At 72.2% G+C, this 54,876-nt stretch carries 57 protein-coding genes (2 of these 57 only partly in view); 38 read left to right on the forward strand and 19 right to left on the reverse strand.

What is annotated here, in order from left to right; all coding sequences use genetic code 11:
- The 3 genes in view from HNO83_RS05520 to HNO83_RS05530 are tightly spaced (at most 22 nt apart) and all read left to right on the forward strand, a layout consistent with a single transcriptional unit that may run on beyond the window.
- Positions 1 to 1,164: the 3' portion of a 6-phospho-beta-glucosidase gene (locus HNO83_RS05520; protein WP_175336512.1), read on the forward strand. It extends 108 nt beyond the left edge of the window; 1,164 of the gene's 1,272 nt are visible here — the last part of the coding sequence; the start codon falls outside the window, past its left edge; its stop codon occupies positions 1,162 to 1,164.
- Complete coding sequence (locus tag HNO83_RS05525) at positions 1,161 to 2,168, forward strand: N-acetylglucosamine kinase (protein ID WP_175336513.1); 1,008 nt, start codon at positions 1,161 to 1,163, stop codon at positions 2,166 to 2,168. The genes HNO83_RS05520 and HNO83_RS05525 overlap by 4 nt, the downstream gene beginning before the upstream one ends.
- 22 nt (positions 2,169 to 2,190) lie before the next feature.
- Complete coding sequence (locus tag HNO83_RS05530; RefSeq protein ID WP_349627096.1) at positions 2,191 to 2,826, forward strand: protein-L-isoaspartate(D-aspartate) O-methyltransferase; 636 nt, start codon at positions 2,191 to 2,193, stop codon at positions 2,824 to 2,826.
- A gap of 100 nt (positions 2,827 to 2,926) precedes the next feature.
- Here HNO83_RS05530 and HNO83_RS05535 read toward each other — a convergent pair whose 3' ends face one another.
- On the reverse strand, positions 2,927 to 3,664 hold the full coding sequence (locus tag HNO83_RS05535; RefSeq protein ID WP_175336515.1) for a gamma-glutamyl-gamma-aminobutyrate hydrolase family protein: 738 nt from the start codon (positions 3,662 to 3,664) through the stop codon (positions 2,927 to 2,929).
- 146 nt (positions 3,665 to 3,810) lie between these two features.
- Here HNO83_RS05535 and HNO83_RS20545 point away from each other — a divergent pair, with 146 nt between their 5' ends.
- From HNO83_RS20545 to HNO83_RS05570, 7 genes are read left to right on the forward strand one after another with little or no spacing between them, the layout of a single operon-like run.
- On the forward strand, positions 3,811 to 5,844 hold the full coding sequence (locus tag HNO83_RS20545) for a TPM domain-containing protein (protein WP_175336516.1): 2,034 nt from the start codon (positions 3,811 to 3,813) through the stop codon (positions 5,842 to 5,844).
- Between the two features lie 53 nt (positions 5,845 to 5,897).
- A complete protein-coding gene (locus HNO83_RS05545) occupies positions 5,898 to 6,647 on the forward strand; it encodes a PspA/IM30 family protein (protein ID WP_175336517.1) in 750 nt (249 codons plus the stop codon).
- On the forward strand, positions 6,644 to 7,522 hold the full coding sequence (locus HNO83_RS05550; protein ID WP_349627083.1) for an arginase family protein: 879 nt from the start codon (positions 6,644 to 6,646) through the stop codon (positions 7,520 to 7,522). Before HNO83_RS05545 ends, HNO83_RS05550 begins: the two co-directional genes overlap by 4 nt.
- Positions 7,523 to 7,532: 10 nt before the next feature.
- Entirely contained in the window at positions 7,533 to 8,318 is a 786-nt protein-coding gene (locus tag HNO83_RS05555; RefSeq protein ID WP_175336518.1) for a crotonase/enoyl-CoA hydratase family protein, read from the forward strand.
- A 54-nt stretch (positions 8,319 to 8,372) separates the two neighbouring features.
- Complete coding sequence (locus HNO83_RS05560; RefSeq protein WP_175336519.1) at positions 8,373 to 9,824, forward strand: dihydrolipoyl dehydrogenase family protein; 1,452 nt, start codon at positions 8,373 to 8,375, stop codon at positions 9,822 to 9,824.
- Positions 9,782 to 10,180 (forward strand): Fe-S oxidoreductase, encoded by a 399-nt coding sequence (locus HNO83_RS05565; protein ID WP_217498773.1) that lies wholly within the window; start codon positions 9,782 to 9,784, stop codon positions 10,178 to 10,180. The genes HNO83_RS05560 and HNO83_RS05565 overlap by 43 nt, the downstream gene beginning before the upstream one ends.
- Positions 10,177 to 11,022 carry an SDR family NAD(P)-dependent oxidoreductase gene (locus HNO83_RS05570; protein ID WP_175336521.1) on the forward strand — a complete coding sequence of 282 codons (846 nt, stop codon included), beginning with the start codon at positions 10,177 to 10,179 and terminating at the stop codon, positions 11,020 to 11,022. The genes HNO83_RS05565 and HNO83_RS05570 overlap by 4 nt, the downstream gene beginning before the upstream one ends.
- Before the next feature lie 61 nt (positions 11,023 to 11,083).
- Here the strand turns inward: HNO83_RS05570 and HNO83_RS05575 are convergent, their stop codons facing one another.
- Positions 11,084 to 11,530: an SIP domain-containing protein gene (locus tag HNO83_RS05575; protein WP_249776516.1), complete on the reverse strand. Its 447-nt coding sequence runs from the start codon at positions 11,528 to 11,530 to the stop codon at positions 11,084 to 11,086.
- A 103-nt stretch (positions 11,531 to 11,633) separates the two neighbouring features.
- Between HNO83_RS05575 and HNO83_RS05580 the strand changes: the two genes are divergently transcribed.
- Positions 11,634 to 12,704: an ATP-dependent DNA ligase gene (locus HNO83_RS05580; RefSeq protein ID WP_175336522.1), complete on the forward strand. Its 1,071-nt coding sequence runs from the start codon at positions 11,634 to 11,636 to the stop codon at positions 12,702 to 12,704.
- Between the two features lie 46 nt (positions 12,705 to 12,750).
- Here HNO83_RS05580 and ligD read toward each other — a convergent pair whose 3' ends face one another.
- Entirely contained in the window at positions 12,751 to 13,770 is a 1,020-nt protein-coding gene (ligD, locus tag HNO83_RS05585; RefSeq protein ID WP_175336523.1) for a non-homologous end-joining DNA ligase, read from the reverse strand.
- Positions 13,771 to 13,923: 153 nt separating this feature from the next.
- Between ligD and HNO83_RS05590 the strand changes: the two genes are divergently transcribed.
- From HNO83_RS05590 to HNO83_RS05605, 4 genes are all read left to right on the forward strand, one after another.
- Positions 13,924 to 14,610 carry an endonuclease/exonuclease/phosphatase family protein gene (locus HNO83_RS05590; protein WP_175336524.1) on the forward strand — a complete coding sequence of 229 codons (687 nt, stop codon included), beginning with the start codon at positions 13,924 to 13,926 and terminating at the stop codon, positions 14,608 to 14,610.
- A 68-nt stretch (positions 14,611 to 14,678) separates the two neighbouring features.
- Positions 14,679 to 15,359 carry a hypothetical protein gene (locus HNO83_RS05595; protein WP_175336525.1) on the forward strand — a complete coding sequence of 227 codons (681 nt, stop codon included), beginning with the start codon at positions 14,679 to 14,681 and terminating at the stop codon, positions 15,357 to 15,359.
- A gap of 22 nt (positions 15,360 to 15,381) precedes the next feature.
- On the forward strand, positions 15,382 to 15,924 hold the full coding sequence (locus HNO83_RS05600) for a cysteine hydrolase family protein (RefSeq protein ID WP_175336526.1): 543 nt from the start codon (positions 15,382 to 15,384) through the stop codon (positions 15,922 to 15,924).
- A 95-nt stretch (positions 15,925 to 16,019) separates the two neighbouring features.
- Positions 16,020 to 17,474, forward strand: coding sequence for a lipase maturation factor family protein (locus HNO83_RS05605; RefSeq protein WP_175336710.1), 1,455 nt, complete (start codon positions 16,020 to 16,022; stop codon positions 17,472 to 17,474).
- On the opposite strand, the gene HNO83_RS05610 is transcribed toward HNO83_RS05605, so the two are convergent.
- A complete protein-coding gene (locus HNO83_RS05610; RefSeq protein WP_175336527.1) occupies positions 17,468 to 18,094 on the reverse strand; it encodes a hypothetical protein in 627 nt (208 codons plus the stop codon). The genes HNO83_RS05605 and HNO83_RS05610 overlap by 7 nt on opposite strands.
- Before the next feature lie 66 nt (positions 18,095 to 18,160).
- On the reverse strand, positions 18,161 to 18,541 hold the full coding sequence (locus HNO83_RS05615; protein WP_175336528.1) for a DUF7144 family membrane protein: 381 nt from the start codon (positions 18,539 to 18,541) through the stop codon (positions 18,161 to 18,163).
- A 62-nt stretch (positions 18,542 to 18,603) separates the two neighbouring features.
- Here HNO83_RS05615 and HNO83_RS05620 point away from each other — a divergent pair, with 62 nt between their 5' ends.
- Together HNO83_RS05620 and HNO83_RS05625 are read left to right on the forward strand one after the other, a co-directional pair.
- Complete coding sequence (locus HNO83_RS05620) at positions 18,604 to 18,903, forward strand: DUF1905 domain-containing protein (RefSeq protein ID WP_175336529.1); 300 nt, start codon at positions 18,604 to 18,606, stop codon at positions 18,901 to 18,903.
- A 139-nt stretch (positions 18,904 to 19,042) separates the two neighbouring features.
- Positions 19,043 to 19,627: an NYN domain-containing protein gene (locus HNO83_RS05625; protein WP_175336530.1), complete on the forward strand. Its 585-nt coding sequence runs from the start codon at positions 19,043 to 19,045 to the stop codon at positions 19,625 to 19,627.
- Between the two features lie 33 nt (positions 19,628 to 19,660).
- Here HNO83_RS05625 and HNO83_RS05630 read toward each other — a convergent pair whose 3' ends face one another.
- The gene (locus tag HNO83_RS05630; RefSeq protein WP_175336531.1) at positions 19,661 to 20,338 is read right to left on the reverse strand and encodes a DUF1345 domain-containing protein; all 678 of its coding nucleotides are present in this window, start codon (positions 20,336 to 20,338) and stop codon (positions 19,661 to 19,663) included.
- A gap of 53 nt (positions 20,339 to 20,391) precedes the next feature.
- Between HNO83_RS05630 and HNO83_RS05635 the strand changes: the two genes are divergently transcribed.
- A complete protein-coding gene (locus HNO83_RS05635) occupies positions 20,392 to 20,799 on the forward strand; it encodes a (deoxy)nucleoside triphosphate pyrophosphohydrolase (RefSeq protein ID WP_349627084.1) in 408 nt (135 codons plus the stop codon).
- The gene (locus HNO83_RS05640; protein ID WP_175336533.1) at positions 20,796 to 21,827 is read left to right on the forward strand and encodes an alcohol dehydrogenase catalytic domain-containing protein; all 1,032 of its coding nucleotides are present in this window, start codon (positions 20,796 to 20,798) and stop codon (positions 21,825 to 21,827) included. The genes HNO83_RS05635 and HNO83_RS05640 overlap by 4 nt, the downstream gene beginning before the upstream one ends.
- Position 21,828: 1 nt before the next feature.
- Here the strand turns inward: HNO83_RS05640 and HNO83_RS05645 are convergent, their stop codons facing one another.
- Positions 21,829 to 22,656, reverse strand: a complete 828-nt coding sequence (locus HNO83_RS05645) for a hypothetical protein (RefSeq protein ID WP_175336534.1) — start codon at positions 22,654 to 22,656, stop codon at positions 21,829 to 21,831.
- Between the two features lie 121 nt (positions 22,657 to 22,777).
- On the opposite strand from HNO83_RS05645, the gene HNO83_RS05650 reads away from it, so the two are divergent.
- Both HNO83_RS05650 and HNO83_RS05655 read left to right on the forward strand, forming a co-directional pair.
- Entirely contained in the window at positions 22,778 to 23,392 is a 615-nt protein-coding gene (locus HNO83_RS05650; protein WP_175336535.1) for an HD domain-containing protein, read from the forward strand.
- A complete protein-coding gene (locus tag HNO83_RS05655; RefSeq protein WP_175336536.1) occupies positions 23,389 to 24,279 on the forward strand; it encodes a 3-methyladenine DNA glycosylase in 891 nt (296 codons plus the stop codon). Before HNO83_RS05650 ends, HNO83_RS05655 begins: the two co-directional genes overlap by 4 nt.
- A 23-nt stretch (positions 24,280 to 24,302) precedes the next feature.
- On the opposite strand, the gene HNO83_RS05660 is transcribed toward HNO83_RS05655, so the two are convergent.
- Positions 24,303 to 26,801: a penicillin-binding protein gene (locus HNO83_RS05660; RefSeq protein ID WP_217498745.1), complete on the reverse strand. Its 2,499-nt coding sequence runs from the start codon at positions 26,799 to 26,801 to the stop codon at positions 24,303 to 24,305.
- A gap of 234 nt (positions 26,802 to 27,035) precedes the next feature.
- Positions 27,036 to 29,582 carry an ATP-dependent Clp protease ATP-binding subunit gene (locus tag HNO83_RS05665; protein WP_175336538.1) on the reverse strand — a complete coding sequence of 849 codons (2,547 nt, stop codon included), beginning with the start codon at positions 29,580 to 29,582 and terminating at the stop codon, positions 27,036 to 27,038.
- Positions 29,583 to 29,702: 120 nt separating this feature from the next.
- On the opposite strand from HNO83_RS05665, the gene HNO83_RS05670 reads away from it, so the two are divergent.
- The gene (locus tag HNO83_RS05670) at positions 29,703 to 30,524 is read left to right on the forward strand and encodes a hypothetical protein (RefSeq protein ID WP_249776518.1); all 822 of its coding nucleotides are present in this window, start codon (positions 29,703 to 29,705) and stop codon (positions 30,522 to 30,524) included.
- Positions 30,525 to 30,537: 13 nt separating this feature from the next.
- Here HNO83_RS05670 and HNO83_RS05675 read toward each other — a convergent pair whose 3' ends face one another.
- Positions 30,538 to 31,359 (reverse strand): aldo/keto reductase, encoded by an 822-nt coding sequence (locus HNO83_RS05675; RefSeq protein WP_175336539.1) that lies wholly within the window; start codon positions 31,357 to 31,359, stop codon positions 30,538 to 30,540.
- Between the two features lie 56 nt (positions 31,360 to 31,415).
- Complete coding sequence (locus tag HNO83_RS20550) at positions 31,416 to 31,871, reverse strand: Lrp/AsnC family transcriptional regulator (RefSeq protein WP_175336540.1); 456 nt, start codon at positions 31,869 to 31,871, stop codon at positions 31,416 to 31,418.
- Between the two features lie 103 nt (positions 31,872 to 31,974).
- Between HNO83_RS20550 and HNO83_RS05685 the strand changes: the two genes are divergently transcribed.
- Positions 31,975 to 32,439: a DUF2000 domain-containing protein gene (locus HNO83_RS05685; RefSeq protein WP_175336541.1), complete on the forward strand. Its 465-nt coding sequence runs from the start codon at positions 31,975 to 31,977 to the stop codon at positions 32,437 to 32,439.
- Between the two features lie 20 nt (positions 32,440 to 32,459).
- Here the strand turns inward: HNO83_RS05685 and HNO83_RS05690 are convergent, their stop codons facing one another.
- Entirely contained in the window at positions 32,460 to 33,002 is a 543-nt protein-coding gene (locus tag HNO83_RS05690; protein WP_175336542.1) for a hypothetical protein, read from the reverse strand.
- A 139-nt stretch (positions 33,003 to 33,141) separates the two neighbouring features.
- On the opposite strand from HNO83_RS05690, the gene HNO83_RS05695 reads away from it, so the two are divergent.
- Positions 33,142 to 34,242 carry a DNA glycosylase AlkZ-like family protein gene (locus HNO83_RS05695; protein WP_175336543.1) on the forward strand — a complete coding sequence of 367 codons (1,101 nt, stop codon included), beginning with the start codon at positions 33,142 to 33,144 and terminating at the stop codon, positions 34,240 to 34,242.
- Between the two features lie 39 nt (positions 34,243 to 34,281).
- Here the strand turns inward: HNO83_RS05695 and HNO83_RS05700 are convergent, their stop codons facing one another.
- The gene (locus HNO83_RS05700) at positions 34,282 to 35,040 is read right to left on the reverse strand and encodes an SDR family oxidoreductase (RefSeq protein ID WP_175336544.1); all 759 of its coding nucleotides are present in this window, start codon (positions 35,038 to 35,040) and stop codon (positions 34,282 to 34,284) included.
- A 101-nt stretch (positions 35,041 to 35,141) separates the two neighbouring features.
- Between HNO83_RS05700 and HNO83_RS05705 the strand changes: the two genes are divergently transcribed.
- The 10 genes from HNO83_RS05705 to HNO83_RS05750 all read left to right on the forward strand — a co-directional run bounded on the left by HNO83_RS05705 (position 35,142) and on the right by HNO83_RS05750 (position 46,361).
- Positions 35,142 to 36,005, forward strand: coding sequence for a helix-turn-helix transcriptional regulator (locus tag HNO83_RS05705; protein ID WP_175336545.1), 864 nt, complete (start codon positions 35,142 to 35,144; stop codon positions 36,003 to 36,005).
- Positions 36,006 to 36,123: 118 nt separating this feature from the next.
- A complete protein-coding gene (locus tag HNO83_RS05710; RefSeq protein WP_349627085.1) occupies positions 36,124 to 37,014 on the forward strand; it encodes a prenyltransferase/squalene oxidase repeat-containing protein in 891 nt (296 codons plus the stop codon).
- A gap of 110 nt (positions 37,015 to 37,124) precedes the next feature.
- Positions 37,125 to 38,441 (forward strand): ATP-binding protein, encoded by a 1,317-nt coding sequence (locus HNO83_RS05715; RefSeq protein WP_175336547.1) that lies wholly within the window; start codon positions 37,125 to 37,127, stop codon positions 38,439 to 38,441.
- Entirely contained in the window at positions 38,438 to 40,498 is a 2,061-nt protein-coding gene (locus tag HNO83_RS05720) for a tetratricopeptide repeat protein (RefSeq protein ID WP_175336548.1), read from the forward strand. The genes HNO83_RS05715 and HNO83_RS05720 overlap by 4 nt, the downstream gene beginning before the upstream one ends.
- A 55-nt stretch (positions 40,499 to 40,553) precedes the next feature.
- Positions 40,554 to 41,264, forward strand: a complete 711-nt coding sequence (locus HNO83_RS05725; RefSeq protein ID WP_175336549.1) for a histidine phosphatase family protein — start codon at positions 40,554 to 40,556, stop codon at positions 41,262 to 41,264.
- On the forward strand, positions 41,257 to 42,126 hold the full coding sequence (locus HNO83_RS05730; protein ID WP_175336550.1) for an NAD(P)H-hydrate dehydratase: 870 nt from the start codon (positions 41,257 to 41,259) through the stop codon (positions 42,124 to 42,126). The genes HNO83_RS05725 and HNO83_RS05730 overlap by 8 nt, the downstream gene beginning before the upstream one ends.
- A 107-nt stretch (positions 42,127 to 42,233) precedes the next feature.
- A complete protein-coding gene (locus tag HNO83_RS05735) occupies positions 42,234 to 42,716 on the forward strand; it encodes an SHOCT domain-containing protein (protein WP_175336551.1) in 483 nt (160 codons plus the stop codon).
- A gap of 25 nt (positions 42,717 to 42,741) precedes the next feature.
- The gene (locus HNO83_RS05740) at positions 42,742 to 44,457 is read left to right on the forward strand and encodes a SulP family inorganic anion transporter (protein WP_349627086.1); all 1,716 of its coding nucleotides are present in this window, start codon (positions 42,742 to 42,744) and stop codon (positions 44,455 to 44,457) included.
- Entirely contained in the window at positions 44,444 to 45,697 is a 1,254-nt protein-coding gene (locus tag HNO83_RS05745; RefSeq protein WP_175336552.1) for an AI-2E family transporter, read from the forward strand. Before HNO83_RS05740 ends, HNO83_RS05745 begins: the two co-directional genes overlap by 14 nt.
- A complete protein-coding gene (locus tag HNO83_RS05750) occupies positions 45,690 to 46,361 on the forward strand; it encodes a GAP family protein (RefSeq protein WP_175336553.1) in 672 nt (223 codons plus the stop codon). Before HNO83_RS05745 ends, HNO83_RS05750 begins: the two co-directional genes overlap by 8 nt.
- On the opposite strand, the gene HNO83_RS05755 is transcribed toward HNO83_RS05750, so the two are convergent.
- Both HNO83_RS05755 and HNO83_RS05760 read right to left on the reverse strand, forming a co-directional pair.
- Positions 46,358 to 47,446 carry an ATP-binding protein gene (locus HNO83_RS05755; RefSeq protein WP_175336554.1) on the reverse strand — a complete coding sequence of 363 codons (1,089 nt, stop codon included), beginning with the start codon at positions 47,444 to 47,446 and terminating at the stop codon, positions 46,358 to 46,360. The two genes, HNO83_RS05750 and HNO83_RS05755, sit on opposite strands and share 4 nt — an antisense overlap.
- Positions 47,447 to 47,529: 83 nt before the next feature.
- Positions 47,530 to 47,868, reverse strand: coding sequence for a hypothetical protein (locus HNO83_RS05760; RefSeq protein WP_175336555.1), 339 nt, complete (start codon positions 47,866 to 47,868; stop codon positions 47,530 to 47,532).
- A 98-nt stretch (positions 47,869 to 47,966) separates the two neighbouring features.
- On the opposite strand from HNO83_RS05760, the gene HNO83_RS05765 reads away from it, so the two are divergent.
- On the forward strand, positions 47,967 to 49,361 hold the full coding sequence (locus tag HNO83_RS05765; protein ID WP_175336556.1) for a DUF2252 domain-containing protein: 1,395 nt from the start codon (positions 47,967 to 47,969) through the stop codon (positions 49,359 to 49,361).
- Positions 49,362 to 49,401: 40 nt separating this feature from the next.
- Here the strand turns inward: HNO83_RS05765 and HNO83_RS05770 are convergent, their stop codons facing one another.
- The 4 genes from HNO83_RS05770 to HNO83_RS05780 form a co-directional block, all read right to left on the reverse strand.
- Positions 49,402 to 50,331, reverse strand: a complete 930-nt coding sequence (locus HNO83_RS05770) for a hypothetical protein (RefSeq protein WP_175336557.1) — start codon at positions 50,329 to 50,331, stop codon at positions 49,402 to 49,404.
- A 176-nt stretch (positions 50,332 to 50,507) separates the two neighbouring features.
- Positions 50,508 to 51,302, reverse strand: a complete 795-nt coding sequence (locus tag HNO83_RS20240) for an alpha/beta fold hydrolase (protein ID WP_349627087.1) — start codon at positions 51,300 to 51,302, stop codon at positions 50,508 to 50,510.
- Positions 51,299 to 52,126, reverse strand: a complete 828-nt coding sequence (locus HNO83_RS20245) for an ABC transporter ATP-binding protein (protein WP_349627088.1) — start codon at positions 52,124 to 52,126, stop codon at positions 51,299 to 51,301. The genes HNO83_RS20240 and HNO83_RS20245 overlap by 4 nt, the downstream gene beginning before the upstream one ends.
- A gap of 9 nt (positions 52,127 to 52,135) precedes the next feature.
- Positions 52,136 to 52,738 carry a TetR/AcrR family transcriptional regulator gene (locus tag HNO83_RS05780; RefSeq protein WP_175336559.1) on the reverse strand — a complete coding sequence of 201 codons (603 nt, stop codon included), beginning with the start codon at positions 52,736 to 52,738 and terminating at the stop codon, positions 52,136 to 52,138.
- 88 nt (positions 52,739 to 52,826) lie between these two features.
- Here HNO83_RS05780 and HNO83_RS05785 point away from each other — a divergent pair, with 88 nt between their 5' ends.
- The 3 genes from HNO83_RS05785 to HNO83_RS05795 form a co-directional block, all read left to right on the forward strand.
- Positions 52,827 to 53,924 (forward strand): ABC transporter permease, encoded by a 1,098-nt coding sequence (locus HNO83_RS05785; RefSeq protein ID WP_175336560.1) that lies wholly within the window; start codon positions 52,827 to 52,829, stop codon positions 53,922 to 53,924.
- A gap of 64 nt (positions 53,925 to 53,988) precedes the next feature.
- A complete protein-coding gene (locus HNO83_RS05790) occupies positions 53,989 to 54,663 on the forward strand; it encodes a hypothetical protein (protein ID WP_175336561.1) in 675 nt (224 codons plus the stop codon).
- Positions 54,650 to 54,876, forward strand: partial view of a hypothetical protein gene (locus tag HNO83_RS05795; RefSeq protein ID WP_175336562.1) — the 5' portion only. 127 nt of this gene lie beyond the right edge of the window; the window shows 227 of its 354 coding nt (coding positions 1–227); it begins with the start codon at positions 54,650 to 54,652; its stop codon lies beyond the right edge, outside the window. Before HNO83_RS05790 ends, HNO83_RS05795 begins: the two co-directional genes overlap by 14 nt.

The raw sequence follows: 54,876 nt of genomic DNA on the forward strand, positions 1-54,876 counted from the left end.
CCCGACCCGGAGCGGCTCCGGCTGGTCGGCGGGATGAGCCAGCGGATGTTCCGCGCCGCAGGGCATCCCGGCCGCATCGTCCCGACCTCCGACCTCGTCGCGGGGGTCGCGGACGCGGACGTCGTGCTGCTGCAGCTGCGCATCGGCGGCCAGGCGGCCCGGCACGGCGACGAGACGTGGCCGCACGAGTGCGGCTGCATCGGCCAGGAGACGACGGGCCCGGGCGGCTTCGCGAAGGCGCTGCGCACGGTCCCGGTCGTGCTCCGGGTCGCCGAGGAGGTGCGCCGGCACGCGAAGCCCGGCGCGTGGATCGTCGACTTCACCAACCCGGTCGGCATCGTCACCCGCGCGCTGCTGCAGGAGGGGCACCGTGCGGTCGGACTGTGCAACGTCGCGATCGGCTTCCAGCGCCGGTTCGCGGGGCTGCTCGGCGTCGAGCCCGGCCAGGTGCGGCTCGGCCACGTCGGCCTCAACCACCTCACCTGGGAGCGCGCGGCCTTCGTCACCGACGCCTCCGGCACGCGCGACGCGCTGCCCGAGCTGCTGCACGACCGGCTGGAGCAGCTGGCCGAGGAGATCGAGCTTCCCGCCTCGCTGATCCGGCTGCTGGGGGACGTGCCCAGCTACTACCTGCGCTACTACTACGCGCACGACGAGGTGCTGCGCGAGCAGCTCGACTCCCCTACGCGTGCGGAAGCGGTGCAGCGCGTGGAGCGCGAGCTGCTGGAGCTGTACGGCGACCCGGCGGTGGACACGAAGCCGGAGCAGCTGTCGCAGCGCGGCGGCGCCTTCTACTCGGAGGCCGCCGTCGACCTGATCGCGTCGCTCACCGGAGACCGCGGCGACGTGCAGGTGGTCAACCTGCGCAACGACGGCGCGCTGCCGTTCCTACCGGACGACCACGTCATCGAGGTGCCGGCCACGGTCGACGCGCGCGGGGTGACCGCTCTGCCGGTCGACCCGCTGCCCGCGGACCACGCCGGGCTGATCGCCCACGTCGCCGGCTACGAGCGCCTGGCGCTCGAGGCCGCGGTGCACGGCGGCCGCGACCGGGTGCTGCGTGCGATGCTCGCGCATCCCCTGGTCGGGCAGTACGACAAGGCCGAGAAGCTCACCGACCTGCTGATCGCGCACAACCGGGAGCACCTGGAGTGGGCGAAGTGACGACCGCGGAGGCGCCGCTCGGCGCTCCCCTCGCGATCGCGGTCGACGGCGGCGGCTCGAAGACCGACGCCGTCGCCCTCGAGCTCGACGGGACCGTCGTGGCCGAGGCGCGCGGGACCACCTCCAGCCCGCACCTCATCGGGATGCGCGAGTCGGCCGACCTGGTGTCCGCCCTGATCGGCCGGCTGCTGGAGCAGACCGGGCCGCGCACCATCGCCGCGGTGAACCTCTACCTCTCGGGCCTCGACCTGCCGAGCGAGATCGACGCCTTCCGCGCGGCGATCGCCGGGACGCCGTGGGCCGCTGCGACGGTCGACAACGACCTCTTCGCCCTGCTCCGGGCGGGGACGGACGAGCCGGATGCGGTCGCCGTCGTCTGCGGCACCGGCATCAACGGCGTCGGCGTGCGCGCGGACGGCCGCACCATCCGCTACCCGTCGCTCGGCACCATCTCGGGCGACTGGGGCGGCGGCTGGCACCTCGGCGAGCGCGCCCTGTGGTTCGCCGCCCGCGCGGCCGACGGGCGCGGCGCCCGGACCGCGCTGGAGCAGGCGGTCCCGGCGACCTTCGGCCTGGGGAGCGTGCAGGAGGTGATCGAGGCGCTGCACTTCGGTCGCCTCCCGAATCGCGACCTCGCCCGCCTCTCGCCGACCGTGTTCGCGTGCGCGCGGGAGGGCGACGTCATCGCCGCCTCCCTCGTCGACGAGCAGGCGGAGGAGATCGCGACGCTCGCCGTGACCACGCTGCGGAGGCTCGACCTGCTCGACCGGCCCGTCCCGGTCGTGCTCGGCGGCGGCGTCATCGGCGGCCGCGACGAGCGGCTGCTCGGGACGGTGGAGCGGCTGCTCGCCGAGCGGTCTCCCCTGGCGCGGATGGAGCTCGTGACGGCCCGTCCCATCCTGGGCGCCGCGATGCTCGCGCTGGAGTCCGCCGGGGCCGGCCCGACGGCGGTCGAGAACGCCAGGAGCACTCTGGAGCAGCGACCCGCCGCGGTGGTTCAATAGGCGCACGGACCACGACCACAGCATCGAACGCGCGCGGATGGTCGAGGAGCAGCTCGCCCGCCGCGGGATCGAGGACCAGCGGGTCCTCGACGCGATGCGACGTGTGCCTCGACACTTGTTCGTGGAGGAGTCGGCCGCGCCGTACGCGTACGAGGACCACCCGATGCCGATCGGCGACGGGCAGACGATCTCGCAGCCGTACATCGTGGCGCTCATGCTGCAGGCCGCGCGGATCGGCCCGGAGGACCGCGTGCTCGACGTCGGGACCGGATCGGGCTACGCGGCGGCCGTCGCCGCGCAGCTCGGCCACCGCGTCGTGAGCGTGGAGCGGCATCCGGATCTCGCGGTCGGCGCGGCGGCGACGCTGGAGGCGCTCGGCTACCGGGTCGAGGTGGTGACCGGCGACGGGACACTGGGCTGGCCGGCCGCGGCCCCCTACGACGCGATCGTGGCGGCGGCGACCGGTCCGTCGGTGCCGCGGGCGTGGGTCGAGCAGCTGGCGGCGGGCGGGCGCATCGTCATGCCGGTCGGCCGTCCGGGCCGCGCGCAGCACCTCGCGCTGTTCGAGCGGCTGGCGGACGGCTCGCTGCGGGAGACGAGCCTCGGCTCCGTCGCGTTCGTCCCGCTCCTCGGCGCCCAGGGCTGGCCCGTCCCCTAGACCGTCTCTCCCTCTCCGGCCCGCCGCTGAGGTGCTCGCAGATGCGCGTTTTCCGCGCGAGGTGCTGCATGCGCGAGCACCTCACGGGGAGGGGGAAGCGTCAGGCGGGGACGCGGGCGGCGAGTGCGGCGAGCGCGCCGAGGAGGGCGGAGAGCTGGCCTGCGGGGGCCGCGACGTCCTCCGGGTGCCACTGCACGGCGAGCACGGGGGCCTCCGCGTGCTCGATCGCCTCGACGTGGCCGTCGTGCGACCGGGCGCTGACGACGAGGCCGGCGCCGAGGGCGTCGACGGCCTGGTGGTGGGCGCTGCGCACCGGCACCGGGCCGGACCCGAGCAGCTCGGCGACGCGGCTCCCCGCCTCCGGCAGCACCGTGTGCGTGGTGAGCACCTGCGGGATGGGCACCCCGCGGTTGACATGGACGCACTGCTCGCCGAGGTCCTGCACGAGGGTTCCGCCGAGGGCGACGTTGACGATCTGCAGGCCTCGGCAGATGCCGAGCAGCGGGACACGACGCTCCAGCGCGCTGTGGACGAGCGCGATCTGCGCGGCGTCGGCCTCGGGCAGGTGCCGCGACTCGTTCGCGTACCCGGTCTGCGCGCCGTAGAACGAGGGGTGGATGTCCTCCCCGCCCACGATGACGACCGCGTCGACGTCGGCGGTCGCGTCGAGCAGCGGGTCCGTCCCGGCGTCGGCGGCGAGCCGGCGGACGCTCCAGCCGTCCTCGTTCGCGGCGGCGATGACGTTGCCGACCAGCAGCTGCACGTAGTCGTGGTACGCGGGGTCGTGGCCGCGGAAGCGCGTGGCCTCGACGACGGCCAGGGTGGGCTGCAGGGACATGCGCTCCTCCTCTCGACCCGACTCCCCCATCCCACCAGTCGTCGCCAACGGCCGCATCCCACCCTGTAACAGGCCGAAACAGTGACACTGCCGGAGCACCCCAATAGACTCGGCTGGGTATCAGCCGGACCCGAGAGAGTGGGTGCATGCGCTTGCGACGTCTGCTGACCGGTGGCCTGGTGGCGCTGGGCCTCGTGGCGGGTGCCCTGTTCGCCGCGACCGCGCCCGCCGCCGCCCAGGACCCGGTCGATCTCGGCCCGAACCACGTCGTCGACGAGGCCGGGGTGCTCACCGCCGCACAGGAGGCGGAGGTCACGGCGGCCGCCAAGACGCTGTACGACCAGCACCGCATCGACCTGTACGTGGTCTACGTCGACCGGTTCACCGACCCGGCCGACGCGGCCGACTGGGCCAACGAGACGGCCGCGCGCAACGGCCTCGGCCAGCGCGACTACCTGCTCGCCGTGTCGACCGACGGCCGCACCTACTACCTCTCGGGCGACGACGAGGGGCCGGTGAGCCCGAACCAGCTCGACAGCATCGAGCAGAACGACGTCGAGCCGAAGCTCCACGCCGGCGACTGGGCGGGCGCGGGAGTCGCGGCGGCCACGGGACTCGGGGACGCGGTCGGAGGCGGCGGGGGCGCGTGGTTCTTCTGGGTGCTCATCGGCGGCGTGATCGTCGTCGGGCTGGTGGTGTTCTTCGCCGTCCGCTCGCGCAGCAGCCGCAAGAAGCAGGCCGCGGCCGGCCCGGCGACGCCGCAGAGCGAGCTGCAGAGCATCCCGCTGAAGGAGCTGGAGCGCCGCGCCGGGTCGGCCCTGGTGCAGACGGACGACGCCATCCGGACGAGCGAGGAGGAGCTCGGCTTCGCCACCGCGCAGTACGGCGCCGAGGCGGTCGTCCCCTTCCAGACCGCGCTCGACCAGGCGAAGGCGCAGCTGCGCGAGGCCTTCACCCTCAAGCAGCGGCTCGACGACGCGGAGCCCGACACCGACGAGCAGCGGCGGGAGTGGAACATCCACATCGTGCAGCTCTGCACGGCGGCGAACCAGGCGCTCGACGCCCAGGCCGACGCGTTCGATGAGCTGCGTGCGCTGGAGAAGCGCATCCCGGAGGCGAGCAGCGAGATCCAGACGCAGGCGGCCGGGCTACGGCAGCGGCTGGCGACCACGCGCTCGACGCTCGACGGGCTGGCGCAGCGCTACACGGACGCCTCGCTCGCGACCGTGCACGACAACGTCGAGCAGGCGACCGACCGGCTCGACTTCACCGACACGGCCCTCGCCGGCGCCGCGCAGAAGGCCGCGGCCGGCGACGCCGGGGCGGCGGCGATCGGGGTGCGCGCGGCCGAGGAGTCGGCCGACCAGGCCGGCCTCCTCCTCGACGCAGTCGACCGGCTCGCCTCCGACCTCGCGGCCGCGCAGCAGTCCCTCGACGCGACCCTGGCCGAGCTCCGCAGCGACCTGGCGGAGGCGAAGGCCCTCGCCGGCGCCGGCGACCCCGGCGGCAGCATCGCCGCGGCCGTCGCCGGCACGGAGCAGACGGTGCAGGATGTGGAGTCCAAGCTCGCCGCCGGTCGCGTGAACCCGTTGGAGATCGCGCAGCGACTGGATGCCGCCAACCGATCCATCGACGGCGTGCTGCAGGGCGTGCGCGACGCCCGGGCGCAGACGCAGCGCGCCCAGTCGATGCTGCAGCAGACCCTGCTCGCTGCGAAGGCGCGGGTCTCCGCCTGTGAGGACTTCATCACCGCCCGCCGCGGCGCGGTCGGCCCCGAGGCGCGGACGCGGCTCGCGGAGGCCGGGCGGCTCGTCGTCCAGGCCGAGCAGACCGCCGCGGCCGATCCCGTCTCGGCCCTCGCGCAGGCGCAGCGCGCCGCGCAGCTCGCCGACGAGGCGACGCAGCTCGCCCAGCAGGACGTCGGCGGCTTCCAGCCGCAGCAGGGCGGCCTCGGCGACATCTTCGGCGGCGGCACCTCCGGTCGCGGCGGCGGGAGCGGCGCGATGGGAGCCATCCTCGGCGGCATCCTGATCGACTCCGTGCTGCGCGGCGGCATGGGCGGAGGCGGCGGCTGGGGCGGCGGCGGGAACTGGGGCGGCAGCGGCGGTGGCGGCGGCTTCAGCGCGGGCAGCTTCGGCGGAGGCGGGACCCGCAGCCGCCGCGGCGGCGGACGGTTCTGACCCCTCACACGACCACAAGCGCCCATCGGGGGCGGGAGCGAAAGGAAGAGCACATGGCGAAGCAGTCCATCTTCGGACGGATCTCGCAGCTGTTGCGGGCGAACATCAACGCCCTGATCGACCAGGCGGAGGATCCGGAGAAGATGCTGGACCAGATGGTCCGCGACTTCACGAACAGCATCGCTGACGCCGAGAGCGCCATCGCGGAGACGATCGGCAACCTGCGCCTGCTGGAGGACGACCACCGCGAAGACGTGGAGGCCGCTGCCGAGTGGGGCGACAAGGCGCTGGCTGCGAGCCGCCAGGCCGACCAGTACCGCGCGGCCGGCAACACCGCCGACGCGGACAAGTTCGACAACCTCGCGAAGGTCGCGCTGCAGCGGCAGATCTCGTCGGAGAACGAGGCGAAGGCCGCCGAGCCGCAGATCGCCGCGCAGACCGAGGTGGTCGAGAAGCTCAAGGCGGGCCTGAACGGCATGAAGGAGCGGCTGGAGCAGCTCAAGACCAAGCGCGCCGAGCTGATCGCGCGCGCCAAGGCCGCCCAGGCGCAGTCGCAGGTGATCGACGCGGTGAAGAGCGTCGACATCATGGACCCGACCAGCGAGGTGTCCCGGTTCGAGGAGAAGATCCGCCGCGAGGAGGCCCGGGTGCGCGGCCAGCAGGAGCTCGCGGCCTCGAGCCTCGACGCCCAGTTCGAGCAGCTCGACGACCTCGGCGAGATGACCGAGGTGGAGGCGCGGCTCGCGGCCCTGAAGTCGGGCGGCGGAAGCCAGGCGGCGGTCACGTCGGGCGCCGAGGGGTGAGCGGGGCCTCCTTCCTCGTCGTCCCGCAGTGGCAGGGCTCGGGGTCGTCGCGCGCGATGCGGCTCATCGACGGAGCCGAGGCCATCCACGGCGACCTCCCCGCCGCCCGCACGCACCGCGTGCCGGTGCCGGCGGCCGCAGGCGAGTCGCTCGGGACCGGCGTGAACCGGTTCTCCTCCCTCACCGCCGTCCGCGATGCCACGGAGGCCGAGCTTGCCCTGCTCGAGGCCCCGGTCGTCACGATCGGCGGCGACTGCGGGGTGGAGCTGGCCGCCGTGCAGCACGCGCTCGCGGCGCATCCCGACCACTCGGTCGCCCTGGTCTGGTTCGACGCGCACGCAGACCTGAACACCCCCGAGTCGTCGCCCTCCGGCGCGTTCACCGGGATGGTGGTCCGGGCATTGCTCGGAGAGGCGCCGGACGGACTCGCCGCCACCGGTGCGACACGGCTGGACCCCGGTCGGATCGTGCTCGCCGGGACGCGGGAGCTCGACGACGGCGAGGCGGCGTTCATCGAGGCGTCCGGCATCCGCGTCGTCGGCGTCGCCGAGCTCGACGACCCGCAGCGGGTCGTGGAGGCCGTGGCGGCGACCGGCGCGACGGCCGTCTACGTGCACATCGACCTGGACGTGCTCGACCCGTCGGCGATCGACGGCGTCGGCTCGCCGGTCCCGTTCGGAGTGCTGCCCGAGCGCCTGACCGACGCGATCCGCGCCCTGCGCGCCCGCTTCGCGTTCGCCGGCGCCGGGGTCACCGAGTTCGCCCCCGAGTCGCCGGACGCGGCCGGGCGCGACCTCGCCGTGATCCTGCGCGTGCTCGGCGCGCTGACCGGGCCGGTCCCCGGCGCCCCCGCGACCTCCTCGGGAGGGCAGTAGCGTGGGGAGCATGAGCGAGCCCAAGATCCTCACCGAGCGGCGCGGGCACGTGCTGCTCATCGGCCTGAACCGTCCGGAGAAGCGCAACGCCGCCGACTTCGAGCTGCTCAGCGCCCTGGCCGACGCCTACGGCGAGCTGGAGCGCGACCCGGAGCTGCGCGTCGGACTCGTGCACGCGGTCGGCGAGCACTTCACCGCCGGCCTCGACCTCGCCGACCTCGGACCGCGCATCGGCCGCGACGGCCTCTCCTTCGTCGGAGAGGACGCGATCGATCCGTGGCAGGTCTCCGGCCGGCAGCTGACCAAGCCGGTGGTGATCGCCGTCCAGGGCACCTGCCTCACCCTCGGCATCGAGCTGATCCTCGCCTCCGACGTCGCCGTCGCCGCACGGGGCACGCGGTTCGGCCAGATCGAGGTGACGCGCGGCATACTCCCCTTCGGCGGTGCGACGCTGCGCTTCCCGCGGGCGGTGGGATGGGGGAACGCGATGCGCTACATCCTCACCGGCGACATGTTCGACGCCGCCGAGGCGCATCGCATGGGCCTGGTGCAGGAGGTCGTCGAGGACGGCGCGCAGTTCGACCGTGCGCTGGAGCTCGCCGAGCGGATCGCCGCGCAGGCGCCGCTCGCCGTGCAGGCGGCGCTCGCCAACGCCAAGCGGGCGGTGCGCGACGGCGACGCCGCCGCGGAGGCGGAGCTGCAGCCGGCGCTGGTCCGGCTGGTCGGCACCGAAGACGCGAGGATCGGGATGGAGGCGTTCCTCACCCGCACCGAGGCGCGCTTCGTGGGCCGCTGAGCCATCCGATCCACCGGCCGGGCACGAACTGAGACAGAGGACGAGGGAGAAGGCATGAGCGAGACCAGGGACTACGACGTCATCGTCATCGGCGCGGGCGCTGTGGGCGAGAACGTCGCCGACCGGGCCGTCCAGGGCGGCATGAAGACGGTGATCGTCGAGGCCGAGCTGGTCGGCGGCGAGTGCTCCTATTGGGCGTGCATGCCCTCCAAGACGCTGCTCAGGAGCGGCGCCCTGCTCCGGGCCGCTCAGCGGGTCGGCGGCACGCGCGAGGCCGTGACCGGCCCGCTCGATGTGGCCGCCGTGCTCAAGCGCCGCGACGACATGACGAGCAACTGGAACGACGACGGCCAGGTCGAGTGGCTGACCGGCGCCGGCATCGACCTGGTGCGCGGCTGGGGCGTCGTCACCGCGCCGCGGGAGGTGACGGTGACCGCGGAGGACGGCACGGTCACCGTGCTGCGCGCGAAGCACGCGGTCGCGGTGGCGACCGGGTCCGCGGCACTGATGCCCGACATCCCGGGCCTGCGGGAGAGCGAGCCGTGGTCGAGCCGCGAGGCGACGAGCGTGCAGAGCGTGCCGGTGTCGCTGGCGATCCTCGGCGGCGGTGTCGTCGCGACCGAGATGGCGACCGCGTACGCGGGGTTCGGCACCGACGTGCACCTGATCGCGCGCAGCGGGCTGCTCGGCGGCCAGGAGCCGTTCGCCGGCGAGAAGGTGACGGAGTCGCTGAAGAAGCTGGGCGCGACCCTCCACCTCGACGTGCAGCCCGAGCGGGTGGAGCGGACGGAGGCCGGCGGCTTCCGCATCCACCTCGACGACGGCACCGTGGTGGAGGCCGACGAGTTCCTCGTCGCGACCGGCCGCCTCCCGCGCACCTCCGGCCTCGGACTCGACGCCTTCGGGCTGGAGGACGGCGCCTGGCTGAACGTGGACGACAGCATGCGCGTGCTGGGCGCCGACGGCGATCCGGTCGACGGCGGCTGGCTGTACGGGGTCGGCGACGTCAACCACCGCGCCCTGCTCACCCACCAGGGCAAGTACCAGGCGCGGGCCGCCGGGGACGCCATCGCGGCGCGCGCGCACGGCCGCGACGTCTCGCTCGCACCGTGGGGCGCCTTCGTCGCGACCGCGGACCACGAGGCGGTGCCGCAGGTGACCTTCACCGACCCGGAGGTGGCGTCGGTCGGGCTGACCGCCGAGCGCGCGGAGAAGGCCGGATACCGCATCCGTGTCGTCGACTACGAGATCGGCAGCGTCTCGGGCGCCCACGTCGTCGCCGACGGCTACGAGGGCACGGCCCGCATGGTCGTCGACGAGGACAGGAAGGTGGTGCTCGGCGTCACCTTCGTCGGGCAGGACGTCGGCGAGCTGCTGCACTCCGCCACCGTCGCCGTGGTCGGCGAGGTGCCGCTGGAGCGCCTGTGGCACGCGGTCCCGTCGTACCCGACGGTCAGCGAGGTCTGGCTGCGGCTGCTGGAGACGTACGGGCGGCCCGAGGAGTGATCCGCCGTCTCCTGTTCGATTCGCCGATCAGCCGCCTCGGCTACCTCTACGCGACCGCGGTCGGGCTGACCTGGGGCTTCCTCTGGAGCACCGGACGCGTCGAGCGCCGGGCCGGGCTGGTCGTGTTCCGCGGCATGCCGAAGGCCACGTTCGGCCGCGGCGGCTCCTGCGTCGGCGGCGTCTACCTGACCGACCACAACGTGACGGACGACGTGCTCGAGCACGAGGCCGTGCACAAGCGGCAGTGGCAGCGCTACGGGATGCTGTTCCCGCTGCTCTACTTCGTGGCGGGGCGTGACCCGCTGCGCAACCGGTTCGAGATCGAGGCGGGCCTCGAGAAGGGCGGATACCGATGACCAGGACCGTCATCGTCACGGGTGCGAGCTCCGGCATCGGCGCGGTCGCCGCGGAGCAGCTGGCTGCGGGAGGCGACGAGGTGGCGGTCGTCGGCCGCAACCCCGAGCGCACGAGGTCGGTCGCCGAGCGGATCGGCGCGACCCCGTTCCTGGCCGACTTCGAGCGGCTGGACGACGTGCGGGCGCTCGCGGAGGCCCTGCTCGACCGCTACGAGACCATCGACGTGCTCGCCAACAACGCGGGCGGGCTCTACCACGAGCACGCGCTGACGGTCGACGGGTACGAGCGCACCATCCAGTCCAACCACCTCGCGCCGTTCCTGCTGACCGCGCTGCTGCGTCCACGGCTGATCGAGTCGGCCGCCTCCGGACGCGACGTGCGCGTGGTCTCCACCGCGAGCCTCGCGAACCGGTTCGGCGACCTGCGGGTGGACGACCTCGACTGGGAGAGGCGGCCGTGGCGGGCCGGCTGGCGCGCCTACGGCACCGCCAAGCTCGCCACCATCCTGTTCGCGGTGGAGCTGGCCGAGCAGCTCACCGGGACGGGCGTGACCGCGTTCTCGTTCCATCCCGGGACAATCGCCACGAACTTCGGCAACCAGTCGCCGCTCGTGCGGTTCGGGCATCTGGTGACGCGGAGCACGTTCGGCATCCCGGTCGCCGAGGGTGCCGCTCCCCTGGTCCGGCTGGCCGGCCCGGCCGCGGTGGGCGCGCCCAGCGGCACCTATTTCGATCGGCTTCGCGCCAACGGCCGCACCCATCCCCAGGCACGCAACGCGCAGCTCGGCCGCGACCTGTGGTCGGCCAGCGTGGGGCTGGTCGGGCTGGACGTCCCCGCCTAGGTGACACGACACGCCGTGGCGCACCTCTGCGAGACGGCGTGTCGCGTCAACCAGGTGCGCGTCAGCGCAGGACGGTGAGGGCGTCGTCGGGCATGCCGACGACCTCGGCGAGGTGCTCCCGCACGTCGGCGGCGAGGGTGAAGCCGCCTGCGACGACGGCGCGCGTCGCGCCGGGGCCGTCGCACAGCATCTCGTCGCACCAGGCCCGCACGGCCCGGACCGCCGCCTCGCCGGGCGCGCACTGCTCGCCCGTGCCGGGACGGCCGCTGCGGCGGGACCGCGGCAGCCACGTGACCGTCATGCGCAGCGGAGACGCCAGCGGCACGATCTGGGACGCGTCCGCGACCTCGACGAAGACCCGCCCGCGGGCGCACAGCGGCAGCAGCGCGAGTTCGGCCTCAAGTGCGCCGAGCGACGTCTCGTCGCCCACGACGAGGTACTGGACGCGGTCGTCCAGGTGCGCGGTCGAGGCGGTGTGGGTGGCGTGGTCGGGGCGGTGCATCGCCATCGAGTATAGGCATGCCTAACCTCACCTCGGCCGGATGCGCGGGTTATCCACAGGCCTCTCCGGCGCCCTTCCCGGCGTCGGCGGTTCGCGGCATGATCGGTGCATGGCGCTCACCACCTCCTCCCCCGTCGCACCGATGCTCGCGAAGGCGGTCCCGGCCGTCCCGGAGCCCGACAGCGTCGAGGGCGGGCTGAGCTACGAGCCGAAGTGGGACGGCTTCCGTGCGATCGTCTACGCCGAGCCCGACGGCGACGGCGGCATCGGCGCCGTGGAGATCGGCAGCCGGGGCTCCAAGATGCTCACCCGGTACTTCCCGGAGCTGGTGGAGGCGTTCCGGCGCCTGCTGCCCGGCCCGTGCGTGCTCGACGGCGAGATCGTGGTCCCGACGGGCGAGCCGGGGAAGCAGCGGCTCGACTGGGAGGCGCTGTCGCAGCGCATCCACCCCGCCGCCAGCCGCGTGAAGCTGCTGTCGGAGCAGACGCCGGCGACCTTCGTGGCGTTCGACCTGCTCGCCCTCGGCGACGAGTCGTATCTCGACCGTCCGTTCGCCGAGCGTCGTGCGGCGCTGGAGGAGTTCGCAGGCGACCTGCCCGACCCGATCCAGCTGACCCGCACCACGACCGATGTCGATCTCGCCCGCCGCTGGCTGGTCGAGTTCGAGGGGGCCGGCCTCGACGGTGTCGTGGCCAAGCCGCTCGCCGGAGGCTACGCGCCGAACAAGCGCACCATGCTGAAGATCAAGCACCACCGCACGGCCGATGTCGTCGCACTCGGCTACCGCATCCACAAGAGCGGCCGCGGGGTGGGGTCGCTGCTGGTCGGTCTCTACGACGACAGCGGCCGGCTGCTCAACGTCGGCGGGGTGTCGGCGTTCAGCGACGCCAAGCGGCTCTCCCTCATCGACGAGCTGGAGCCGCTGGTCGAACGCGACGAGACCGGAGAGGCCGTGACCGGTGAGACCGACCGCAGCCGGTTCTCCGGCAGCAAGGACGTCTCCTTCGTCCGGCTGCGCCCCGAGCGCGTGCTCGAGGTGCGCTACGACCAGATGGAGGGCATGCGGTTCCGACACACCGCCCAGTTCGAGCGCTGGCGACCCGACCGCGAGGCACGCTCCTGCACCTTCGACCAGCTCGACCGGCCCATCGCCTACGACCTGGGCGGCGTCCTGAGCTGACGCCGCTGGGTGCCGCGCGCGCCGCTGCGCTGTCGAGGAGCCGTTCCTACGCCTTCTTCGCCCGGCTCGGCTGGACGCGCGGCGGCTCGCCCGGCATCTTCGGGTAGTCCGGCGGGAACGGCAGCTCGCCGAGCCCGTCGTTCACATCCCGCTCCCACCAGCCGAGCAGCTCGTCGATCGAGCCGGGGTCGGCGCCGAAGTCCTCCCACGGGTCGCCGACCGTCCGCAACCGCTCCGGCATGGTCAGCACGGTGAAGTCGCGCGGGTCGACGTGCTCCAGCTCGTCCCAGCTGATCGGTGCGGACACCGGCGCGTGCGGAAGTGCCCGCGGGCTGTAGGCCCCCGCCATCGTGCGGTCGCGGTTCGCCTGGTTGTAGTCGACGAAGATGCGCTCGCCGCGCTCCTCCTTCCACCACGCCGTCGTGACGCTCTCCGGCATCCGGCGCTCCAGCTCCCGGGCCGCCGCGATCACAGCGTGCCGCACGTCGAGGAACTCGCGCTGCGGCACGATCGGCGCGAACACGTGGAGGCCGCGGTTGCCGGAGGTCTTGATGAACGCCGTCAGCCCCGCCTCGCGCAGCACCGCCCGCAGCTCGACGGCGGCGGGGACGGCGTCGGAGAAGCCGGTGCCCGGCTGCGGGTCGAGGTCGATCCGCAGCTGGTCGGGGTTGTCCGGGTCCTCGGCGCGCGACGGCCAGGGGTGGAACACGACGGTGTTCATCTGCGCGGCCCACACGGCGGCCGCCGGCTCGTCGACCACCAGCTGCGGGTGCGAGCGCCCGCTGGGGTAGGTGACCGGAACAGAACGGACGTAGTCCGGCGTGCCGCGCGGCGGGTTCTTGGAGAAGAACTGCTCGCCGTCGATCCCCTCCGGGAACCGCTGCAGCGACACCGGACGGTCGCCGTTGGCGCGCACGAACGCGTCGCCCACCTCCACCAGATAGGTGGCGAGGTCGAGCTTGGTGATGCCCGCCTCCGGGAAGATGACGCGCCCGGGGCTTGAGATCCGCACCTCCCGATCGCCGTTCGGACCCGGGACGGTGAGTACGACCGCATCGCCTGCCATGCGACCACCGTACCCGTGGAACCGCCGGTGACGGCGATGTGAATTCCTTGTGGGATGACGCCTGTCCGCTTGAGCAGCGGCCGGAGTGGGCCAGAATGGCAGGGCGGGCGCGCATCCGTGCCGCCCGCGACGAGGTCCTTCGAGATGAGGTGCATGACCCTGAGGATCGTGAGCTACAACCTTCGGAAGCACGCCGCCAGCGGTGAGCTGCTCGGCATCGCCGAGGCGTACGACATCGACGTCCTGTGCCTTCAGGAGGTGGACAGCGACGCTCTTCCGGCGCGCCTGCACGACCTGGTGCTCGCCGACACGACGCGTGCCAACCGGCTGGGTCTCGCCGTCTACGTGCGCGACGAGCGCTACGAGATCCTGCACTCGCAGGTCTTCGCCGTGCAGAAGTCGCTGCACGACCGGGTGCTCGCCCCGGCGAACGAGCGGCTCCTCGCGGTGCATCTGCGCGACCGCGACAGCGGGGAGGACATCCTCGTCGGCTCCTTCCACGCAGCGCCGCTGACCGCGCTCAACTCGCTTCGCCGCAAGCAGATCGCCGCGGCGCACGACGGGATGCGGTCGCTCTCCCCCGACACCCCCGCCGTCATGGTCGGCGACTTCAACTACCCGTGGTTCATCCGCGGCCTCGAACGGCACTTGACCACCTCCGGGTACACGCTCAAGCGCACCACCGAGCCGACCTACCTTCGCTACAAGTTCTTCTCCGGCTACTTCGACTTCGTGACCTCCACCGGTTTCGAGATCGAGCGCGTGGATGTGCTCCCTGCCGGCGCCTCCGACCACCGGCCGATCCGACTCGACGCGGAGCCGCTCGCCGACGCGGCCTGAGGCGTCCCCGCCGCCTGCATGCGGACACACCGGCATCGCGGGCGCAGCACAGCTGCGACAATCGCGGCATGAATGCCGCGACACCTCCGTATTCCGTGCTGGTCGACCGCTGGGGCCAGCAGGTGCTCCTCTACGTGCGGGAGTTGCCCGGGTTCCAGGTCACCGCCTTCGGGTACGGCCCGGCGGTGGCTCAGCTGGAGACCGCTCTTCGAGCGCACGAGGCATGGCTCCGCGAAGGCGGACTCCCGACGCCCGGGGCCGGCCCCGACTTCCGCATCGTCGAGGATAAGGAGGCCCACGGCGGCGTCGGAGCCCTCCTCGATTCCGACCTGTCGTTGGTCACCGCCGCGGATGTCGCGACCGCGACGGCCGTGTGCCGGGAGCGGATGACGCAACTGGAACGACTCGCCCGGTCCGCCGACCCGACGCGCGACGTTCCGCTCTATGACGTTCCGGACCGCGGAGAAGGGTACGACGCCGACCGGGTCCTGCTCCACCTGGCCGACATGGACTCCTACTACCTGCAGTGCGTCGGCGCACCTGCGATCGGCGCTGCTCCCGCGCATCCGCTCGCCGCTCTACAACAGACGGATCGGGCCTTCTGGGGGTGGGTCCGACGTGCCGCCGACGCGCCCGACTTCGCCGTGGTGACCGACGGGTCCGGCGAGTCGTGGACGACCACGAAGCTCCTGCGCCGGCGGCTGGGACACCTCCACGAGCATGTCGCCGACCTCGAGGCGCTGGGGTAGCACGGCCTGGCAGGATGGACGGGTGACCGACACCGTGCCCTCCGCCCTGCTCGTGATCGACCTGCAGAAGGGCGTGCTGCCCGGCTGCGCCGACGCCGACGGCGTGCTCTCGCGCACCATCGCGCTCGTGGACCGCGCCCGCGCCGCCGGCACGCCGGTGGTCTGGGTGCAGCACGAGGAGGACGGGATGGAGGAGGGCACGGAGCCCTGGCAGCTGGCCGACGGCCTTGTGCCGGCCGAGGGCGAGCCGCGCATCCTGAAGCACTACCGCGACGCCTTCGCCGACACCGACCTCGACGAGGTGCTCGAGCGGCTGGACGTCGGCCGGCTCGTGGTCGCGGGCGCCCAGAGCGACTACTGCATCCGGACGACGACGCAGAGCGCGGCCGTGCGCGGCTTCGACGTGACCCTCGTGTCGGATGCGCACACCACGACCGACACCGAATGGGACGGCGTCGAGATCACTGGGGAGCAGATCATCGCGCACACGAACCGCTACTTCGCCGGGCTGCGCTACCCGGGCCAGCTGTTCGGGGCCGAGCCCGCGGCATCCGTCGCCCTCTGAGCCCCCGAGGGACTTTGGACGCTGGCTGATCCCGCGCGCGGGGCGTACGGTGAACGCGTCCCGACGGCGAGGTGGTGCCGAGGGGAGGTGCCGTGATGGAGTTCCCTGCCTGGCTGACCGGGTGGCTGGCCGGCGACGACTACACGATCGCCCGCGAGATCCTGGAGCGGGGTGTCGCGGCGCTGTTCCTGATCGCGTTCGTGCAGGCCGCGAACCAGTTCCCGGCGCTGCTCGGCGAGCACGGCCTGCTGCCCGCGCCGCGGTTCCTGCGGCATCCGTACGCCCGGAAGCAGCCGACGCTGTTCCGGCTGCGCTACTCCGACCGTCTCCTGCGGGCGGTGGCGTGGACGGGCGTTGTGCTCTCCGCGCTGATCGTCGTCGGCGTCGTGCAGCTCGCTCCGAGCTACGTCTTCGTGCCGGTGTTCCTGATCGTGTGGTTCCTGTACCTGTCGATCGTGAACGTCGGGCAGACGTTCTACGGGTTCGGCTGGGAGAGCCTGCTGTGCGAGGCGGGGTTCGTGGTGGCGTTCCTCGGAGCGTGGGACACCGCTCCCCCGATCACGATCGTGTTCTTCGTCCGCTGGCTGGTGTTCCGCCTGGAGTTCGGGGCCGGGATGATCAAGATGCGCGGCGACCGCTCCTGGCGCGACCTGACGGCGCTGTACTACCACCACGAGACGCAGCCGATGCCGAACCCGCTCAGCCGCACGGCCCACCTGCTGCCGAAGTGGTGGCACCGAGTGGAGGTGCTCGGCAACCACTTCGCGCAGCTGGTCGTGCCCTGGTTCCTGTTCTTCCCGCAGCCGGTCGCGAGCGTCGCGGCGGCGATCGTGATCCTCACGCAGCTCTGGCTGGTGCTCACCGGCAACTTCGCCTGGCTGAACTGGATCACGATCGTCCTGGCGTTCGCCGGCGTCTCCGACGGCGTCTGGTCGTGGCTGCTCGGGGGTGCCGTGGTCGGCGGGATGGGCGCATCCGGCATCCCGCTCTGGTACGCGGTGGTCGCGCTGGCGGCGACCGTGTTCCTCGTCGTGCTGAGCTGGCCGCCGTTGAAGAACCTGTTCGCCCGGCGCCAGCTGATGAACGCCAGCTTCAACCGCTGGCACCTGGTGAACGCGTACGGCGCCTTCGGCAGCGTCACCAAGGAGCGCTACGAGGTCGTCGTCGAGGGCACCACGGACGACCCGCACGACCCGGACGCGCAGTGGCGGGAGTACGCCTTCAAGGGCAAACCGGGCGACCCGCACCGCGTCCCCCGGCAGTACGCGCCATACCACCTGCGGCTGGACTGGCTGATGTGGTTCCTCGCTCTCGGCTCGCGCGACTCCCCCTGGTTCGAGGTGTTCCTGATGCGGCTGCTGGAGGCCGACGCCCCGACTCTGCGGTTGCTCCGCCGTGACCCGTTCGGCGGCGAACGGCCGCGGGCGGTGCGGGCGCGGATGTTCCTGTACCGCTTCAGCACGCACGCCGAGAAGCGGCGGAGCGGCGACGTCTGGGTGCGGTCGGAGGTCGGCGATCTGGTGCCGCCGGTGAGCCTCCGGGGTCAGTAGCCGGTGCGCTGCTCCTCGAGGCGGGCCAGGTCGCGCCAGATGAGCAGCTTCAGGCGCGCCGGCTTCTCCCGCTCGTAGTCGGCCTTGAGCGCCTCAGCGCCCGAGAACGCGTCGAGTCCGGCCTCGATCGCGCGGCGCACCTCATCCCACGCGTCGTTCCTGCCGCGTTCGACGAGCGCCTCGAGCTCTTCCGGCGAGTCGGCCTTCGCCCGCAGCGCGGCCGCGAGGGCGACCGCCGCATCCCGCCGCAGCCGCAGGTTGTCGACGTCGACCTTGCGGTAGTCGTGCGGGTGCATCGCGTCGCCGCCGAGCTTCTCCGCGGCCTCCAAGTCCTCCTCGATGCGGCCGGCCGCCACGCCCTGCTCGCTGGCCAGCTCGCGCAGCATCGCCGCGGCCTCCATCGAGTGCATGGCGGGGTCGTAGGAGTTGCCGTACTGGATGGTGTCGACCACGATGTGGTTCTTCACCGCCATGCGGGTGGCGTATTCCGCGAGGAGCATGCCCTCCTCCACGGACTGCTCCAGCGTCGGCGCGACGGGTTCCGGCAGGGCGGTCTCGTCGAAGGGACGCGTGCGCGTCGTCTTCTCAGCACGCGTGCGGAACCACTTCGGCCAGCGCATGGAACTCCTCGAACGAAGGCGCCGGAACCGGCGCCCCCTCTATTCTGTCCGATCGGAGCCCGCGGTTCAGCGACCTGTGAAGAACGCGTTCGCTCGGCGCGTGAACAGCAGGGCGACGATGAGGATCGACCACAGGATCTGGATGACGCCGGTGACGACCTGCGACGTGAACAGCAGCAGCACGCCGTTCAGGATGTCGATGACCATGACGACCGCGACGAGCGCACGCGACACCGAGCTCCCGCGCAGCAACCCCCGCGCGACGACGACCGTGACGATCCCGAGCAGGATGGACACGATCGCGGAGGTGGTGATCGCCGCCGAGTTTCCGCCGCCGGCGACCTGGTCGCGGGCGATCAGCAGGATGACCCCGCCGATGACGTCGAGGGCGCCGTTGATGTACGTGAGGACGGCCACGAAGGTGACCGATCCGGGGCGTGTGGCCATTCGTGACTCCTCGCGGATCTGCGGCCGCGCCGGTGTCGGCCGCTTCCGGTAGTTTGGCCGACATGGCCGGATACCGCTACGAATTCGAGGCGGAACTCTTCCGCTGGGCGTCCCGACGGGAGCTGTGGGTGTTCGCACGGCTGCCGCTGGAGGTGTCGGAGGAGATCCGGCTCCAGCCGCATCCGCCGGCCGGGTTCGACTCGGTGAAGGTGCAGGTGACGCTGGGCGGCTCGCGCTGGTCGACGTCCATCTTCCCGGAGTCCGACGGCACCTACGTCGTCCCGATCAAGAGCGCCGTGCGGCGCGCCGAGGGCGTCGAGCTGGGCGACCGCGTCCGGATCGGCGTGGAGACGCTGCTCTGACCCAAGGGATGGAATTCACCGTTGTCCACAGAGGCGAGCGGTGAACTTGACGCCCACGAGAACGGACGCCAAGATTGTCGTATTGCTCCCCACCCTCCTACGGGACTGGTGGGGCTTTTCTTTTTCTGGGGGGGCCTGGGTGGCAAACGCGCACCTGTTCATCGACTACCAGAACGTGCACCTAAGCGCCTGGGAGCTCTTCTCCCCGTATGGAGCACCGAAGCACGATTTCCTCATCGATCCCTCGCGCTTCGCGACCCAGGTGTCGGCTGCCTGGGCCTCTGGATCCGGTGAGGCGCTCGAGGTCTCCGAGATCGTTGTCTTCCGTGGACTGCCCGATCCGCGGAAAGAGCGTGAGATGAACTCGCGAGTGAGTCGCCAGCATTCTGCGTGGCGTCGCGACCCCCGTGTCCAGGTGAAGACTCGTGCGCTGCGCTACCCGAGGGATTGGCCGGACGAGCGGGCTCAGGAAAAGGGCGTCGATGTGATGCTGGCCTTGGCCGTGGTCCGGTGCGCATTGGCTGACGACTGCGACAAGGTGATCGTCGCAACCCGAGACACAGACATCCTTCCCGCGATCGAGATGGCGTCCGAGGAGAAGCCGGGCTGCGTCATGGTTGCGAGTTGGGACGGCGGGAGTGTGCTCCGGGCAGGCGCCGGAGTTCCCATCATCCGTATGAATAAGAACGCCTTCGCGAGAAGCCGCGATACCCGGAAGTATTAGCTCCGGATCGGCGTGGAGACGCTGCTCTGACCGCTACTTCGCGCCCGACATGATCGTGTTCAGGGCGAGCACGATGATGAGGCCGTTGAAGAAGTAGCTCAGCACCGAGTGCCAGACGATGGTCCAGCGCATCCGGGTGCTGAGCACCTCGACGTCGGACGCCGCGAACGTCGTGCCAAGCGTGTAGGCGAAGTACACGAAGTCGATGAACCGGGGATGCTCGGTGCCGGGGAACCGCAGCATCGGCTCGTCCGCCGACCAGTAGCGCTGGTAGTAGATCTGCGCGAACCCCCAGTGGAAGAATCCCCACGCCAGCAGCATCGCCCACACCCCGACGAAATCGATCGCGGAGCCGACGTCCGCGTCGTTGTGCGGGCCGAGCACCTCGAACGCGGCGGTGAAGCCGACGAGGCTGGCCAGGATCGTCGCCGTCATCGACACCAGCCGGGCCACGCGACCGGTCTCCCACCGCGCCGGGCGCCTGCCCTCGGTCACCCTCTGCCGTGCGATGCGGCCCAGGATGATGAGCACGGCGAGCTCGTACAGCGTCCCGATCGCACACCAGAGAGTGAGGAGCAGGAGGGTCGAGGTGTCGTCCTCCACGAAGACGACGACCCAGACGCCGACGACCACCATCGCCAGCTGCACGATCAGGCTCGCGACGAATCCCGTGACCACCCACGGGCGGCGCTCCGGCAGCGTCTGCGACATACCTGGATGCTAGCGGTGCGGGAGCGACCCCGCCGGGAGGGCAGGATGGAGTGGTGCAGCCGCTTCTCGTCGTCGCCGCCGTCCTCCGCGACCGCGGCAGGCTCTTGGCCTGCCGCCGCGCGCCGGGGAGGGACGCCGCCGGGCAGTGGGAGTTCCCGGGAGGGAAGGTCGAGCCGGGCGAGGAGCCGGGCGCCGCGCTCGCGCGCGAGGTGCGGGAGGAGCTCGGAGTCGGCATCCATGTCGGCGCGCTGCTCGATCGCAGCGTGACGGTGCGGGCGGACGGCCGCGCGATCGACCTCGCCTGCTACGACTGCGCACTGGACGGCCCGGCGCCCGTGTCCAGCACCGACCACGACGCCCTGCGCTGGCTGCCGCCCGCGGAGCTGGGCGGGCTGGACTGGGCGGAGGCCGACCGGCCGGCGGTGCGCCTGCTGACCGGGACGATCGAGGAGGACGCATGAAGGCCCTGTTCTACGAGCGGTTCGGCGGTCCGGTGACCGTCGCCGACCTGCCCGACCCGGAGGCACCGGAGGGCGGCGCCGTGGTGCGAGTGGAGGCGTCCGGCCTCTGCCGCAGCGACTGGCACGCCTGGGTCGGCCACGACGACACCGTGCGGCTGCCGCACGTGCCCGGCCACGAGTTCGCGGGCGTGGTGGCCGCGGTCGGCGACGGGGTTACACGCTGGCGGGTCGGAGACCGGGTCACGGCGCCCTTCGTGAACGGCTGCGGCCGGTGCGAGTGGTGCCTCGCGGGCGCCGCGCAGGTGTGTCCGCAGCAGACCCAGCCCGGGTTCACCCATTGGGGCTCGCACGCGGAGCTGGTGACCGTGCGCGCCGCCGACACGAATCTGGTCCGCATCCCCGGGGCGCTGGATGCGGCCGCGGCTGCCAGCCTCGGCTGCCGGTTCGCGACGGCGTACCGAGCGGTGACCGCGCGGGCGCGCATCCAGCCCGGCGAGTGGCTCGCGGTGTACGGCGCGGGCGGCGTCGGACTCAGCGCCGTGATGATCGCCTCCGCGCTCGGCGCCAGGGTCGTCGCGGTCGACCGCTCCCCCGCCGCCCTCGACCTGGCCGCGCGGCTCGGCGCCCAGGAGACGGTGCTGGCCGGCGCGGACGCGCCGGACGCCGTCGTCGCCGCGACCGGCGGGGGCGCGCACGCGACGGTCGACGCGGTCGGCTCTGCGGACACCGCCCGGGCCGGGGTGCTCTCGCTGCGGCGGCAGGGCCGGCACGTGCAGGTCGGCCTGCTCGCCACGGCCGTCCCCGACCTCCCCCTCGATCGCGTGATCGGCTGGGAGCTCGAGGTGCTCGGCAGCCACGGCATGGCCGCCGCCGACTACCCGGCCATGCTGCAGCTGGTCGCTTCGGGCCGGCTCCGCCCGCAGGACCTCGTCGGCGGGGCCGCCGGCTTCGCCGAGGCGGCACGCCTGCTCGAAACGGCGGACAGCGCGCCGCCGACGGGCATCGCGGTGCTGCGTCCGGGTGCGTGAGTCAGCGCACTCCGGGTGAGGCATCCGGATGGGGCGGCACGACGGTCTCCACCCCGGGGCCTCCCACCGGCGCGGGTGCCGGGTACCCCGCCGGTTCCGGGAACTGCACGGGCACCCCGCTGTACGGCCCGGGCGTCTGCCCTGGCGCACCGGGGTACCCGTAGCCCGGCGGCGGCACCACGACCGGCCGCGGCCGGGGCGCGCGCGGCTCGAAGGCGAGCAGCACGACCGGGACCAGGAGCAGCACCACGGTCACCAGTGCGCTCGCTCCCACGTACCGCCACCACAGGTCGGGCCAGTACGCCTCCGGCAGCACTGCGGGCAACGACAGCACCAGCGTCGTGCCCCACAGGAAGACCAGGGCGAGCGCCGCGAACGCGTTGGTGAGCTGCTTCGTCGCGCGGACGACGAAGCGCCGGCCGTAGGTCTGCGTGATGAGCAGGGCCACGCGCAAGAGGATGACGACCCACACGAAGAGGAAGAACTGGGCGGACCACACCCTGCCGGCTCCCGTGTCGTCCGGCTGGAAGAAGCCGCCCCAGATCTTCAGCAGACCGACGACGAGGAGCAGCGAGTTCACGCTGATGGATGCCGGGAGGTACCACCTGTTCGGACCGGTGCCGACGGATGCGTCCAGGATCACCACGCCCGCGAACGCCGCAGCCAGGAACAGCGTCAGCCACGCCCGCCCGCTGACGGCGGCCTGGTCTCCGACGATGATGAACACGGCGCCGAGCACTGCCGCGGTGACGAGGACTCCGATCGCGAGCCAGAGCGACCACACGCGTGCGCGAGCGGCCGTGCTCGGTGTGTCCGGGTGCTGCTCCATGGATCCTCCCTGGGTGACGGCACGACGAATATGCGTGCGTTACTAAGAGACGCGCGGGAGCGGCGATCCATGACGCCGGACACCGCTCACATTCCGGACGCCGACCTGCGAGGATCGGAGAATGCGCATCGCCGACTTCGACCGTCCCGACACCGCCGCCGCCCGCGCGGCCTTGCAGATCGCGACCTCGTACCACTCGCCGTCGCTGCTGAACCACGTGCAGCGGTCGTGGCTGTGGGCCGAGGGGTTCGCCGCGCAGCGCGGGCTCGCCGGTCGCGCCGACCATGAGCTGCTCTACGTCTCCGCGCTGCTGCACGACCTCGGCATCGTGCCCGAGTTCGACAACAACACGCTCGCCTACGAGGACGCGGCAGGCCACGTCGCGATCGCGCTGACGGCCGGTGCGGGCTGGGAGCCCGCACGGCGCACGCGCGCGCACGAAGTGATCGTGCGGCACAACTGGCCGGAGGTCGATCCCGAGATGGATGCCGAAGGCCACCTGCTCGAGATCGCCACCGCGCTCGACATCTCCGGTGCCCGGGCCGACGACCTGCCGCTCGAATTCCGGCGCGAGGTGCTGACGCAGTACCCGCGGCTGGAGCTCGCGGCCGAGTTCGGCGCGTGCGTCGCCGACCAGGCGGAGCGCAAACCCGACACCTCCGCCCGGCGGCTGGTCGACGGCGGGGTTCAGCGCAAGCTCCGCGAGAACCCGCTGGAACGTATCCTCGAAGGATGACCACCCCGGCCGTCGAGCACGTCACGCTGCCCGAGTCCGAGTGGCGCGCCCGGGAGCGCGCCCACGCGGAGCGGGCCGACGCGCTCACGGCCGGCCACCGGGAGCGGGCGTCGCGCGGCGAGAAGCACCCGGTGTGGGACTTCCTGTTCACCTACTACTCGTACGCGCCCGCGCAGCTGCGGCGGTGGCATCCGGGACCCGGGGTGGAGCTCGCCGGCGCCGCAGGCGACCCGCGCGCCGCTTGGCGCTGGTATGTCCCCGGCGAGGCGCCCGGATCGCTGACCGTCGACCGCGCGGCGCTGGAGCAGGAGAAGGCGCCGCTCCTGCGCGGCGTCGAGCGCATCCTGCGGTCGACCGCCGCCCGCCCCGGACGGTTCGGCTGCTTCGGCCTGCACGAGTGGGCGATGGTGTACCGGCAGGGCGAGCACCGGCACCCCGTGCCGCTGCGGCTCGGCCAGGAGGCGACGGATACGGTGGTCGAGTCGCACGAGCTGCGCTGCACCCACATCGACGCGTTCCGGTTCTTCACGCCCGACGCCGTGCCGCTCAACCAGTACGCCCCGACCCGCGAGACCCAGCCGCAACTGGAGCAGCCCGGCTGCCTGCACGCGGGGATGGACGTCTACAAGTGGGCGATGAAGCTCGGCCCGCTCGTGCCGGGCGAGTTGCTGCTGGATGCGTTCGAGCTGGCGCGCGACATCCGGCTGCTGGACATGCAGGCGTCGCCGTACGACATGCGGCCGTGGGGCGCGGAGCCGGTCGCGATCGAGACGCCGGCGGGCAAGGCGGAGTACGTGCGACGGCAGCGCGGGTTCGCCGAGCGGTCCACCGCGCTGCGGGAGCGCATCCTGGAGGCCTGGCTCGGGGCGGAGACCGCAGCGGCCTGACCGGTGCGGCCTGACCCTCAGCGTCAGCCGTTGCCCTTGCCGCCGCCTCCCCCGCCGCCGTTTCCGTTCCCGTTCCCGTTCGTCGGCGCGGGCGACGAGGTGGTCCCGCCGCTGGGCGTCGGGCCGGGCGTCGAGCCGCCGGAGGCCTTCGACCCGTTGCTGAGGGTGAGGGTGACGGTGTCGCCGTTGCTCACGGAGGAGCCCGCCTGCGGGTCGCTCGCGGCGACGGTCCCCGCGGGCTGGTCGCTGTCCACCGGGGTGGAGTCGATCGTGACGGCCAGGCCCAGACCCTCCAACAGCTTCTGCGCGGCGTCGGGGGCCTTGCCCGTGACATCCGGCATCGTGACCTGGTCGCCGTAGAGCACCGTGTCGGTCGGCTTGGCGAACGCGTCGCCGCCGTAGATCGCGTCGATCGCCTTCAGGATGGGCTTCGCGATCGAGAACTTCACGTTGCCGCCGCCGACGCCGTGGAAGCTCAGCGAGCGCAGCGGGGTGCTGCCGGACACGTTGCCCACCCAGGTCGCCGTGGCCACCTTCGTGGTGGACGTGATCAGCCAGTTCTGCAGCGAGTGGTCCGTCGTCCCGGTCTTCGCCAGGATCGGCGTGCCGTCGTACGGGTTCGCGCTCGCCGCCGTCCCCCCGCCCTTGATGACGCCCTGCAGGGCGTAGGCGACGCCCGCGGCGATCTCCGGCTTCATCCCCTGCGTGCAGGTGGTCTTGCTCACCGCGTGGTCGGTGCCGTCCGGGTTCACCACCCGGTCGATGGCGATCGGCGTGCACACCGTTCCGTTGTTGGCGATACCTGCGTACGCGGTCGCCATGGTGAGCGGCGAGATGTAGTTGGTGCCGAGGATCAGCGAGGGGGTCTCCACCCACTTCTCGCTCTTGGAGGCCAGGTGCACGCCGAGCCCCTTCGCCGCGTTCAGGATCGAGCACAGGTCCACCTTGGTGCCCATCTCGGCGAACGCGGTGTTGACCGACTGCGCCGTGGCCGCCATGACCGAGAGCCGGCTGGCGGACCCCTCGTCGTTGGTGACCGGCCAGTCCGGGCCGTCGATGTTCGCGCAGCTGTTGGTGAAGTCGGAGGTCGGGAAGTTGTGCTGCGACGCGTTCACCGTCTCGTACAGGCTGTGCCCCGACTCCAGCCACGCAGCCAGGTCGAACGCCTTGAAGGTGGAGCCGGTCTGGAAGCCCTGCGAGCCGCCGTAGTCCTCGTCCGTGTTGTAGTTCACCGCCGTCGCGCCGTCCACGGGGGTGTCCGTGTTGTTGAAGGCGCGGTTCTCCACCATCGTGACGATGCGCCCGGTGCCCAGTTCCAGGGAGACGTTCGAGGCGCCGAGGTCGATGCCGGGCCGCGACCCCGGGATGTACTTGCTCAGCGACGCCTGCGCGACCTGCTGCAGGTCGAGGTTCAGGGTGGTGTAGATCTTCAGGCCGCCGCGGTTGAGGGTCTGCCAGCGGTCGTCGCCCGTCTTGCCGTATGCCGGGTCGTTGAGGATCACGTCGCGCACGTAGTCGCAGAAGAACGCCGCGTTGTACTGCTGCGCGGCCACGCACCCCTGGGTGGTCGGGGTGATGGTCGGCGTGATCGGGGTCGCCTTCGCCGCATCCCGCTGCTGCTTCGTGATGGTGTGCGTGACGTACATGCGGTTCAGCACATAGTCGCGGCGCTGCTTGGTGAGCTTGTAGCCGTTCGCGGCGCCGTTGTCCTTGTTGTCCGGCTGGTCGATGCGGAGGTTCGCCGGGTTGTTCAGGATGGCCGCGAGCGTCGCCGCCTGAGCCAGGTCGAGCTTCGCGGCGGTGGTGTTGAAGTAGTACTGCGACGCGGCCTGCACGCCGTAGACCTGCCCGCCGAAGCCGACCACGTTCAGGTAGCCGGTGAGGATCTGCTTCTTGCTGTAGGTCTTCTCGACCTGCACGGCGTAGCGCATCTCCTGCACCTTGCGCTGCAGGGTCACGCCGGCGGCATCCGCGTAGCAGGCCTCCACCTTCTTCTGGCTGGTCAGCGCCTCGCACTTCTCGACCTCGACGTTCTTCACGTACTGCTGGGTGATCGACGATCCGCCCTGCACGTTCCCGCCGGCGACGGTCGACACCGCGCCGCGGAGGGTGCCCCAGATGTCGACCGCGCCCTCGGAGTAGAACCGCGGGTCCTCGGCGGAGATGGTGGCGTCCTTGACCGTCTGCGCGATCTGGTCCCAGCCGACGTCCTGCCGGTTCTGGGCGTAGAAGGTGGCGATCGGCACATCCTGACCGCCCTGCTTCGCGTACACGGTCGAGTTCTGCGCGAACTGCTGGATGTGCAGGTCGGCCGGGAGGGCGTTGAAGTCGCTGGCGCCGGCGGCCGCCGTGGCGCCGGCGCCGAGGAACGCGGGCAGCACGAGCAGCGAGCTCAGCACCGCCGCGACGAGGGCGAGCCCCAGGAACTGGGCGATCTGCCCGCCGCGGGTGCGGGCGGGCGTGAACTCGAAACGCTTGAGGGGCTCCAGCCGCTCGTCGAGGGCGGCCAGGCGCGAGGGCATGCGGGATCGATCGGGAACGGGCACGCCCTCCAGGCAACCAGCCGAGCCTGGACGAGTCCAGGGGGTCGGGTGTGCATCCGTGTGGAGGTGTTCAGGATGCGCACATCGCATCCATGGGACGCAACACGCCGTTGCGAGAAACCGAATACGGCGTGTTGCGTCCCATGGACGCACGAAGGCGCCGGCCCTGGAGGGGCCGGCGCCTTCGTGACGGGATGGGACGGGACGGGACGGTTACGCCGCGATCGGGAGGGACGCGGGGGCCGCGGCGACGCGGAGCGCGCCGTCGGCGGCGTCCACGATCACGCGGCCGCCCTCCTCGACCTCGCCGCTGACCATCAGGTCGGCGATGCGGTCGTCCACCTCGCGCTGGATCACGCGGCGGAGCGGGCGGGCGCCGTACTCGGGCTCGTAGCCGGCGTCCGCGATCCAGGCGACCGCCGCATCCGTCGCCTCGAAGGCGATGTCGCGGGCGGACAGCCGGGCGGCGGTCGCGTTCAGCAGCAGGCGCACGATGTCGCGCAGCTGCTCGGCGTCGAGCTTGCGGAACAGCACGATCTCGTCGATGCGGTTCAGGAACTCCGGACGCATCGCCTCACGGAGCTTCCCCATGACGCGGTCGCGGATGTCCTTCTCCGACGCGAAGCCGTCCGACCCGGCCGGCACGAAGCCGAGCGCGCCGCTGCGAGACGCCAGGAACTCCGAACCCAGGTTCGAGGTCATGATGACGACCGTGTTGCGGAAGTCGACCGTGCGGCCCTGGCCGTCGGTGAGGCGTCCGTCGTCGAGCACCTGCAGCAGCAGGTTGAACACGTCCGGGTGCGCCTTCTCGATCTCGTCGAACAGCACCACCGAGTACGGGTTGCGGCGCACGCGCTCGGTCAGCTGACCGGCCTCGTCGTAGCCGACGTACCCGGGAGGGGCGCCGACCAGGCGGGCGACGGTGTGGCGCTCGCCGAACTCGCTCATGTCGAACCGCAGCATCGCCTTCTCGGAGCCGAACAGCGAGGCCGCGAGCGACTTCGCCAGCTCGGTCTTGCCGACACCGGTCGGGCCGAGGAAGAGGAAGCTCCCGACCGGGCGGCGCTCGTCGCCGAGGCCGGTGCGGTTGCGCCGGACGGCCTTCGCCACCGCGACGACCGCGTCGTCCTGGCCGATCACGCGCTCGTGCAGCTCCGACTCCAGCCGGGCCAGGCGCTCGCGGTCGGCCTCGCCGACGCGGGACACCGGGATGCCGGTGGCACGCGACACGATGGACGCGATCTCGGGCTCGCCGACCACGGCCTCCACTCGGGGTGCGGTCGCGAGGTCGTCCAGCTGCCGCTGCACGTCCTCGATCTCGTCGCGCAGGCGGGACGCCTCCTCGTAGTGCTCGGCCGCGACGGCGGAGTTCTTCTCGGACTCCAGCGTGGCCAGGCGCTCCATCAGGGCGGAGGTGTCGACGCGCTTGCCGAGCGACAGGCGCAGGCGTGCGCCGGCCTGGTCGATCAGGTCGATGGCCTTGTCCGGCAGGAAGCGGTCGGAGATGTAGCGGTCGGACAGCTCCACGGCCGCGCGGATCGCGTCCGGGGTGTACTGCACGCCGTGGTGCTCCTCGTAGGCGCCGCGCAGGCCGTCGAGGATGAGCACGGCGTCCTCGACGGACGGCTCGCCCACGGTCACCGGCTGGAAGCGGCGCTCCAGCGCCGGGTCCTTCTCGATGCGGCGGTACTCCTTGAGCGTGGTCGCTCCGACCAGGTGCAGGTCGCCGCGGGCGAGGCGGGGCTTCAGGATGTTGCCCGCGTCCATGCCGCCCGACTCGCCGGAACCCCCGGCGCCGACGACGGTGTGCAGCTCGTCGATGAACACGATCAGCTCGTCCTTGCCGTCGCCGATCTCGTCCATGAGCTTGGTGAGCCGCTCCTCGAAGTCGCCGCGGTAGCGGGTGCCCGCCACCATGCCGGCGAGGTCGAGCGAGACGACCTTCTTGTCCTGCAGCTGCTCGGGGACGTCGCCCGCCACGATCGCGCGGGCCAGGCCCTCCACGATCGCGGTCTTGCCGACGCCGGCCTCGCCGACCAGCACCGGGTTGTTCTTGGTGCGGCGGGAGAGGATCTCGACCGTCTGCTCGATCTCGTCGAGGCGGCCGATGACCGGGTCGAGCTTGCCGTCTCGCGCGAGCGCGGTCAGGTCGGTGCCGAACTGGTCGAGCATCGGGGTCTGCGACTCGCTCGCCGCGGACTCCTGCTCGCCCGGCTGCCCCGCGCCGACGGTCGCGCTCTCGCGCATCGTCTCGGTGAGGGACTCCGGCGTCACGCCGGCGGCCTGCAGCACGCGACCGGCGGGGGCGTCCCGCCCGATCACGAGCGCGAAGAAGAGGTGCTCGGGGTCGATGTAGGTGGATCCGGACGCCTGCGCCACCTGGTACGCGTGGAACAGCGCGCGCTGCAGGGCGCCCGTGATGGAGGCCCCGTCGGCGTGGATGACGTCGCCGGGGGCGGGGAGCCGCGACTCGGCGGCCTGCGCGACCCGTGCCGGGTCGACGCCGATGCGGCGCATGGCGTCGGACGCGGGCTCCTGCTCGGCCATCACACGCAGGACGTGGAGGGCGTCGAGCTCGCTGTGCCCGTGCTGCAGCGCGAAGCGGCCGGCCTCGGCCAGCAGCTCCTGGGTGCGCCGGCTGAGGAAGCGGCTGATGTCGATGGAGCGTGCGTTGCGCGCACGCTCACCCGCGAGGTAGCGGGAGAGGAACTCGTCGAACGAGTTGCTGCCGTCACCGTCGGGAGTGAAGTTCTCAGGCACGTGTTCTCCTGTTTCTCAAAGTTGAGCCTTGTGCACTCAAGTCCAACGCAGGAGGGGCGCCTTTATTCCGGGATGCAGCATTCCGGGATGCGGCGAGCGCGCATCCACTAGGGTCGGAGCATGATCCGAATGGGGGCGGGTCGCGTCGCTGCGGCCATCATCGTGGGGCTGGCCGGAATGACGCTGTCGGCCTGTTCGCTGCTGCCGGCGCAGGCCGCCAAGACGCCGACACCGACCGCGACGCCGAGCGCCGTACCGCTGGCACAGCAGCTGCCGCAACTCCTCAAGAAGGGCCAGACGATCGGCACGGGCGACCTGCAGATCATCGACCACGAGCCGTTCGACGACCCACGGGCGCAGCATCCCCCCACGGGTAAGCTCACGATCGTCGTGAACTCGTCGGGCCAGGTCGAGGTGCGGCTCCGCCTGGACGACCCCGCCGCGGCGGCGACCGCGATCGCCGATTACGCCATCGTGCTCTCGACTGCGCGGCACGACGGACTCCCCGACCCGATCGAGCACCTCCAGTTCGGCCTGGTCTCCGATCTCGCCTCGGTGACCGCCGACGGCGAGCTGGTCCTCCCGCTCGGCGGCGACGAGGTGATGTTCGGCGACCCGACGTTCCTGCACTCGGTGGAGGTCAACGTGGCGGGTGAGGGACCCGTCCTCGCCGCAGCGCCCATCGCGTGGACCCTCCCCTCGCCCTACCCCGGCCTGACGGCGGTGGACCACGGAGTCGCGACCTTCGCGCACGGGCAGGCAACCGTCCAGGACGGCGTGATCACCGACTATGTTCCGAACCCGTACGACACCGTCTACATGGTGGCGCGCCGGTTCGGCATCACCGAGGTGCAGCTGCTCTGGCTCAACCCGTGGATGGCGGGCGACCCCGATCAGCTGAAGTACGGCGTCCCGATCAACCTGGCCGCCTCGCGGCGCTGAGGCGGATGGCCGCTCAGCGGTCCCCCGCGTCCAGCGCGTCGAGCGTGGCCACATCCTCCGGCGACAGCTCGAAGTCGACGTCCGCGTTCTCGCGGATGCGCTCCGGCGTGGTCGACTTCGGGAGCGGGAGCACGTCCTTCTGCAGCAGGTAGCGGATGCTGACCTGCGCGACCGACTTGCCGTACTTCGCCGCGATGGCGGCGATGTCCTCGTTGTCGAGCAGCCGGCCGGTCGCCAGCGGCGAGTAGCCCTCGACGAGGATGTCGCGCTCCTGGCAGTAGGCCGTCGTCTCCGGCTGGGTGTTGCCGACGAACCAGCGGATCTGGTTTGCGTGCGGCACGACCTCGGTCGCGTCGATGAGCGACTCCAGGTCGGCGACCTCGAAGTTGCTGACGCCGATGCTGCGCGTCAGGCCCTGCTCGTACACCTCCTCGAACACCTTCCAGACCTCGATGTTGCCCGCGCGGTGGTCGCTGCCGATGGCGTTCCACGGCCACGGCGCGTGGATCAGGTAGAGGTCGATCGGCCCGAGGTCGAGCAGCTTCGTCGACTGGTCGAACGCGTGCCGGGCACCCTCAGCGTCCTTCACCTCGGCGGGGCACTTCGTGGTGATGAAGATGTCCTCGCGCGGGATGCCGCTGTCGCGGACCGCCCGGCCGACGCTCTGCTCGTTGCCGTAGGCGCGGGCCGTGTCGATGTGCCGGTAGCCGGCGTCGAGGGCGGTGCGGACGGAGTCGTAGGTCTCGTTCCCGTCGGGGATCTGCCAGGTGCCGAAGCCGATCTTGGGGATGGTCACGCCGTTGGACAGGGTGAAGGTGTCGGTCAGAGCAGGCATGGGGGAATCTTCCTCTCGAGGGATGCGGTGCCGCACATCGTAGTCCCGCCTGCGGCTCAGTCCACCGGTTCGGGGCTCCCGTCGCGCAGGTGCTCGTAGACGATGGACGTGCGCACGTCGGCGATCTCGCGCCGCTGCGTGAGCCGGTCGATGACGAACGCGTAGAGGCTGTCGTTGTCGGCGACGGCGACGTGGATGATGAAGTCCTCGTTGCCGCTCGTCACGAACACGCCGATGGTCTCCGGCAGCGAGGCAACCCAGTCGCGGAAGCCCTCGATCACCGGCCGCGACGGCGGCCGCACCCGCACGACGATGAGGGCCTGCACCGGCCGTCCGATCGCGGCGAGGTCGACGTCGAGGCTCGCGCCGCGGATGATGCCGCGCCTCCGCAGCGCCCGCGTGCGCTCGAGCGCGGTGCTCGGCGAGACGCCGACCGCAGCGGCGACGTCCCGGTTGCTGCGGCGCGCATCCGACTGGAGTTCGCGCAGGATCGCCCGATCAAGTTCGTCCACGCCGTCGATTCTAGGACGTCCGCCGAATATCGTTCGGATTCTCAGCGCGTTGCTCGCGCGGTCGCTAGGTTCTGTGATCGACGACCGAACGAAGGGATGCTCGATGACCGCAGCAGTCGGATTCCAGCCGGACGAGGTGGATACCTCCTCCCCGACCCGCTCCGCTCGCCTCAAGTGGGTGGTCGTCGTCGACGAGTCGCTGCCGGCAGGGCTCGCGGCCAACGCGGCCAGCTGCACCGCCGCCGCGACCGCTGCCGGGGTCGGCGGCCTCCTGGGACCGGACGCGGTGGATGCCGACGGCAGCACCCACCCCGGCCTGCCGTGGGCGGGGTGCTCGGTGCTGCGGGCGCCCGCCGCCCAGCTGGCCGTCATCCGGGCGAAGGCGGCCGCAGCGGACGACGTGTTCGTCGCGGACATGCCCGCGGCGGCGCAGCAGACGCGCGTCTACGACGAGTACCTCGCCGCGGTGGCTGAGAACGAGGGCGACGCCCTCCCCTACTACGCCGTCAGCGTGGTCGGCCCGCGCAACCGCGTCGACCGCATCGTCGGGAGGCTGGCCCTGCTCTGATGTCGGCCCCGCGTCCCGGGTCAGTGCTGCAGCGCGCTCTTCAGCAGGATGACGACGACCCCGAACGCGCCGGTGATGAGGGCGCCGACCAGGCAGACCACGAACGGCCGGCCGCGCATGAGGAAGACCGAGTAGCCCAGCACGGCCAGCATGACGACCGCGAGCCACAGCGCGAGCGCCACCCCCAGGTCTGCGGGGAGCACCCCGAGCGCGGCCAGCAGCAGCGGCACGCTCGGCACGATCGCCGCCTCCAGCATCCCGCCGGATTCGCGCAGCGCGTGCCGGATCGACGCGCTCACCCGGTCGCCGAGCCGCGTGGAGTCGCCGTGGAAGCCGAGCGCGGTGGAGTACACGTGCGCCAGCCAGAAGACGACGATGCTGACCAGGCTGAAGATGAGCAGCCGCACGGCGGAGGCCTGGTCGTCGCGCTCCCCCGACGCCGCCGCGACGACGCTCGCGTAGACGATGGTCCCGTAGATGGATGCGGGCGTTCCCCAGTGCCGCCACAGCCGCCGCTGGAGGCGCGTGGCGTCGCCGCCGGCATCCTCCTCGTTGAGGTCCATCAGCCGACGATCCGCTGTGGTTCCGGCCGCATGATCGCCCCTTCCGACGCCGTCGGTGACCGTGCTCGTGGATGCTATCCCCCGGAGCGAGAGCGGGGGAAGAGGGGTCGGTGTCGGTCGCAGCCGGTACCGTTCGGTCATGGAGATCGCCCTGGACCGCGACGAAGCGCGCCGCATCGCCGTGCGCGCGCAGCGCCTCGACGCCGACCGCCCGGCGGAGCTCGTGCCACTGGTTGAGCACCTCACGTTCGTGCAGCTGGACCCGACGGCGGCGATCGCGCCGAGCGCCGACCTAATCGCCTACACGCGGATCGGCGCGGCCTACCGTCCGGAGCAGCTGCAGGCCGCGGTCGAGCGTGACCGGGCGCTGTACGAGCTGAAGGCGCAGGACGACCCGGTGCAGCCTCCGTTCGCGATGCTCCGCCCGGTCTCCGACCTGGCGCTCAACCTCGACCGCATGTCCTCCGGGCCCGCGCACGGGGGCTGGCGGGCGTGGCTGGAGGCGAATCCCCGGTTCCGGCGCGACGTGCTCGACCGGCTGCGCGGCGCCGGTCCGCTGCTGTCGAAGGACATCCCGGACACCGCGGAGGTGCCGTGGACCTCGACCGGCTGGACGCACGACAAGAACGTCACCCACATGCTGGAGCTGCTGCAGGGGCGCGGCGAGGTCGCCGTCGCGGGCCGGATCGGCCGGCAGCGCACGTGGGATCTCGCCGAGCGCGTGTACCCGACCGACATCGCGGTGGTGCCGGAGGCCGAGGCGGCCCGGCTGCGCGACGAGCGCCGCCTGCGGGCGCTGGGCATCGCGCGTCCCCAGCTCGTCGGCGACGCCGGTGCGCCCGCGCGGGTCGAGGGCAGCGACCGGGTCTGGCGGGTCGATCCGGAGGCGGTCGGGAAGCCGTTCGCGGGGCGCACGGCCCTGCTCTCGCCGTTCGACCGCCTCATCCACGACCGCGTGCGCTCGCAGGAGCTGTTCGGCTTCGAGTACCTGCTCGAGATGTACAAGCCGGCGGCGAAGCGCCGCTGGGGCTACTTCGCGCTGCCGATCCTGCACGGCGACCGCCTGGTCGGGAAGCTCGACGCGACCGCCGACCGCAAGGCCGGGGTGCTGCGCGTCGACGCCGTCCACGAGGACGAACCCCTCGACGCCGCCGCACGCGACGACGTCGACCACGCGATCGCCGACCTCGCCGCCTGGCTGGGACTCACCCCCGAGATTCGTGCCCAATCAGCGGAATGACGGCGCCGAAACGCGCATTCGGCACGAATCGGCGGCCCGCTAGTGCGGGTCGGAGGCGTTGAGCACCTCGACGACCCGGTCGTAGTCGCCGCGCGCCTCTCCGTAGCGCAGGAACTTGACCCGCTCGACCTGCAGCTCCTTCGCATCCGGCTGCGTCTCGATGAGCTGCATGACCTCGGCGACGAACGCGTCGAGCGGCATCGCGAAGGAGCTCTCGCGCTGACCGGGCATGAGGTCCGTGGCGACCGACGGCGGCTCCAGCTCCACGACCTTCACGCTCGTGTCGGCCAGCTGCAGACGGATGCTCTCGCTGAGCATGTGGATGGCCGCCTTGCTGGCGTTGTAGCTGGGTGTGACCTTCAGCGGCGTGAAGGCGAGCCCGGACGAGACGGTGACGATGGTGGCGTCGGGCCGGGTCTGAAGGTGCTCGACGAACGCGGCGATGAGCCGGATCGGGCCGAGGATGTTGGTCGTGATCGTCGCCTCGGCGGAGTCGAGGAAGCCGGCGGGCGTGTGCCAGTCCTCGGCCCGCATGATGCCGGCCATCGCGACGAGCACGTTGAGGTCGGGATGGGCGGCGAGCACCTGCGCCGCGGCCGCCCGGATGCTCTCCGGATCCGCAGTGTCGATGCGGACTGTGCCGATTCCGGGGTGCTCCGCGGCGATCCGCTCGAGGAGTTCGGTGCGACGTCCTCCGACGACGACGGTGTTGCCGCGCTCGTGCAGGGCGACGGCGAGGGCGAGCCCGATGCCGCTGGTGGCGCCGGGGATGAAGACGGTGTTCCCTGTGATGTCCATGACCACAGCGTGCGCAGGCCCGGCGCCCGGAGGAAGTGGAGCGGTCGTCCAGGGATCGGCGGTCCCTGGTTCGCCGTGGGCCGGGCCGCCATCATGGAGTCATGGATCGTTCCGCCCTCGCCGACTTCCTCCGGCGGCACCGCGAGACGCTGCGCCCGGAGGACGTCGGCCTTCCGCCGGGTGCCCGCCGCCGTGCTCCCGGGCTGCGGCGGGAGGAGGTCGCGCTCCTCGCGGCCATGTCGACCGACTACTACACGCGGCTGGAGCAGCGGCGCGGGCCGCAGCCGAGCGACCAGATGCTCGCCTCCCTCGCCCGTGCCCTCCGGCTGACGGCCGACGAACGGGACTACCTCTACCGCGTCGCCGGGCACAACACCCCGGACCGGATCTCGGCGGGCGATCACCTCTCCCCCGCCCTTCAGCGTGTGCTCGACCGGCTGCAGGACACCCCGGCGCTCGTGCTGTCGTCCACCGGCGAGACGCTGGTGCAGAACCGGATGGCCGTTGCCCTGCTGGGCGACCGGTCCGGGTACACGGGGCTCGCGCGCAGCGAGTACTACCGCTGGTTCACCGAGCCGGAGACCGCACGCGCGCAGTACCCCGAGGACGACCGCGAGCGCCAGAGCCGCGCGCAGGTCGCCTCGCTGCGGGACGCGTACGGCACGATGGGCCCGCGGTCCCGCGCCGGTGAGCTGGTGCGCGCGTTGCTGGCCGAGAGCCCGGAATTCGCCGCGCTGTGGGAGCGGCACGAGGTCGCCCGCCGGTTCGAGGACCACAAGACCCTCCTGCATCCCGAGCTCGGCGCGATCGAGCTGGACTGCCAGGCGCTGTTCACCGAGGACCAGTCGCAGTGCCTGCTCGTGCTGACCGCCGCTCCGCGCACCGAAGCCGCCGAGAAGCTCGCCCTCCTCGGCGTCCTGGGCACCCAATCCTTCGCCCCCTCCGCCCCGGCCAAGAGCTCCTGAGTTCTTCGAGAATTCCGCGGCGATTCGCTCGAAGAACTCAGGAGCTCTTGGCCGGGGTTGGGGGAGGTCGTACGGTGGCGGGGTGAACGGGGGACGGTGGAGTCGCGAGGATCCGGTGGTGGAGTGGCTGCTGGGGGGAGATCCGGCGATCCGCTGGCAGACGCTGCGCGATCTGGTCGGTGCGCCGGAGGATGAGGTCCGGGCCGAGCGGGCCAGGGTCGAGACCGAGGGCTGGGGAGCGCACCTGCTCGACCAGCAGGACGCGTCCGGCACCTGGGGCGGGACGGTCTGGAAGCCGGAGGACCGGGACGCGACCGACAGCGTCGTGCTGCTGCTCGCCCTGCTCGGCGCCGATGGCGACAGGACGCGCGCCGCGCTCGACCGGACGGCGGCGGGGGTCGACTGGGGCGAGGAGTGGGGACACAGCCCCTTCTTCGACGGCGAGGTCGAGCCGTGCATCAACGGCCGGGTGCTGACCGCGGGCGCGCCGTACGGCCACGCCACCGAGACGATGCTGGGAAAGCTGCTCGACACCCAGCAGTCCGACGGCGGCTGGAACTGCTACGCCGAGACCCGGGACGATCCCGGCTCCTTCCACAGCACCGTCTGCGTCGTCGAGGCGCTCGCCGCCTACCGCGACGCCGGCGGGCCGACCGACGTCGCCGAGCCGCTGCACCGCGGCCAGGAGTACCTCCTGGAGCGCGGGATGATGCGCCGCCGATCCACCGGAGAACTCATCGACGAGGGCTGGCTCGCGGCCGCGTTCCCCTACTACTGGCGCTACGACGTGCTGCGCGGCCTCGACCACCTGCGCACCGCCGGCCTCCCTTACGACGAACGGGCGGAGGAGGCGGTCGAGGTCATAGCGAGGCAGCGTGGCGCCGACGGCCGCTGGACGCTCAACCCCCCGCTCCCCGGCCGTCCCGCGGTCGCGCTGGAGACCGTCGGCGAGCCGAGCAGGTGGAACACGCTCCGCGCCCTCCGTGTGCTCGACTGGGCCGGCGCATAGACGAAGAGCGGCGGCTTCGCCTCCGGCGTTCCCACGTCAGGAATGCACGCGTACTAGGTCTCTATGAGTAGGGCCAGAACGCTGTCACCCTGATCGCGGGAGGATTCGACATGACCGAAACGGTGGACCTGATCGAGGTGCTCCGGCGCGCCTCCAACGCTCTCCCCGATGACACAGGCCTGCGCCTGCGCCTGGCCGAACAGCTCCACCTCGCAGGCCGACCGACCGAAGCGCTCTCGGAGTGCGCCCGCGTGCTCGAACGGGACCCCGCCGACCAGGTGGCCGCTCTTCTGGTCGGGCGGATCACTGAAGCGCTCGGTGCGACCGTGCCAGACGCGATCGCGCCAGACGCGAAGGTGGACGGAGACGCGACGGTCGGCGACGACGATCGGATGTCGACGGACACCGGCACCGGCACCGCCGCCACGTCCTCCCCAGAGTTCGATTGGGAGGCCGCCGCCGCCGACCTCGGCGACGCGGCCCACCCGGTCTTCGTCACCGGGCCGTCTCCAGAGCGCGACGACGACGCGGCCTCCGCGCCCACAACGCGCCCGGAGGTCACTCTGGCCGACGTCGCCGGCATGGAGCAGGCGAAGGCACGGATCGAAGCGAGCTTCCTCGTCCCGCTGCGCAACCCCGAGCTCGCGGCGCTGTACCGGCTCGACCTCAGAGGTGGGCTTCTGCTCTACGGGCCGCCCGGCTGCGGCAAGACCTTCCTCGGCCGTGCGCTCGCCGGTGAGTTGGACGCCGGTTTCATCGAGGTGGGCATCGCCGACGTCCTCGACATGTACCTCGGGCAGTCGGAGCGCAACCTCCAGCGACTCTTCGCAGACGCCCGTCGCTCGGCGCCCACCGTCATCTTCTTCGATGAGCTGGATGCGCTCGGCGCGCGCCGTTCCACCCTGGGCAGCGGGGCCATGCGCACGACGGTGAATCAGCTCCTGGCCGAGCTCGACGGGGTCGGCTCCGACAACACCGGCGTCTACGTCGTCGGGGCGACCAACGCGCCGTGGGATGTCGACCCGGCGCTCCGGCGCCCCGGCCGGTTCGACCGGACCATCCTGGTCGCCCCGCCCGACGAGATCGCGCGGGCGGCGATCTTTCGCGCGCATCTGGCGACGCGACCGGTCGAAGGCATCGACCTCGACCAGCTTGCACAGCGCACCGACGGCTTCTCCGGCGCCGACGTCGCGCATGTCTGTGCAACCGCCGTCGAGGCAGCACTGATGGACTCCATCCGCGGCGGCGAGCCCCGCCTGGTCGGGATGCGGGAGTTGCTCGCCGCCATCGACGATGTACAGCCGTCGGTGGGACCGTGGCTGCAGACCGCCCGCAATGTCGTCGAGTTCGCGAACACGGCGGGCGAGTACGACGAGTTGGCGGATTACCTGGCCGCCGCCCGGTCGCCGAAACGCCGTCGCCGATGACAGACGACTCCGACCCGTCCGCTCGCGCGCTCGAGCGCGGCCGGATGCTGCGCGAGCTCGGGCGACTCGATCACGCGGCGGACATCCTGGGGCGGGCACTCGCGCAGGAACCTGACCACGTCGGACTCCTGGTCGAACTCAGCGACGTGGCGTACGCGCAGGGAGACTTCCGGCGAGCCGCCGATCTCGCCGACGCCGCTTTGGCCGGGGATCCCGCCGACGGCTCCGCGCTCATCAGCGCGGCGGATGCGGCGCGCCGACTCGACGATGACGAGCGGGCGCTGGAGTTGAGCGCGACGGTGGTGGAGCGGCACCCTCTGTGGGCGCCTGCGCTGCGCTGCCGGTACCTGGCACTCGCCGACGCGTTCCAGGATGCGCCCGCCGACGAACCCCGCCGTGCTGCCTGGGGGAAGGAGGCGAAGCGCATCGTAGACCGGCTTGCGGAAGAAGGTCCGAAGGATCTCACCGCGGCTGTGGTACGCAGCCTGTACACGATCACCTTCCTCGGGGACATGGAGCGCGCGACCGACGAGGTGAGGGATGCGCTCGCGCTCTTTCCGGACAACGCGGAGCTGCTCTCGTTGCTGGCTCGCCTGGAGGCGCAGAACCAGGAGACGGCCGCCGCCACCGCCTACGCCCGCGCCGCGCTGAGCACTGCACCGGACGACGAGACGGCACGGAAGGTCCTGCTCCGGGCCACCGGGGACGCCATGCAGCACGGGTGGTTCCTCTGCGCCTTCGCCGGACTGTTCGGCGGCACGCTCGCCCTTACCGGCTGGCCGCTGCTCTACAAGCCGCTCGTCGCGGTCGAGCTGCTCCTGCTCGCGCTCATGTTCTGGCGCACGGGCGCCGCGCTCCGTGCGACGGACCTGGCCGGGTACCGGCGAGCGCGGCCCGTCCGGTGGGTGCTGTGGTGTGCTGCGGTCGTCGGGATGTGCGCCCTCCTGGCCGCGCTGCTGGCCCTGCCCGCCGGCGGCGACGCCGGGCGGCTCGCCGTCGCAGTGGGCGGGATGTCCGCGGCCGCAGGCTGGGGCACCTTCGCCTACACCTGGGCACTGCGCTCGTATCGCCCCGAAACGACCCGGCACTACGTCGTCGAGGGCCCTCCGACCCCCGTGCCGCTGATGCGCTACACCGGAATGCGCTACGCCCTGGTCGGCTACCTCACAGCACCTCTGCTGTTGAGCGGATGGCCGTGGATGTACCGGGCCGCCCTGACGCTCCTCCTGCTGTACGCGCTCATCCGCGGGACCCCTGTGCTGCGACGGATGGGCCGGCAGGGGCTGACGGAATTCCGCGCATCTCAGCGGCGCCGGTGGCGACGGTGGTGCCGACGGATGGCAGTCCTGAGCGCGCTCTACGCCGCACTGCTGACCTTCGCGCCGTCGGCGTCCGCGTCGGCGAACGCCCTGTACTGCACGGTGGCGCTCGTCGTGACCGTTGTCATCCTGTTGCTCGCCGGCACAGATGCATCGGCGGAGGCGGAGACGGAGGCCGAGGGTACGGCCCCCGTGGGCCGTCCTCCGGGACCGGCCGACGCCGACCCCGTCCCCGCCGACCGTGCCGGGATCGCAGCGCCGGTGGACGGCCTCCCGCGGCGCAGGCAGTGGGGGTGGGCGGCGATCCTCGTCGTGGCGATGGCCATCCCGCTCCTGGCGAACCTGGGCAGGCTCGGCGGCTCCGATGCCGCACCGTCGATCCCGCCCATACCCAGCCAGATCCGCCCGACCCTCGCCCTGCCTGTTCCGTACAGCACGGCACTGGCGACCGATGGAGAGGCCACTCAGCAGGCGGTCGTGCACGTCACCGCCGACGGAGGAGGCACATTCTGGATCACCGGAGGCCTGGGCGGAAAGGGGTTTCGCGACGAGGTCTCCTTCACCGGCAGCCTCGAGCGCACCTACACCGTCGATCCCGCAGCGGATACCTCGCTGTTCGTGGGGGTGACGACCGATTCGACAACCGAGAGCGTCGGCTGCCGGCTGCTGGTGGACGGCGTCGTCGTCTCGGAACGGACGAACCGCGCTGCGGCCTTCTGTAGCAGCTCTGCTCGATGAGAGCGCGCTCCCCGTGATCGCCCGGGGTAGTGGCGACGGGCGTACAGTCCACCCCATGACCGCTCGCACCCTGCTCCTGATCCGTCACGGCGAGAGCACCGCGAACGTCGCGGCCGCAGCGGCGGAGGCCGCCGGCGCCGAGGTGATCGCCGTCGAGGCGCGCGATCCCGACGTCGCCCTCTCCCCGCTCGGCGAACTGCAGGCGGGCGCGCTCGGCGCCCGCCTGCGCGCCGCCCTCCCGGCCGACGCCGTCGTCTTCAGCTCGCCCTACCACCGGGCCGTGCAGACCGCCCGGTTCGCCCTCGGCGAGGAGGTGCCCCTGCTGCTCGACGAGCGCCTGCGCGACCGGGAGCTCGGCATCCTGGACCGTCTGACCGCGCTCGGCGTCGAGCACCGCCTTCCGCTGGAGGCCGAGCGCCGGCGCTGGGCGGGGAAGTTCTACTACCGGCCGCCGGGCGGCGAGGCGTGGACGGATGTCGCCCTGCGCATCCGCTCCTTCCTCCGCGACCTTCCCGCCGACAGCGGGACGGTGGTCGTGTTCGCCCACGACGCCGTGGTGAGCCTGTTCCTGTATGTGCTGCTGCGGATGTCCGAGGCGCAACTGGCGGACCACCTGCTGACCCATCCTGTCGCGAACGCGTCGGTCACCGAGCTGACCTCCGACGGGTCGGGATGGACGCTGCAAGCCTTCGCCGACGACGAGCACCTCGCCGCCGCGGGCCTCCCCGCGACCGAGCACCCCGGTCAGGCGCGTGCCGATGCGTGAGGCGCGCCGAGCGACGCCGGAGACCGTCACGCCCGAGCTGCTCCGCGCCTGGCCGCTGCCACAGCCGTCCGGCTCGAAGCGGTCGCGGGGAGAGGTCGTGGTGGTCGGCGGCGCGCTCCGCTCCCCCGGTGCGGCCCTGCTGGCCGGGCGAGCCGCGCTGCGCGTCGGCGCGGGCCGGCTGACGCTCGCAGTCGGCTCCTCCGTCGCGGTGGCGGTCGCCGTCGCCCTGCCGGAGAGCGGGGTCGTCCCCCTCCCCGAGTCCTCCGCTGGGAGCGTGCGCGGCGCCGGCATCCGGTCGGCGTCGTCGGATCTCGCGGCCGCGGACGCCGTGCTCATCGGCCCCGGGCTCGACGACGCGGAGGAGACGGCGAGGATGCTCACCCGGGCGGCGCGCGCCGCCGGGCGCGACACCGTGCTCGTCCTCGACGCCTACGCGCTGGGGGCGCTGGCCGGGCACCCGCGGCTCGCCGGGTCCGGACCGCGCATCCTGACGCCGAACACCGAGGAGGCGGGCCGCCTGCTCGGGCGCGAGGTGCGGGATCTGGACGCCGACTCCCGCGAGCTCGCCCGCCGCTACCGCGCGACGGTCTCCTGCTTCGGCCGCGTCGCCGCGCCGGACGGCCGCCTCTACACCGTCGGCGACGGCGGTCCGGGGCTCGGCACCTCCGGGAGCGGGGACGCCCTGGCCGGCGCGATCGCGGGCCTCGCGGCCCGCGGCGCCGACCCGGTGCAGGCGGCGGTCTGGGGCACGTACCTGCATGCCGCCGCCGGGGAGTCGCTCGCCCGCGAGGCCGGGCCGCTCGGCTTCCTCGCGTCCGAGATCGTCGACCGGCTCACCGCCGAACTGACCGCCCTCTCCTGACGCGCGACCGGCGGCGAAACACCGTCTAGCCGCGCAATCCTCCGTGGCGTTACTCTCAGCGCACATCCAGGCTCGTGCGAGCGTGGAGCTGAGAGGGGAAAACGAACATGGACTGGAGCAACTTCTGGAGCGTCATCTGGCTCTTCTTCTGGAGCTTCGCCTTCGTGGCGTATCTGTTCGCGCTGTTCGCGATCATCAGCGATCTGTTCCGTGACCACAAGCTCAACGGCTGGTGGAAAGCGCTGTGGATCATCTTCCTGATCTTCGTGCCGTTCCTCACCGCGCTGGTCTACCTGATCGCCCGCGGACCCGGGATGGCGCAGCGCAGCCAGAGGGAGGCCCGTCAGTACCAGTCGGCCACCGACGCCTACATCCGTCAGGTCGCCGGCTCGAGCCCGGCCGACGAGATCAGCAAGGCGAAGGCTCTGCTCGACAGCGGCGCCATCACGCCGGAGGAGTTCGCCCACCTGAAGGCGCACGCTCTCTCCGGTCAGCCGGCGGCCGCCGCCGCGGCCCCTGCCGCAGCACCGGCCGCGCCCGCGGCGCCCGCCGCTCCGGCGACCCCGCCGCCGGCAGCGCCGACCGTCTGATCCCGCGGCGGGACGAGCGTCCGTCGTGACCGGAACGACCCCCGCGGCGCCGCAACCCCCAACGGTTGCGGCGCCGCGGCGCACTCCACTGCGCCCTCTCGCAGGGCTGAACCGCGGAAACCTGGTGCGGGAGCTGCTGGCCGGGGTCACCCTGCTCGCCATCGCGGTCCCGCTCAACATCGGGTATGCGCAGATCGCCGGGCTGCCGCCGACGGCCGGGCTCTACGCCCTGGTGCTCCCGTCGATCCTGTACGCGCTCACCGTCTCGTCTCGGCAGGTGGTCGCCTCGCCCGACGCCGCGGCGGCCGCGCTCGTCGCCGCGTCGCTCGGCGGCCTCGCGGTCGCGGGGAGCGAGGGCTACCTCGCCCTCGCGTTCGCGCAGGCGATCATCTGCGGCATCGTCTTCCTGCTCGCCTCCGTGTTCAAGCTCGGCTTCCTCGCCGACTTCCTGTCGAAGCCCATCCTGGTCGGCTTCGTCGGCGGTCTCGCCCTCGACATCCTGGTCTCCCAGCTGGCGAAGATGCTCGGCGTGAAGATCGGCGCGGGCGACGAGTTCGTCCAGCAGGTGCGCGATCTTCTCGCGGGCCTCGGAACGACAAACGTGTGGTCGGTGCTCATCGCCGCCGGAGCCATCGTCGTCCTCCTGGTCGGCCGGCGGATCGCCGCGGCGCTCCCCTGGGCGCTGGTGGTCCTCGTCGTGGCGACGGTCGTCGTGATGCTGGCCGGTCCCGCCCGCCTCGGCGTCGCGGTGCTCGGGCCCGTGGAGGCCGGCCCTCCCGCTCTCACCTGGCCCGTCATCGGGTGGACGCAGTGGCTGCAGCTCATCCCGTCGGCGATCGCCCTCACCGTCGTGGCCATGGGCGAGGGGCTGCTGGTCTCCCGGTCCTACGGCGAGAAGCACGGCTACCGGACCGACGCGAACCGCGACCTGCTGGCCTTCGGCCTCGCCAACCTGGGCGCCGGCGTCAGCGGCGGCTTCGCGGTCGGCTCCTCCACCTCACGCACCGCGGCGATGGACCAGTCGGGCTCCCGGACGCAGCTGCCGACGCTCGTGGCCGCCGCCGGAACTCTGCTCCTGCTGATCTTCGGCACCGCACTGCTGGAGGACATCCCGTCGCCCGCCATCGGCGCGATCGTGGCGGTCGCGGTGTTCCCGCTGCTCGGCATCCGCAAGCTCGTCGCGCTCTGGCGGCAGGACCGGTTCGAGTTCGCCGTGGCGGCGGTCTGCTTCCTCGGCGCGGTGCTGATCGGCCCGATCGCCGGCATCGGCATCGCGTTCGTGCTGGCCGTGGTGAACGTCGTGCGGCGGGCGGCGAACCCGCCGATCGACGTGCTCGAGGCCGACGGCGACCCGCACGCCTCCCTGCTGGGCGCGGCGCCCGACGGCCTGGAGACCGCCCCGGGCGTCGTGGTCGTGCGCCTGGCCGCCCCGCTCTTCTTCGCCAACAGCGGCGCCTTCGGCACGGCCGTGCGCCGCGCGGTGGAGGCGTCGCATCCGGCCCACCTCGTGCTCGACCTGGAGGCCGTGACCGACGTGGACGTGACCGGCGCCGACGCGTGGACGGGCGTCCAGTCGTACCTGGCGGCGAGCGGCGCCGACCTGTCCCTGACGCGGGTCCGCCCGGGCATCCGGGAGCGATTGGAGCGGCTGGGCCTGCTCGACGGCGTCCGCTTCTTCGACACCAACAGAGCGGCGATCGCCGCCCTGACCCTGGAGGGAGCCGCGCATGACCGACGATGACCTCACCCCGGATGCTCCCCCGCCCGCGCAGCCGGCGGCACAGGAGCACCGCGGCCGTTGGCCCTTCCGCGGCCGACGGCCCCGCCCGGCAGCGCCCGAGGCCCCGGAGGACCCGGACGCCGAGCAGGGGGCCGGCGGCGTGGGCCGCGGGCTGCGCATCCTTCTCAGCCTCGCCGCGGGCGTCGTCATCGCCTTCGGGATGGCGGCCATCGGCAGCATCCTCGCCCCCACCCTGCTCGCCCTGGTGCTCACGATCTGCGCCCAGCCGGTGCGGGTGTGGCTGGAACGGCACGGGACCCCGCAGGGGCTCGCCACCGGCGCGGTCGGCCTGACGGTGTTCGCCCTGCTCGCCGCGTTCATCGGTGTGCTGTGGGTCGCGGTCGCACAGTTCGTCGGGATGCTGCCGCAGTACCAGCCGCAGCTGCAGGCGATCGGCAACCAGTTCGCGTCCTGGCTGCAGAGCATCGGGGTCGGGCCGCAGCAGGTGCAGCAGATCGAGGCGGGCTTCAACCCGAGCACGATGCTGTCCTTCTTCAGCAGCCTGCTGGGGAACGCGTTCGGGCTGATCGCCCTGCTCGTCATCGTGCTGACGATGCTCATCCTGATGCCGGCCGACGCCGCCTACACGCCGACCCTCTTGCGGGAGCTCAGGCCGGTGCGGCCGAACCTGGTGTTCGCGATGACCGGCTTCGCCCACTCGGTGCGGCGCTACATGGTCGTGACGACGCTGCTGGGCATCGTGCAGGGCGTCATCAACGGCGTGGCGCTGTGGCTGCTCGGCGTCCCGGCGGCGCTGCTCTGGGCCATCCTGTCGTTCCTGTGCAGCTTCATCCCGAACGTCGGCTACTTCATCGCGCTCGTGCCGCCGCTCGTCTTCGGCTACCTCACCGGAGGCTGGGGCACGGTCGTGGCGGTCATCATCGTCTACGGCGTCATCAACGCGATCGTGCAGTCGGTGGTCCAGCCGAAGGTGGTCGGCAACGCGGTCGCGCTGAGCCAGACGCTCACCTTCTTCTCCGTGCTGCTGTGGGCGGTGGTGCTCGGCCCGATCGGCGCGATCCTGGCCGTCCCGATCACCCTCCTCGTGCGCGCTGTGCTGGTGGACGCCGACCCGCGCTCCCGGCTGTGGCGCCCGATCATCGGCGACCTCACCCACACCCGCGAGGTGATGAAGCACGAGTCGGAGGAGCGGCGCGCGGAGCGGCGGCAGGCGCACGACGGCGGCAGCGGCCGTGGGTGAGGCGATCGCCGATGTCCTGCCCTACGCGGTCGGCATCGCGATCAGCCCCATCCCGATCATCGCGGCGATCCTGATGCTGCTGTCGCCGCGGGCGCGCAGCACCGGCGTGGGCTTCCTGGTCGGCTGGGTGGTCGGCATCGCCGTCGCCGTGACCGTGTTCACCCTGCTGTCGTCGCTGATCCCGGAGCCCGCTCCGGACTCCTCGCAGCCTGTCGCCGGGACGATCAGGATCGTGCTCGGTCTCGCCCTGCTGCTGCTGGCGCTCCGGCAGTGGCGCTCGCGGCCGAGGCTGGGGGATGCGCCTGCCCTCCCCGCGTGGATGGGTGCCATCGACTCGTCGACCACGTGGCGGGGGTTCGCGCTCGGATTCGTGCTCGCCGCGGTCAACCCGAAGAACCTGCTGCTGGCGGCAGGTGCCGGGGTGGCGATCGGCGCCGACGGGCTGAGCTCCGGTGCGGCGGCGGTCGCGATCGCAGTGTTCACGCTGATCGCGGCACTGTCGGTCGCGGTCCCCGTGATCGCCTACCTCGTCTCGGCCGACCGGATGCGCCGGCCGCTGCAGCGGTTGCGCGGCTGGCTGGTGCAGAACAACTCGGCGGTCATGGCGGTGCTGCTGCTCGTGATCGGCGTCGTGCTGATCCGGGACGGGATCGAGGCCTTCTAGGAGCGGTGCGCCGCCACCGCGAGGTCTCCCCCGCCCTCCACGGTCAGGCGGCGGCCGATGCGGACCAGCTGCGGCTCCTCGGTGAAGGCGCCCGCGAAGAGCGCCTCGCCCTTGCGGAACGACGGCGACTGCTCCAGCAGGTGCGCGGGCACGAAGCCGAACACGTCGGCGAGCTCGGCCAGGTCGCGGGGCGAGTTCATCCGCATCAGGCCCAGGTTGTCGCACTGCGAGAGCACGTTCGGGTGGATCTTGGTGGGCCGCTGCGTCGACAGGAACAGCCACAGCCCGAACTTGCGGCCCTCCGCGGCGATCTGGATGAGCTGCTCGGTGAGCTTCGCCTCCACGCTCGTGCGCGGCACCGGCGGGCAGAAGTTGTGCGCCTCGTCGATGACGATGAGGATCGGGCGGCGCTCCATCCGGCGGTTCCACAGGTCCTCCAGGACGCCGAGTGCGGCCGCCTGCGGCTCGCCCGGGTGGGTGAAGCCGCCGACGTCGAGCACCACGACGCGCGGGCGGGCGGTGACCACCTCGGTCGCCGAGGATGCGCCGAGCGCCCACAGCGGCCACTGCAGGATCTCGAGGTTGTCGATCCGCAGCCCCAGCCGTCGGCGGGCCGGGTCCTCCGACTCCAGCAGTGCCGAGAGGAACCGGTCGCCGTCGAAGTGCTCCGGCTCCGCCTGCAGGTGCAGGAGCGCGTTGTACTCCTCGTCGTCGGCGATCGGGTCGAGCTGGCCGACCGCGCCCTTGGCCGGGACGCTGAGGTCGACGAAGCGGATGTGCAGCTGCGGCTCCTGCCGCGTGCTCGAGTGCAGCACCCGGATATCGAGGTCGGCCCACTGCGCGGCGTCGGCGGGCGCGGTGTCGTCGCGCAGGGTGTCGAGCGCGACGAAGTCGGCGTTCGGGTCGAGGACGAGCATCGGCAGCTCGGTCCGGAGCAGCAGCTGCTCCAGCACCACGCCGAGCGCGTACGTCTTACCCGACCCGCTCTGCCCGCACCAGAAGGTGTGCCGGTTGAACCGGGAGCCGTCGATGACAGCCGGGCGCTCCGGCGCCTCGACCGTGGTGCCGATGGTCAGGGGGATCATCCGCCCCTCCTCCTGCTCGCGGGCCGTGTGGCGCCGATGCTAGCGCCACCCCCGCCTCCGCGGACAGACCGGATCGCCCGCGGTCAGAGCGGCCGCAGCGACTCCGGGATGGGGAAGGCGAGGGTGTAGATCCGCTGCGGTGCGTCGATGGCCCCGTAGTCGTCCTTCTTCACCACGATCCGCTCGGTGGACACCTCGGTCAGGCGAACGCGCAGCCAGCGGCCGTCGTCGAGGCGCAGCTCGTACGGGTCGGCGAGGTAGCCGATCCCGGTCGCCTCCAGCAGTTCCTCGCCGGTGAGCCAGTCCACCGGCCCGGCGAGCTCCCGCCCCAGGAGGTCGATGGGTACGAAACCCTCCCCCTCCGGGCGCAGCCAGCCGACCCGCTCGCCGTCCTCACGACGGTGTTCGATCGCCTCCCACATCCTGCTTACCGTAGCGGCATCCGCGGACCTATGATGAGCGCGTCCGGCCGGATGCGCCCGCGGGACCGCGGCCGCGTCGCCCCGGAGGAGGTGCCGTCATGAGCCTGGATGTCGCAGAAGCGGGCGAGCGCGCAGAGAGCCCGCTCTCGCCCGAGGAGCTGTTCGAGGCGGGGCGCGCCGCCCGCGAGGTGCTGCCGCGCTCGGCGGCCGCCGACTACGTTCCGCCGCCCGGCCGCGACCCCATCGGCATCCTGCGGCGGCAGCACGAGGACCGGCTGCAGAACCTCGTGGATCTGCGGGTTCAGCGGATGAGCGCCGACGCGTTCGCGTTCTACCGCGGCACGGCCGCGATCCAGGCCGCCGACCTGGCGGAGGCACCCACGACCGGCGCCGAGGTGGTGATCTGCGGCGACGCGCACCTCAGCAACTTCGGGATGTACCGCTCGCCCGAGGACGCCATGGTGTTCGACATCAACGACTTCGACGAGGCGACCGTCGGGCCGTGGGAGTGGGACCTGAGGCGGCTGCTCTGCAGCGTCGTGCTCGCTGGACGGTCGCTCGGCCTCCCCGTCGAGCAGGTCCGGGAGGCGACGGAGGGCTCGGCCCTCGCGTACCGCAACTGGCTGCGGACCGCGCTCGCGACGCCGCTGACCGCACGGTACTTCACGCCGACGGCGGTGGGGTCCGGCCGTGGTCTGCTGAGCCCGGACATGCAGCGGCTGGTCCGGCAGGTCACCAAGGAGTCCAAGAAGCGCACGACCGAGCGCACGGCGCGCCGCACGCTCGAGACGGACGAGCACGACCGGCTGCGGTTCGTCGAGCGGCCGCCGATCCTGCTCCGGGCGGAGCCCGAGGTGCAGGCGCTCGCCCAGGATGCGTACGAACGCTACCGGAGGACCCTCCCGCCGAACACGGCGCTCCTGACCTCGCAGCTGCGGCTCGACGATGTCGCCCGCCGTGTGGTCGGCGTCGGCAGCGTCGGAACGCGGTGCTTCATCATCGCGCTGCGCGGGCCGACCGGCGAGCCGGTCATCCTGCAGCTGAAGGAGGCGGACATCTCGGTCGTCGAGCGGTTCGGCGGTGTGCAGCCCCTGCCGGGCTACCTCGACCTCACGCTGCTGCCGGAGGAGCAGGGCTACCGGGTGGTGGCGTGCCAGCGCATCCTGCAGGCCGTCTCCGACCCGTTCCTCGGCTTCCTCCGGGTGGAGCGGTTCGCCTTCTACATGCGCCAGTTCCGCAACAGGAACGCCTCGTTCGAGATCGGTGCGATGAACCTGCCGCAGTTCCTGGACTACGCCCGCGTCTGCGCCGTCGCGCTCGCCCGCGCCCACGCCCGCTCGCCGAAGTCGCCGTTCATCGCGGGGTACATCGGTTCCGGGGCCACCTTCGCGGCGGCTCTCGCGGCCTGGTCGGAGAAGTACGCCGACCAGGCCGAGGCGGACTACGCGGAGTTCGTGGACGCGGCACGAGCCGGCGCGTTCCGCGTCGACTGACCGGCGGTCGACGGGTCGGATGCGCGGGCTCGCGCGGCTCTCAGCCGGTCGCGTTCGTGGACCGCCTCCTGCGACGGAGCCACAGGAAGCCCCCACCGACGACCCCCGCCGCAGCGACCGACCCCGCGCCGAGGGCGGGGTCGATGGCCGGGACCTCGCCGCTGTCGGGCTCGCGGTAGGTGATCACGATGAAGCCGGCGCCCACGTGCGGTGCGTCGTTCACCGCGTCGGTCGCGGCGCCGTCCAGGTATCCGGAACCTCCGGCTCCGCAGCCCCAGCTGCCCTCGCCGACCGCGCTGCCGCCGGCGCCGCCGCTGTAGTAGCCGCCACCACCGCCGCCGCCCGGGTGCGCCAGGGCGACGTCTTCAGGGTTGGCGGGTCGACCTCCCATGTGCGCCGACTGCGCAGTCGACGGTCCGTCTCCCGGGCCTCCCGGGTAGTCCGTGCCGACTCCGCCTGCGCCGGCCGTCGTCGAGGTCCCGCCCGTCGCCGGAGCGCCGGTCCCGTCGCCCATCAGTGCGCCGTCGCCCCCGCTCTGCGTATCTCCGAAGGTGCCTCCGGCACCGCCGCGGCAGCCGTCGGCCGAACCGCCGCCTCCGCCCGCCATGGCGATGAGTTTGTCACCGCTGCTCAGGGCCGATGCGCCGCCGCCCAGGTAGGAGAGAGAGGGCAGCAGCCGACCTCCATCCCTGCCGGTGCCTCCCCTCAAGATGTCGCCGAAGCTCACCGGGTACGAGAAGTGGAACGCGCCGCCCGGCCCTCCGTCGGCGGGGTTCTGGCCGCCGTAACCCGAGGTTCCCGCGATCGACACGTCGACCGAGGCCACTCCAGCGGGGACGGTGAACTCCTTGTCGTTGTTGGTGAGGGTGACGGTGCAGACACCCCCGCTGCAGTCCGGTGTCGCCGCTGACGCGGGGATCGCCGATGCGAACGCCATCGTCCCGGCCAGAGCGACACTCGCGCCGGCCACCGCGCACGCCCGTCTCGCTGTGCGGCCTCTCGAACGTTCTGACATGGGTGTGGCTCCGATTCTGGGTCCCGGGAAGAGTCATCGACGCTCTGGGGTATGAGCGCCCGATGCCTTAAGAGACCGATCCGGGACGCGGACCATGACGCGACGATCTGGCGGCGTCCGGCTCGACAGCCTCAGCGAGCCGCTGCCGCGGCCGGCTGCCGCGGCGGCAGGAGGAACCGCCGCACCGCCTGCTCCACCTCCGCGGTGTCCAGGTGGAGGCCGTGCCGCGCGTCGAGTTCCCGCAGCACCGCTCCGGGGATGCGCTCGGCCATCAGCCGGGCGTGCGCGACAGGGGTCAGCGCATCCCGGGTGCCGTGCAGGATGAGGGTCTCGGCCTGGATCCGCGGCAGCGCGTCACGGCCGTCGTGGTCCCGGCTCGCGGCGAAATGCCCGCGCAGGGCCGGCCGGGAAGCGGTGCGGGAGAAGAAGCGGTCGACGTCGGCCGGGTGGCCGACCGCCCAGGCGTCGTCGAAGAACAGCGGGAGCATCCGCTCGCGGTCGCCGCTCAGCAGGTCTGCGACCGTGGAAGGGTCGCGCGGTCGGGCGCTGCGGTCGCCCGAGGTGGTAGCGAGGAGGACGAGCTTGCGCACCCGCTCCGGGTGATCGGCGGCGAGCCACTGGGCGATCCGGCCGCCCATCGAATGTCCGACCACGTGCGCCGCCGCGACGCCGGCCGCGTCGAGCACCGCCACCGCATCGTCCGCGAATCCCCGCGTGCTGTACAGCGCCGGGTCGCCGAGGCCGCTCTCGTCGATCCCGCGGTGGTCGTAGACGATGACGCGGAAATCGCGGGCGAGCGCGTCGGCGAACGGACCCCAGCCGCGCATCCCGGTGGCCTGCCCCGCGATCAGGAGCACGGGGACGCCCGTCCCCGCCTCGTCGTAGGCGAGGCGCGTCCCGTCGTCGGCGGTGGCGAACCTGCTCACGCCGCTCCGTGCGCCCGAGCCGCGAGAGGGCGCTCGCGGACGGCGCGTGCGCTCCACCGGCCGTCGGCCTTCTCCACCCGGATCGCGTGCTCGAACGCGCGCGTCACGGTCTCGGTGGTGACCGCGTCGTCGATGCCACCCACGGCGACCGTCCGCCCGTGCGAGATCAGCAGGGCGTGCGTCGTCGTCTCCGGCAACTCCTCCAGGTGGTGCGTGACCAGCACGGAGGCGAGCTCGGGGGCGCTGTGCGAGAGGCCGTCGATGGTCTCCAGCAGCTGCTCGCGCGCGGCGACGTCGAGCCCGGTCGTGGGCTCGTCCAGGAGCAGCAGCCGCGGCTCGGAGACGAGCGCGCGGGCGATGAGCGCCCGTCCACGCTCCCCCTGCGAGAGCGTGGGCCAGCGGGCGTCGCGCCGCTCGTCGAGCCCGACCGAGTGGATGAGCTCCCGCGCCCTGCGCACCTCCTCCGCCGTCGGCTCCCATCGCATGGGCGGCTCCAGCGTCCCGGTGATCCCGGTGAGCACCACCTCGGTCGCCGTCAGGGGCGAGCGCACCGGGTGCCGCGGGTTGACGTGGCCGATGTGGCGGCGAAGCTCCTGCAGCTCGACCCGGCCGAGACGCCGGCCGAGCACGTCGACGGTGCCGGAGGTCGGGAAGGTGAGCGCACCGCAGAAGCCGAGCACGGTCGACTTGCCTGCACCGTTCGGCCCGAGCAGCGCCCAGTGCTCGCCCGCGCGGACCGTGAGGTCGATCCCGTCGAGGATCTGGGTGCCGTCGCGCCGGAACGTGACGTCGTGGAGTTCGAGGACGGTGTCGTGCGAGTTCACCGATCCACCCTAACGGCGGACGTCGGCGGCCACCCGGTCGACGGCGGTGAGGTAGGTCTCCGGGTCGAAGTCGGCGAAGAGCGTCTTCTGGGTGACGTAGCCCTGGATGATGCCCATGTAGAGGGTGGCGTCCTGGGCGGCGCGGGCGGCGGCCTCCTCGGGCGGGAAGCCGCCGCGGCGCTCGTACCAGGTGACGAGATAGTCGGTGAAGAGGCCGCGGATGCGGGCGCCGACGCGCACGGCGATCTCGCCGAGTCGCGCGTTGATGGGCATCTGGCCCCAGATCTGCAGCAGCAGGCTGAGGTCCGGGATCTGCGACTCGATGCCGTCCAGCAGCAGGCGGACCATCTGCCCCGGCGTCGGGAGCGGGTCGCGGCCGCGGGCGTCGGCCACCTCGACGAAGCGGTCGTCGAGGACCGTGGAGACGGCGAGCTCGACCAGTTCCTCCTTGCTCTTGTAGTGGCCGTAGATCGCGCCGGCGGAGAGCCCCGACTCGGCGATGATGTCGGCCATCGACGTCTGCTGGAAGCCGCTGCGCGCGAAGCAGCGGAGCGCCGCCTGCGCGATCTGGCGGCGGCGGGCCTGCCGGTGCTCCTCGGTGACCTTCGGCATTCCGTCCTCCACAAAAAGAATGATCGTTCTTGACACTACCGGATCGACGGATCACTATAAAGAACGAGCATTCGTTTTTGGAGGAATCATGTCCGCACCCACCGCCCTCGCACCCGAGCCCCCGGCCCTCGAGACGCCGCCTGCGGTCGCACGCGTGCACACCCCCTGGCGCCGCACCGTCGGCCTCGCGCTCGGCGCCGGTCTCGCCGTCGTCGTCATCCTCCTGGCCTTCCTCTGGCCGACCGTGACCTCCTCGGTGAAAGACCTGCCGATCGCGGTGACCGGCTCCCCCGCCGCCGTCTCGGCGGTCACCGCGCAGCTGAACAAGAGCGCGGAGGGCGCGCTGGCGCTGACCACCGCCTCCTCCCGGGCCGACGCGGTGAAGCTCATCGAGAACAGGACGGTCGACGGCGCGATCGTGCTCGGCGAGCGGCCGGAGGTGCTCACCGCCTCGGCGAACGGCGCCGCCGTGAGCCAGTTGCTCGGCCAGCTGGCCGCCAAGCTGCAGGCGCAGGCGCAGCAGCAGGCCGACGCGGCGGTGCAGCAGGCCGTCGCCGCAGGCAAGGCCCCGGCCGGCACGGTCGCGCCGAAGATCACCGTCGCGGTGACCGATGTCGTCCCGCTCGCCTCCACCGACGCTCGCGGGCTCGGGCTCACCGCGTCGTCGTTCCCGCTGGTCCTCGGCGGGATGATCGGCGGCGTCCTGATCTCGATCCTCGTCGCGGGCAGCTGGCGACGGCTGACCGCGGTCGCCGTCTACGCGGTGGCGGGCGGACTCGCGGTGACCGGCATCATGCAGGGCTGGTTCGGCATCCTGCAGGGCGCGTTCTGGGCGAACTGGCTGGCCGTGTCCCTCTCGATGCTCGCCACCTCCGCCTTCATCGTCGGGATGAACGCGCTGCTCGGCCGCGCAGGCATCGCCGTCGGCGCCGTGGTCACGGTGCTCATCGGCAACCCGCTCTCCTCCGCGGCCCAGCCGCTGCAGTTCGTCGCGGCGCCCTGGGGCGAGATCGGACAGTGGTTCGTGCCGGGCGCGTCGGTGACCCTGCTGCGCGACCTCTCCTACTTCCCCGCGGCCGACGCGCTGTTCCCCTGGCTGGTGCTGCTCGGCTGGGCGGCGGTCGGCGTGGTCGCGATGCTCGCCGGCCACTTCCGCGACCAGGAGGTGAGCGAAGCGGCGGCCTGACGCTCGGCCTTCCTTCGACGTTCACCTAGGGGACGCACAGGCCCGCTCCCTACTCTCAGCGGTTATGACGCCTCAGCCGCTCCGACTGGGTCCCTTGGCGCGCCGCCGGCTCGGCCGGCTGGCGCGCCAGGACGCGGCCGCCGTGCACGACACGGACGCCCAGCGCGAGCAGACCACGACGCCGACCGTCGCGACGCTGCAGGCGCGGGCCGACGCCTACGCCCGGCGCGAGGAGGAGCGGTTCTTCCGCGGGATGCGGCGCGAGCTCACCGAGCACCGGATGCTCGCCTCGGCCCTGCGGGCCGACCTCGACGCCTACGAGGAGCGGATCGACCGCGTCCCGGACGCCGAGCGGGCCCGCGTGGCCGAAGGCCAGGGCCCCGCGTTCGAGGAGCTGCGCAGGCTCGAGCGCCGCATCCGCCGGGCCCACCGCCGCGCGAGCGAGCTGAGTGCGCGTATCAACACCCGCTTCACGGCCGCCCAGCTGCGCGCCGCCCGCATGTTCGACCGCTCCGACGAGAAGGCCGCCGTCTACTGGGGCGCCCTGCGCCAGGCGACCTCCGGCCGCGTCGCGCCCCAGCCTCCCGCGCTGCGCCGCACCGGGTGGCTGAGCTCGCGCGGCACGGCCGTCGACCCGTTGCATCCCGCCCCCGGGGACGACCTCAGCGTGCGCACCACAGGCCGCGGGCCTGCCGCGTACGACGACCGCGATCCGAGGAGGACCGATGCCCAGGCGTGAACGACTGAAGGACTACCGCGTCCCGCGCACGGGCGGCCTGCGACGTCGGCTGCTCTGGCGACTGCGGCGCATGCGGCACGCGGTCGATGTGGAGACGCTGGAGGTGTTCGAGCACGAGCTGTCGGCTTTCGAGCGCGCCGGCGTCGCCGACCTGGAGCGGCAGCGGACGCGCAACGTCGCCGCCGCCTCGGCCCGCGTCGCCGAGGCGCAGAC

Origin of the sequence: Leifsonia sp. C5G2 (assembly GCF_013359685.1) — a bacterium.
Classification (GTDB): domain Bacteria; phylum Actinomycetota; class Actinomycetes; order Actinomycetales; family Microbacteriaceae; genus Leifsonia.

Bases quoted from the DNA above. Each gene is read 5' to 3' on its own strand.
- ligD (WP_175336523.1), bottom strand. From the start codon at position 13,770: ATGGCAGGCGATGCGGTCGTACTCACCGTCCCGGGTCCGAACGGCGAT.
- HNO83_RS05755 (WP_175336554.1), bottom strand. From the start codon at position 47,446: ATGATCCCCCTGACCATCGGCACCACGGTCGAGGCGCCGGAGCGCCCG.
- HNO83_RS05720 (WP_175336548.1), top strand. From the start codon at position 38,438: ATGACAGACGACTCCGACCCGTCCGCTCGCGCGCTCGAGCGCGGCCGG.
- HNO83_RS05660 (WP_217498745.1), bottom strand. From the start codon at position 26,801: ATGCCCTCGCGCCTGGCCGCCCTCGACGAGCGGCTGGAGCCCCTCAAG.
- HNO83_RS05725 (WP_175336549.1), top strand. From the start codon at position 40,554: ATGACCGCTCGCACCCTGCTCCTGATCCGTCACGGCGAGAGCACCGCG.
- HNO83_RS05655 (WP_175336536.1), top strand. From the start codon at position 23,389: ATGACCACCCCGGCCGTCGAGCACGTCACGCTGCCCGAGTCCGAGTGG.
- HNO83_RS05620 (WP_175336529.1), top strand. From the start codon at position 18,604: ATGGCCGGATACCGCTACGAATTCGAGGCGGAACTCTTCCGCTGGGCG.
- HNO83_RS05570 (WP_175336521.1), top strand. From the start codon at position 10,177: ATGACCAGGACCGTCATCGTCACGGGTGCGAGCTCCGGCATCGGCGCG.
- HNO83_RS05545 (WP_175336517.1), top strand. From the start codon at position 5,898: ATGGCGAAGCAGTCCATCTTCGGACGGATCTCGCAGCTGTTGCGGGCG.
- HNO83_RS05580 (WP_175336522.1), top strand. From the start codon at position 11,634: ATGGCGCTCACCACCTCCTCCCCCGTCGCACCGATGCTCGCGAAGGCG.
- HNO83_RS05555 (WP_175336518.1), top strand. From the start codon at position 7,533: ATGAGCGAGCCCAAGATCCTCACCGAGCGGCGCGGGCACGTGCTGCTC.
- HNO83_RS05690 (WP_175336542.1), bottom strand. From the start codon at position 33,002: ATGGACCTCAACGAGGAGGATGCCGGCGGCGACGCCACGCGCCTCCAG.
- HNO83_RS05650 (WP_175336535.1), top strand. From the start codon at position 22,778: ATGCGCATCGCCGACTTCGACCGTCCCGACACCGCCGCCGCCCGCGCG.
- HNO83_RS05685 (WP_175336541.1), top strand. From the start codon at position 31,975: ATGACCGCAGCAGTCGGATTCCAGCCGGACGAGGTGGATACCTCCTCC.
- HNO83_RS05790 (WP_175336561.1), top strand. From the start codon at position 53,989: ATGACGCCTCAGCCGCTCCGACTGGGTCCCTTGGCGCGCCGCCGGCTC.
- HNO83_RS05610 (WP_175336527.1), bottom strand. From the start codon at position 18,094: ATGCGCTGGCCGAAGTGGTTCCGCACGCGTGCTGAGAAGACGACGCGC.
- HNO83_RS05715 (WP_175336547.1), top strand. From the start codon at position 37,125: ATGACCGAAACGGTGGACCTGATCGAGGTGCTCCGGCGCGCCTCCAAC.
- HNO83_RS05605 (WP_175336710.1), top strand. From the start codon at position 16,020: ATGGAGTTCCCTGCCTGGCTGACCGGGTGGCTGGCCGGCGACGACTAC.
- HNO83_RS05615 (WP_175336528.1), bottom strand. From the start codon at position 18,541: ATGGCCACACGCCCCGGATCGGTCACCTTCGTGGCCGTCCTCACGTAC.
- HNO83_RS05745 (WP_175336552.1), top strand. From the start codon at position 44,444: ATGACCGACGATGACCTCACCCCGGATGCTCCCCCGCCCGCGCAGCCG.
- HNO83_RS05640 (WP_175336533.1), top strand. From the start codon at position 20,796: ATGAAGGCCCTGTTCTACGAGCGGTTCGGCGGTCCGGTGACCGTCGCC.
- HNO83_RS05765 (WP_175336556.1), top strand. From the start codon at position 47,967: ATGAGCCTGGATGTCGCAGAAGCGGGCGAGCGCGCAGAGAGCCCGCTC.
- HNO83_RS05760 (WP_175336555.1), bottom strand. From the start codon at position 47,868: ATGTGGGAGGCGATCGAACACCGTCGTGAGGACGGCGAGCGGGTCGGC.
- HNO83_RS05785 (WP_175336560.1), top strand. From the start codon at position 52,827: ATGTCCGCACCCACCGCCCTCGCACCCGAGCCCCCGGCCCTCGAGACG.
- HNO83_RS05645 (WP_175336534.1), bottom strand. From the start codon at position 22,656: ATGGAGCAGCACCCGGACACACCGAGCACGGCCGCTCGCGCACGCGTG.
- HNO83_RS05675 (WP_175336539.1), bottom strand. From the start codon at position 31,359: ATGCCTGCTCTGACCGACACCTTCACCCTGTCCAACGGCGTGACCATC.
- HNO83_RS05670 (WP_249776518.1), top strand. From the start codon at position 29,703: ATGATCCGAATGGGGGCGGGTCGCGTCGCTGCGGCCATCATCGTGGGG.
- HNO83_RS05595 (WP_175336525.1), top strand. From the start codon at position 14,679: ATGAATGCCGCGACACCTCCGTATTCCGTGCTGGTCGACCGCTGGGGC.
- HNO83_RS05590 (WP_175336524.1), top strand. From the start codon at position 13,924: ATGACCCTGAGGATCGTGAGCTACAACCTTCGGAAGCACGCCGCCAGC.
- HNO83_RS05730 (WP_175336550.1), top strand. From the start codon at position 41,257: ATGCGTGAGGCGCGCCGAGCGACGCCGGAGACCGTCACGCCCGAGCTG.
- HNO83_RS20545 (WP_175336516.1), top strand. From the start codon at position 3,811: ATGCGCTTGCGACGTCTGCTGACCGGTGGCCTGGTGGCGCTGGGCCTC.
- HNO83_RS05705 (WP_175336545.1), top strand. From the start codon at position 35,142: ATGGATCGTTCCGCCCTCGCCGACTTCCTCCGGCGGCACCGCGAGACG.
- HNO83_RS05780 (WP_175336559.1), bottom strand. From the start codon at position 52,738: ATGCCGAAGGTCACCGAGGAGCACCGGCAGGCCCGCCGCCGCCAGATC.
- HNO83_RS05575 (WP_249776516.1), bottom strand. From the start codon at position 11,530: ATGGCGATGCACCGCCCCGACCACGCCACCCACACCGCCTCGACCGCG.
- HNO83_RS05535 (WP_175336515.1), bottom strand. From the start codon at position 3,664: ATGTCCCTGCAGCCCACCCTGGCCGTCGTCGAGGCCACGCGCTTCCGC.
- HNO83_RS05700 (WP_175336544.1), bottom strand. From the start codon at position 35,040: ATGGACATCACAGGGAACACCGTCTTCATCCCCGGCGCCACCAGCGGC.
- HNO83_RS05560 (WP_175336519.1), top strand. From the start codon at position 8,373: ATGAGCGAGACCAGGGACTACGACGTCATCGTCATCGGCGCGGGCGCT.
- HNO83_RS05695 (WP_175336543.1), top strand. From the start codon at position 33,142: ATGGAGATCGCCCTGGACCGCGACGAAGCGCGCCGCATCGCCGTGCGC.
- HNO83_RS05735 (WP_175336551.1), top strand. From the start codon at position 42,234: ATGGACTGGAGCAACTTCTGGAGCGTCATCTGGCTCTTCTTCTGGAGC.
- HNO83_RS05630 (WP_175336531.1), bottom strand. From the start codon at position 20,338: ATGTCGCAGACGCTGCCGGAGCGCCGCCCGTGGGTGGTCACGGGATTC.